Raw genomic sequence first — 47,503 nt, 5'->3', positions numbered from 1 at the left:
GGCACGGCTGCCTTCTCCTCGGTGAGGAACCGATCGGGATGGTCCTCACGGTATTTGCGCACCCAGGTCCCCAGAGTGCCCTCGTTCACGCCGATGTCCGGCGCGACCTGGGCGATCGGACGGCCCGAGGAAATCACGAGCTCCACGGCGTCGTCCTTGTACTTCTGGCTATACCTCTTACGGTCGGTCATTGTGAAGAAGGGCTCCTAACAAGCTGTCTCACAAAACCATACGGCCGCAGGTCACGGCGGAATCGACGTGCCCAAGATCAAAATTGCTGCCAAATCAGGGAAACCCAATCACTAACCCAAGGTTTTCATGGCGGGTCCGTCGGGATGGCGTGTTAATCAGGGAAAGGGTGCTCTGAACTGGGAAAATAGTGGTTGTCGAGACCGTTATTTGCCGAGCGAGGGAGCACCCTTTCGATGCAGAAGTCTACCGCTGTTTTTCCGTCCTTTCCGGTCAGTTTCACCGGCCAGTCGTTGATCTCCCACGCCGGGGTTTCGGTGCTCACCGGCTTCATGGACGCCCTGGGTTTCGGCAGGCTGTGCGAGGACAGGCTCGGCCAGTTTGTTCCCTCAGGCGCCCGGCATCGTTCGGGCAAACTCCTCGGTTCCCTGGCAGCGATGCTCGCTGCCGGAGGCGAACATGCCTCGGACCTGGACATCCTGCGTTCCTCACCCGGGGTCTTTGGCCAGCTGCCCTCGAACGCGACCGTCTCCCGGTTCTTCGAACGCACCGTGACCAACCCGGAGCTGTTCAGCTACGGATTCGAGACCCTCACCCGCCAGCTGCGCACCCGGGCCTGGAACGCCGCCGGGGACCGGAACCCGGCACTGTCCTCGACGGCAGCGGACCCGCTGATCATCGACCTCGACGCGACCCTGGTGACCTCGCACTCGGATAAGGAAAACGTCGCCGGAACCTACAAGGGTGGCTACGGGTTCGCCCCCTTCATCGCCAGCGTCGATTACGGCGGCGGCAACGGTTCCGGGGAGATCCTCGCCGCCGTGCTGCGGCCGGGCAACGCGGGAGCGAACAGCGCCGAAGACCACATCCGGGTCTTCCACACGGCCGCAGCCCAACTGCCCGACGGGTTCTACAACGAGACCGGGGCCCTGGCCGGAGAGAAGGTCCTGGTCCGCACCGACAGTGCCGGCGCCTCCCGGAAGTTCCTCTGGCACCTGCACAGCCTCGGCGTGCAATTCTCCACCAGTTACACACTCCCGTTCGGCAAGGCACACATGATCGACTGGATCACCGACAAACAGCATTGGCAGCCGGCCCTTGACCAGTCCGGAAACGACCGGACCGATGCGTGGGTCATCAACGCCACCGACATCATTCCGCTCACCGATTACCCGCCCGGCACGAACCTGTTCCTGCGCGCCGAGCCGCTGCACCCCGGCGCGCAGCCGACCCTCCTCGATGTCGACGGGCACCGGATCACCGCGTTCCTGACCAACTCCCCACGCTGGCACGGCCCATTCCTGGACGCCCGGCACCGCGCCCGGGGCCGGTGTGAGAACAGGATCAAAACCCTGAAAAACACCGGCCTGGGCAAGCTGCCGTTCTTCGACTTCGCCGCGAACCAGGCCTGGGCAAACATCGCCGCACTGGCCTTCAACCTCGTCTCATGGATCCAGCTCGCCGCACTCCCGGACGGGCACCACGATCGGCGCTGCCCTGCCCGGGGCCGCCTGGCAGCGCTGCCGCACCCACTACGCAGCGAACCTGATGGCCGCTACGCCGAAGGCGTCCTGGCCGTGGGTGAAAACCCTGCTGCACTCGGTCTACGACCAGCCCGATGCCGCCGGCGTGCAGGCCCAGTTCGACCGGGTCCTGGATGCCCTGACTGAGAAGCTGCCCCGCGTCGCGGATCACCTCGAAGCCGCCCGCGAGGACATCCTCGCGTTCACGCCCTTCCCGAAAGGCCTCTGGCGGCAGGTCTGGTCCAACAATCCGCAGGAACGCCTCAACCGGGAAATCCGCCGCCGCACCGACGTGGTCGGGATCTTCCCCGACCGCACCGCGCTGATCCGGCTCGTCGGCGCCGTGCTGGCCGAACAGCACGATGAATGGATGGAAGCCCGCCGCTACCTCAGCCTCGAGCTCATCCAACAATCACAAACCGTCGGGACCACGCCCGCAACCACGACAGAACAGGAGGACACCAACCCCGAACTGGCGCTCAGCGCCTAACCAACCCAAGAATCACGCAGCAACCCCGTTACACCACGCAAATGGACTTGACCTTCGCCCTGAGGTGACGAAGCGGCTCGACGATCTCATGACGTTGGTAGAGCCTCTCCTCCCGCGCGAGTTCGATCAACTGGGCGAACCGGCGAAAGCCGAATATCTGGAATTGCGAGAGAGATACTTTGACTTGGGGGCTCTCTTTACGTCGTACATGGCATTCCTTGAACCGTCGCTCCCCGATCTTCCTCTACGAGATCGATTCAAACCAAGTTCCAATGCGCCCGAGATTCCATCCGATCTACTCGACGCGACGGCTTATCGAGATCTCTTGGACATCCTCGTACCTTTCGGCGAGCAAGCGGCGGCGCAGCTCAGAGCGGTTCTGCATCCCGAAGCAACCTCTTCTTCAGATCGCGAATTGGCACGATGATGCGGGCTAGGGCGGGTCTTACCTTGAGCTTGCACCTGTCTCGCAACCTCACTGCCTCGAAACGCATGGGTTGTGAGACGACCGGGAGTGTGGTGATTAGGGCATGCGGGCAGTTTTGCGGGCGGGTTATAGGGGGAATCAGAGTGAGCCTGCATAACGGCTTTCTCAAAGGGAAGGCAGGAAGGTGGCGAGCTGGCCGGTGGGGGACCGGCTTACGGGCTGGTCAGTTGCTTCCTCCGCACTGTCGGCCCGAGTTGGGATGCAAAGATGCACTGCGGAAGAAATGATCCGCACACGTTGACAGCGGGTGTGACCCGTGCCATATTTTAAGCGTGAACCTGTCAGACAGCAGGACAGCAGGACAGCCTGCAGAGTCCGCCGACCAACCCGCCGCAGTCTTCGCGCGCCAGGGACTGGCCCGGCCCTTGGCCCGGCTCAGCGCTGCAGAAGCCGTGTTCAACGCTCTTCGCTCCGACATTGAGTCCGGCGAGGTTGCCGTCGGCGCCAAGCTCAGTTCCGAGGCCATGCTCGCCCAGCAGTTCAGCGTCAGTCGCTCGGTCATCCGGGAAGCGCTCCGCTCCTGCACCGCCTTGGGCCTCACCGTCACCAAGACCGGGAAGGGTACTTTTGTGGTCGCCAACAAGGTGGCTAACGACCTCACGCTCGGGCAGTATTCGGCGCGGGACCTCACCGAAGCGCGCCCGCATATCGAGGTACCGGCGGCCGGCCTGGCCGCCCTACGCCGCAGCGACGAAGAACTGGAAACACTCCGGCACGTCGTGGAAGCCATGACCACGGAAACGGACCCCGAGTCCTGGGTGGCCTTGGACTCCAGCTTCCACGCCACCATCGCCCGCGCGAGCGGCAACAAGGTGTTCGCCAGCGTTGTGGCGGATATCCGGGGTGCGCTGGCCTTCCAGTCTGAGACCCTGAACATGGTGGCGGACCGGCAGCAGGCCTCTGACGTGGAACACCAGCAGATCCTCGCCGCCGTCGAGGCCGGCTCCGCCGAAGATGCCAGGGCGGCGATGGCCGAACACCTGCGCGCCGTGGGCGCCGCGCTCGATTCCATCCTGAACAAGTAACCGCACCCAAGGACGCTATGCCTACCCCTGCCTTTCCCGCTGCCCGGACCGCTGCCCTCGGCACCGCACCGTATGTGGCTGAACAGCTCCCGCAGCACGCGGCCCTGGCCGTGGCGAGCCGCGACGGCCTGGCGGAAAGCGTCCATTACGGGTCGGTTATTGCCACGGCACCGGACGGGTCCACCCTGGCATCAGCCGGCAATCCCTTGGCCCCCTTCTACCCGCGGTCCTCACTCAAGCCGCTGCAGGCCGTGGCCCTGGTCCGGGCCGGGCTGGAGCTGCCGGCAGACCTCCTGGCGCTGACCGCTGCCAGCCACTCCGGCGCAGCAAAGCACCGCGACGGCGCCCTGCGGATCCTCGAAATGCACGGCCTCACCCCCGGCGACCTCCAGAACAGCACGGACCTTCCCTATGGCGTCACCGAGCGCGAGGAATGGGTCCGGTCCGGCGGCGACACTACACATCTGGCCCAGAACTGCTCCGGCAAACACGCCTCCATGGCCGCCACGTGCATCATCAACGGCTGGCCGGTCGAGGGCTACCTGGATCCGACCCACCCGCTGCAGCAGCTCGTGGCCCGCACGGTCACCGAACTCACAGGCGAGGAGCCGCTGGGCCTGAGCACGGACGGCTGCGGCACCCCGCTCTTCGCCCTGACCCTCCGCGGTATGGCCCGCGCCTTCGGGCGCATCGCCGCAGCAAGCAGCACTGCACCCGGCACCGGTGCCAGCAGAACCCCCCACGGCGGGACCGCCCCGCCGTGCGCGGAAGCCGCCGTCGGATTGGCCATGCAGCGGCACCCTGACATGGTGGCCGGCGAACGCCGGGACGTCACCGAACTGATGCGCCTGCTCCCTGGCGCAGTGGCGAAGGACGGCTTTGAGGGCATCCAGCTGGTGGGCCTGCCGGACGGCCGCGCCGTAGCGGTCAAGATTTCCGACGGCGGCGACCGCGCCCGGATGCCCGTCACCGTGAGAGTGCTCGAGGCGCTCGGTGTGGACACCGGGCCGCTGTCCGGCATCGGCACCGCGCCCGTCCTGGGCGGCGGGCGTCAGGTTGGCCTGCTGCAGGCTACAGATTTTCTGTCCAAACCCGTCAACGAAGCCCCGTGAGGACCCCCATGACCACGACCGACACGACCACCATAGAGGCTGCCGGCTCCTTGGCCGCCACCCGTTCCGAGCACGACCTGCTCGGTGACCGTGATGTCCCCGCCGGAGCGTACTGGGGCGTCCACACCCTGCGCGCGGTGGAGAACTTCCCCATCACCGGCCAGCCCCTGGCCTCGAACATGCACCTGGTGCGTGGACTGGCCGCCGTGAAACAAGCAGCCGCGCGCACCAACCACGAGCTCGGACTCCTCGGCGCCGACCGCGCCACCGCCATCGAACGGGCCTGCCAGGACGTCATGGACGGGAAGCTCAGCAGCCAGTTCGTTGTCGACGTGATCCAGGGCGGCGCCGGGACGTCCTCGAACATGAACGCCAACGAGGTCATCGCCAACCGCGCCCTGGAAATCCTGGGCCACCCCAGGGGCGACTACGCCCGCCTGCACCCCAACGACCACGTCAACCTCTCCCAGTCCACCAACGATGTCTACCCGACCGCCGTGAACCTGGCGACGATCTTCGGGATCAAGGAGCTCCTCGCCGCGCTGAAGGAACTCGAAGAGGCCTGCGCCGCGAAAGCCACCGAATTCCGCACCGTGGTGAAAATGGGCCGCACCCAGCTCCAGGACGCCGTCCCCATGACCCTGGGCCAGGAATTCGGCGCCTACGCCGTGACTATCGGTGAGGACCGGCTCCGCCTCGCCGAGGCCGAAGCCCTCATCCACGAAATCAACCTCGGCGCCACCGCCATCGGCACCGGCCTGAACGCACCCGCCGGCTACGCCGAAGCCGCCTGCCGGCACCTGGCCGAGATCACCGGCCTGCCCCTGGTCACCGCCGTCGACCTCATCGAAGCCACCCAGGACGTCGGCGCCTTCGTGCACCTCTCCGGCGTCCTCAAACGCGTCGCCGTGAAACTCTCCAAAATCTGCAACGACCTGCGCCTGCTCTCCTCCGGCCCCCGCGCCGGCTTCGGCGAAATCAACCTCCCCGCCGTCCAGTCCGGCTCCTCCATCATGCCCGGCAAAATCAACCCGGTCATCCCGGAAGTCGTCTCCCAGGTCGCCTACGAAGTCATCGGCAACGACGTCACCATCACCATGGCCGCCGAAGCCGGGCAGCTCCAGCTCAACGCCTTCGAACCCATCATCGTCCACAGCCTCCACAAGAGCATCTCCCACCTGGAAGCCGCCTGCCGCACCCTCACCGCCCGCTGCATCCGGGGCATCACCGCCAACACCGAACACCTCCGCCAGACCGTGGAACAATCCATCGGCCTGGTCACCGCGCTGAACCCCCAGCTCGGCTACACCACCGCCACCGCCATCGCCCAGGAAGCCCTCGCCACCGGCAAAGGAGTCGCCGAACTCGTCCTCGAACACGGACTCCTCACCCACACCCAGCTCCAGGACCTCCTCAGCCCACAGCGCCTGGCAAACCTCACCAAGTAGTAACTGCTTCACCTGATAGTCCCCACCCCAAGAGATAAAGGACTCCCCGTGACAAACCCCCCAGTGGTCGACCAGCAACAAGCGGCCATCTCCGACCACACCATTCCAGCGCACGCGCACGCCTCCGAAGCCACCCTGCACCGGGAGGACGAGGGCTACCACAAGGGCCTCAAACCCCGCCAGGTCCAGATGATCGCCATCGGCGGCGCGATCGGCACCGGCCTGTTCATGGGCGCCGGCGGCCGGCTCGCCACGGCCGGCCCCGCCCTGATCATCAGCTACGCCGTCTGCGGCTTCTTCGCATTCATGATCCTCCGCGCACTCGGCGAACTGGTGATGCACCGGCCCTCGTCAGGCTCGTTCGTCTCCTACGCCCGCGAATTCTTCGGCGAGAAAGCCGCCTTCGTCACCGGCTGGCTGTACTGGCTGAACTGGGCCATGACGGCGATCGTGGACATCACCGCCGTCGCGCTCTACATGAACTTCTTCAAAAAGTACTGGGCCCCCATCGCCGACGTGCCGCAGTGGACCTGGGCACTGGCGGCCCTCATCCTGGTCCTCGGCCTGAACCTCATCTCCGTCAAGGTGTTCGGCGAACTTGAATTCTGGTTCGCCCTGATCAAGGTCGTGGCCCTCGTGACCTTCCTGCTGGTGGGCATCTACTTCGTCATCTTCGGCACCCCGGTGGCAGGCCAGCAAGTCGGATTCACCCTCATCGCTGACAACGGCGGCCTCTTCCCCAACGGCCTGTTGCCCGCGATCGTGGTGATGCAGGGCGTGGTGTTCGCCTACGCCTCGATCGAGCTCATCGGCACCGCGGCCGGCGAAACCGAAAACCCGGAAAAGATCATGCCCAAGGCCATCAACACTGTCATCGTCCGTATCGCGGTCTTCTACGTCGGTTCCCTGATCCTGCTCTCGCTGTTGCTCCCGTATACCTCGTACAAGGCCGGCGAAAGCCCGTTCGTCACGTTCTTCGGTTCCATCGGTGTTGAGGGTGTGGACGCCATCATGAACCTGGTGGTCCTCACGGCCGCCCTTTCCTCGCTGAATGCCGGCCTCTATTCCACGGGCCGCATCATGCGCTCCATGTCCGTCACCGGCTCCGCCCCGAAGTTCGCCGGCCGGATGAACAAGGCCGGCGTCCCCTACGGCGGCATCGCCCTGACCGCTGCCGTGGCCTGCCTGGGTGTGGTGCTGAACGCGGTGGTTCCTGCCGAGGCGTTCGAGATCGTCCTGAACATTGCTTCGCTGGGCATTATCAGCACATGGGGCATGATCGTCCTATGCCAGATGCAACTCGTCAAGCTCTCCAAACGCGGCGAACTGCTGCGCCCGGCCTTCCGGATGCCCGGCTCCCCGGTGACCGGTTGGGTCACGCTCGCGTTCCTGGCCGCGGTGCTGGTGCTGATGGCCTTCGATTCCCCCGTGGGTACCTGGACCATCGCGTCACTGGTGGTGGTGATTCCCGCTCTGATGCTGGGCTGGCGCCTCTGCCGCGACCGGATTTTGGAGCTCGCCGCGGTGCGTGACGGTTTCACCGGACCGTACCCGCTGGTCGCCAACCGTCCGGCTCCCGGTGCCGGCAAGGACGGCAAATAGCTCCCCCGCCCCACCCATTGAAGTAGCATCCGACGGCGGCACCCGGGTTCTGTTCCCACGGAACCCTGATGCCGCCGTCGTGGTTTAAGCACGTCTGCTGCCTGCGGCTCAACTTCCCGCGACGCGATCACCAGTCGCGTCGACCACATTGCACACCTTCCTGTCTACTTCATTCGTGCGCGCCTGGATATTGCCTCGCCGTCGCGGCCTGCCTACGAGATCGCACAGAAACTCCCCCACTCCACGTTCGACATCGCTGAGGCCGACACGCACGGCGCCGGCGACGACCCTTGAGCGCCTTGTCGCGATCCTGGACAGGTTCAGCGCATCGAACTGATCCCGTGTCCCGGTGAGGGATCCCTAACGGGACACCTCTGGGGCGTCGCTAACGGGGGAAGCTGCGCTCGTTAACCGGTGACTCCGCCGGAGTTCGTCCCACGGCGGAGTCTGTACGCACGACTTCGTCGGTGCAATACTGCGTTGATGAACATCCCCGAGTGGTGGCCGCTGGTCGATGCGGAAACACGCGACTGGCTCATTAAGCACAACGGCGAGCCGCTGCCGCCGAATGTAATCGCCGACATCATGGCCGTTACGGGCGGCACGACCGATTCTGAGTGGTGGGCTGGCGAATCAGCAGACGGTCCCCAGCTTTCCGACGACGCTGTGGATTGGATCGAGGCTGTCGCCAACGACGAGGAGCCGACTGCCGGCTGAAATCTTCTGCCCGTGCGGGCGGGCGACTCCTTCTCCTAATCCGACTTCGTGTCTCGAAACCTTTGTGCCTCGTATCCCATGCCATGCAAGACGGCAGCTGCCGCCGACAACTGCGACATCGAGCGGTTACAGAACGCCGCCACGAAGCGCCGAACTCCACACCCAACGATTCTCGAATCAACCTATTCTCGAAATCCTTCGTTTCCAAGAAAACTAGCAAGCAGCGATGCACACTGTTCTAGTTCCCGGGTTCCGGGCCCGGACTACCCGTTCGCGAATTGCACTCGCGTACGGGCCCCCGCTCGCCAGATTCCCCAAGCTCGTTCGATCTGGGACCTCATGGTCGAGACAGTAGCCTGCCCTTCTTCCTCCGTGAGATATGTGCAGGATCCCAGACGGAGCGCGTCTGCTTGGGTCTTGGCATTGATTTCGGTGTAGATGGCGCGGTAGACGGCATCCTTGAGTGATGTTCCGACGGCCACTGAACCGTGGCCACGCATCAGCAGGACGGGTGATTGTGCCAGGGACGTCGCCAGGGCGTGGCCGGATTCGGCCGTTCGAATGAGCAGATCTGATGCGTCGCCGATTACGTCCCGGATTTCGAATACCGGTGTTGGCTTGGCGAGGAAGCCGGCCATGTGCATAACTGCCCGCAGCGGGGTGTCTACGACGCTAAATGGAACCACGGCCGGTGAGTGGCTGTGGACGATGGCCAGCACGTCAGGACGGGCCTTGTAGATTTCGCCGTGGATGAAGCGTTCCAGGTATACCGGTCGCGGATCCAGGGTTTCGCCGTCGAGATTGAACTCGAGGATGTCGTCTTCACTGACGAGGGCCGGGGCGAGGTTTCGGGACAGAAGAAACCTGTCGGGCCTGTCCGCGACGCGTGTGCTGACATGACCGAACGCGTCCAGTACGCCCTGGTCGAACAATATGTGATTGGCGTCAACGAGGTCGGCCAGCTGCACGGCCCGGCTCGTGTTTTCCTGCTTCATTGCAGTTCCGCTGTTCATCTTCCAGTTTCTCCTCAGTGAGTTGGCTTCTACCGTCGGCCGCTGTCTGTCAGGCTGCACTTTGCTTCGATCAAGAATGCGCCGCCCGCTTCTTCTATTCGAGAGGATTCTTCTATGAGGAACAGATCAGGGCGGAGCCTTCCTGTGAGTCAGACTTCCGCGGCTCAAGTCTCCCGATACCCGGAAAGGCCGGTGGTGGCCCGTTGGGCGACGGCCAACAAATCGGCGCCCAACTTCTCGATCGTTCCGCTGTTCATGCGGCTCGTGGGCCCCGCGATGGAGAGGGCACCCACCGCGTCCCCGATCTCGTTGTGCAGGGCCACACTCACAGCTCGTACCCCAGGTTCCGTGTCCGGGAGGCTGACGGCATATCCCTTCATCCGTATCAGTGCCAGTGAGTGGGCCAGCGCGTTCCACTCCCCCTGCGAAAGTCGGGCCTCATCGTCCGGTGCCGCGCCGGCCTCTTCGCCGACGTAGTAGAGGTCGCGCAGCTGCTGGTCGGTTAGTTCTGCCAGCATCGCCCTGCCTCCCGAGGCGGCACGTGCAGGCAACGCAGTTCCCCGGCGGTCACCGACCCGAAGATATTGCGTGCATTCGACGGTCGCGATGAACCGTGTCCACCGTCCGCTGCGGATGGACAACTGGACAGACTCATCGTTGCGGTCACGCAATGCGTGCATGTGGGGCAACATGATTCTGGTCAGTTCCGACGTGGGCCTGTGCTCAACAGCCGATACGAAGAGTGACGGGCCGGGTCGGTACTTGTGTGACTCATCGCGAATGGCGAAGTCGCGGTAGACGAGCATGGAAAGCAGCCGGTGGGCGGTCGACCGCACCACGCCCAGAGTCTCAGCGGCCTCTGTGACACCCAGCTGACCCTGGTCGCGCAGCAGGTGCAGAAGCACCAGCGCGTTATCCACCGAGGACAGAGCATACGGCGGTTTGTTCTTCATAGAAGAATCATAGAGCCCCTGTGGTTGCGGTCACATAGCGTTGAAACACAGGTTGACGAAGCAATGGCGAGGGAACTCCGGCCACCAATCTCATCTGTTGTAGCGCAGAATATCGCGCTGAAACACTCCCTGCACGTTCTGCCGACGAAGGCCACCGTGGAGGGAAATAATTTGGAAAGGCTCCATCAATGATGATGACAACACACACAGACGAATTGATACCGTCCAAAGTTGAGGCCGTGCTCAACCGCCAATTCCGGCTTCTGGTCGGCGGCCGGCTGGTTCCAGCCCTGTCCGGCGCCTCATATGAGGTTCTGAGCCCGGTGACCGAAACTGTAATCGCGCAGGTTCCGGACGCCGGAACTGATGACGTGGAAGCGGCCGTCACTGCCGCAGAAGCGGCGAGAAAGGCCTGGCGCAGGACAATACCGGCCGATCGCGCGGCCGTGGTGCAGCGCCTTGCCGACGCCATCGAGGCACATGCGGAAGAACTTGCTCTCCTGGACGCGATAGATGCGGGTTCTCCCATCAACAATGCCCGCAACGACGTTGCCATGGCGGTAGCTAACCTGCGGATGTTCGCATCGTTTGCCCTGGAGATGAAGGGGACGACCATTCCTGCCAGCAGCAACATCCATATGACCCTCCGTGAGCCCATCGGGATCGTGGCACGCATCGTGCCCTTCAACCACCCGCTGATGTTTGCCTGCAAGGTTGCTGCACCGCTCGTCGCGGGAAACTGTGTGATCCTCAAAGCCCCCGACGTCGCACCACTGTCTTCCCTGCGCCTGGGAGAGCTCGCTGCTGACGTATTTCCCGAGGGCGTCCTGTCCATTCTGGTCGGCAACGGCCCCGAGGTCCCGCGTGCGATCGTACGGCATCCGAAGGTGCGCCGGATCGGTTTTATCGGCAGCGAGGCCACGGGCCGGGCGATCCAGCGCGACGCCGCAGAGGCGGGCGTCAAGGAGGTCACACTCGAACTCGGCGGAAAGAACGCCATGCTGGTCTTCCCCGACGCCGATCTGGACAAGGCCGCTGCCGGCGCCGTCGCCGGAATGAACTTCACCTGGTCAGGGCAATCCTGCGGGTCAAATTCCCGGCTCCTCCTGCACGAGAGCGTGGCCGATGAGGTGACCGCCAAGGTGGTCAGGATCGTCAACGCGCTCACGATCGGCAACCCGCTGGACGAAACATGCGACCAAGGCACGATGATTTCCCGCGCCCAGTACCAAAAAGCACTCGACTTCATCGACATCGCAAAGTCCGAGGGTGCGACCGTACTGACGGGCGGGGGCCGGCCAGACGGGTTCGAACGGGGCTTCTATGTCTCCCCCACCGTTCTCGCTGACGTGGGCCCGGAAACCCGGATAGCCCGCGAAGAAGTCTTCGGCCCGGTGCTGTCCATCATGACTTTCCGCACCGAGGAAGAAGCCATTGCAATCGCCAACAGCGTTGAATATGGCCTGACGGCCAGCGTCTGGACCGAAAATATCACCCGCGCGCACCGCGTCATAGGTGAACTGGAAGCGGGATTCACGTGGATCAACGGATCCTCCCGCCACTTCCCGAATGTCCCCTACGGCGGGTACAAGGCTTCTGGAATAGGCCGTGAAGAAAGCATCGAAGAACTGCTGAGCTACACCGAGCTTAAGACCGTAAACATCATGCTGTAACCCTGCACCAGACCCCCGCGGCAGAGCACCCTCCGGGCTTCGCCTGCAGGCCGGCGCAGCGGCGCCAGCACCAGTACAGCTACACCTGATCACCCTTCGCCGTGACTGAGTTCACGGCATTCATCTATCGTTTCGGGAGAATTCACATGACATATGTCATCGGCATCGACACCGGCGGAACCTTCACCGACGCTTTTGTCGCCGACCACCAGGACAGGATCGCGGCAGCCAAGACGCCTTCAACACCACCGGATTTCGCTCAGGGGTTCCTCAACTCCATCGACGATCTTGCGGTGGAACTGGATTTGACGACGTCCCAGCTCCTGGGCGACACCGACTACATCGTGCACGGGACGACCTCGACGCTGAACGCGCTCGTGACCGGAGACGTCGCCAAGGTCGGATTCCTGACCACCCAGGGTCACGGCGATTCGATTTCGATCATGAACCTGGAGGGACGGTACGCGGGTCTGGGTACCGACGAGGTCCAGGACATGGCGCGAACGGCCAAGCCGGCACCACTTGTTCCCTCCGAGCAGATACATGAGATCAACGAACGGATTGACTACAAGGGTGAGGTGCTCGTTCCCCTGGACGAGTCCGGAGTCCGGACAGCTGTCCGTCAGATGCTCTCCGACGGTGTCGAAGCCATTGCCGTCTCCCTGCTCTGGTCCTTCCGCAATCCCGCGCACGAACTGCGGATCCGCGAAATCGTCCACGAGGAACAGCCCGACATGTACGTTGCGCTCTCCAGCGAGGTCAGCCCCCGGATCCGCGAGTACGCCCGCAGCGCGACCACCATCATGAACACCCAAGTCGGTCCAAGGCTGGGCGCCTACCTGCGCCCCCTCGAACAAGAACTGAAAAACCGCGGGTTCGCAGGTTCCCTGCTCGTCATGCAGGGATCCGGCGGCTGCGTGTCCTCGCACGAGGCACCCAAACACGCCGTATCCACGATCGGCTCGGTCCTCACCGGCGGCATCGTCGGCTGTACCCGTATGGCTGCAGCCCTGGGACACCGGAACGTCATCTCCACCGACATGGGCGGCACCACGTTCCTGGTCGGGCTGGTTTCGGACGGCAAGCCCGTCTCGACAACGAGCACCGTCCTGAACCAGTACACCATCAGCACCCCCATGGTGGACGTGCACACGATCGGTGCAGGCGGCGGGGCGATTGCCTGGGTCGACGCCGGCGGCAACCTCCGCGTCGGGCCCCGCAGCGCCGGCGCACGGCCCGGACCGGCCTGCTACGGCGAAGGCGGATTCGAACCGACCGTCACGGATGCGGACGTGGTGCTCGGCATCGTCAACCCGAACAACTTCCTCGGCGGCCGTAAGAAGCTGGACAGGGAGCTCTCGGCCGAGGCCATCCGGAAGCACATCGCGGAGCCGCTGGGCCTGTCGGTGACCGACGCGGCCCAGGCCATCTATGCCATTCAAAATGCCCAGACCGCAGACCTCGTCCGCAAGGTCGTGGTCAACTCCGGTCAGGATCCCCGAGACTTCGTCCTGTACTCCTTTGGTGGAGCGGGACCGGTCCATGCCGCCAGCTACTCGGCAGACCTTGGCGTCAAGGAAGTCGTGGTTCCCCTGGGCTCGACCGCGGCGGTGTTCTCCGCCTACGGCCTCGCCGCGTCGGACATCGTTCTGACCATTGAACGCTCGCAGCCGCACAATTTCCCGCCGGATGTCGACCTCGTCAACGAAACGTTCGCCGGGCTCGAGGAGGAGCTCCGCTTACGCCTGATCGACCAGGGGCTGGAATTCTCCGAAATCCACTACGAACGAGAGGCCGACATCCGATACACGATGCAGATGGCCGAGGTCTCAACGCCCGTCCCCTCCGGGACCCTTGACGCAGGCCAGATCGGAGCGGTCGGGGAACGGTTCGAACAGCTCTACGAAAACATCTACGGAAAGGGCTCCGGCTTCCGCGACGCCGGACTGCAGGTCATCACGTACCGGGTCCGGGCCGTCGGCTCACTGCACATCCGGCCGGAACTTCCCGAACATCCGGTCCTGAACACTCCGCCGGCGCCAACAGGGACACGGGACGTTTTCCTGGACATCGTCAACGGCCTCGAACCGGCCGCCATCTACGACTACCGCGATCTGGGCGCGAGCCACGAAATCTCCGGACCGGCCGTCGTGGAAGCAGCGACCACCACGGTTGCCCTGCCACGAGGCACGACCGCAACCGTCGACCGTCTGGGCAATCTCGTCATCCGCTACGCCACCGCTTCGACAACTGACAAGGAGAACTGATCATGCCTATCGTTCCCATTTCCGGGTCTGAAAAGTTCGCACTTCAGCCCGCCCCGCTCCGCGCCGATCAGCGCAGCGTCGGCTCGCTGCGCCTCCACATCGTCGACGACGCGACCGTGGACGGCCTGGATCCCCTCACCTACGAAGTCGTACGCCACCGCCTGGCGGCCATCACCGAGGAGATGGGCGATGCGATCAAGCGGATGAGCGGATCGGTCGTCGTGACCGACTGCAACGACTTCGGTGCCGCCATCATGGACGAGGCCGGAGACACCGTCCAGGTCGGCCTGTACAACATGCAGCTGGCAGCCTCACTGGACATGGCAGCGAAGTGGACGCTGGAGAACCGCAGCGCCAACCCGGGCATCAAGCCCGGCGACATGTTCCTGTGCAACGATCCCTGGGTCGGCGGCGGTCTGCACCAGAACGACGTCACGGTCCTCGCACCGCTCTTCCACGACGGCGAGCTCTTCGGCTGGACCGGCGCAGTGGCGCACCAGGTCGACCTCGGCGGCGTCTCTCCGGGCAGCTGGTCGGTCGACGGCATGGATGTGTTCTGGGAGTCGTTGCCCACACCGCCGGTCAAGATCGTCGAAAACGGAGCCGTCCGCGCCGATGTCGAAGACGTCTACCTGCGCCGCTCCCGCGTCCCCAAACTCGTGGCATTGGATCTGCGCGCCAAGATCGGGGCCAACAACGTCGCACACGACCGGCTGACCGCGCTCATCAACAAATACGGGCCCGACACCGTCAAAGCCGTCATGAAACGCATGATGAATGATGCCGAGTCAAGGCTCCGCGCCAAACTCCTGGATCTCCCGGACGGCACCTGGGGCGCCGTGGCCCACCAGGACGGCGGGCGCGCCGGAGACCGGAACGTCTACAAGATCGTCCTGAACATGACCAAGACGGGTGACCGGCTGATTTTCGACTTCACCGGCACCGATCCGCAGGTAGAGGGCATCATCAACTGCACGCTGGCCGGCCTGCGCGGGGGGATCATGCCGGTGATGCTGACCATGCTCTGCCCGGACATCCCGTGGGCACCCGGCGGGATCTATCGCACCATCGAGATCATCAGCGAACCCGGCACCATCAACAACTGCACCTTCCCCGCGGGAATCGGAAAGGGTTCGGTCGCCTCCGCCTGGTCGACTCAAAACGCAGTCTCCGAAACAATCGCCGGCATGCTCTCCACGCACCCGCAGCATTCCGAACACCTGATGAGCGTGTGCTGCGGATCCTGGGACCTTACCGTTCTCGCAGGCGTCGACCAACGCGGCGGCGGCTTTGTCACCATGCTCTGCGACGCGATGGCCGGGGGTCTGGGCGCCAAGGTCGACGGCGACGGTGTCGACACCGGCGGCGTGAACTGCATCCCCATGGGCAGGGTCGCGGACGTCGAAATCAACGAGTTCAGCTTCCCGATTCTGTACCTCTGGCGCCGCGAAGAAGAAGACTCCGGCGGACCAGGCAAATACCGCGGCGGTGTAGGTGGCTCAAGCTGCTTCATCCCCCACGACTCACCAGTCGGAGCGGTCCATATGGTTGTCTCAGCCCCCGGCAAGGCGGTGCCCCAGGCGCCGGGCCTGGCCGGCGGATACCCCGCGGCCACCCAGTACGACGTTCTCGTGCGCGGATCCCATGTTCTGGAGCAACTCAAAGCCGGTGAAATGCCTTCATCCCTGGAAGACCTTGGAGGTGAAGCCCACACGGTGCCGCCGCACCTGGAGACCGATCTGGGCGTCCGGGACGTGTACTACACACACTGGCAGGGCGGCGGCGGCCTCGGCGACCCGCTGCTGCGCGAACCGGAGTATGTGGCAGCCGACGTGCTCAAGGGCAAGGTCTCACAACGGGCCGCCATCGGAGTCTACGGCGTGACCGTCGACGAAACCGGCACCGTTGACTTTGACGCCACCACCCGCCAACGGCAAACACTTCGGCTCGAACGCGCCGGCTTGTCCCATCACGAAGCAAAGACTGGAGCACCGGCATGAACATCGATACGAACCTGGAAGTGACCGATGCAGGCACCGTCGGATGCCGCCACTGCGGGGCCACGGTCGGCGACTCGGTCCAAGCGCCCATGACCCGCGCAATCCGGAATGAACGCCCTTCAAGCGCCGCCGGCCCTGGCGTGAAGGCGGACCCGGCACTCTTCACCGACCGACCGATCGTCATCAGGCAGAGCTTCTGCCCCGGCTGCCTCGTATGCCTCTCCACGGAGATTGCCCCCGCAGACGAAAAAACATACAGGGAATGGATGCTTTCATGAGCTACACAGATTTGGCCAGCAAGGTCATCGTCGTAACCGGCGCGGCACAAGGCATCGGTCTGGCCTACGCGCGCCGGCTAGTGGACGAAGGCGCAACGGTCGTCCTCGCCGACCGTGCGACGGACAGCGTAGAAAAGGCAGCAGCGGCCCTCAACGAGAACGGCAACCAAGGAAAAGCCATCGCCCACGCAATCGACGTCGCCTCAGCCAACAGCTGCGCTGAACTTGCCGAGTCGCTGACCAAGGAATTCGGCCGCGTCGACGGCCTCGTCAACAACGCCGCCATCTTCTCGACCATCACCATGAAGCCGTTCTGGGAAATATCCACAGACGAATGGGACCGGCTCATGGACGTCAACCTCAAGGGCCCCTGGCTGCTGACCACTGCACTCCTGCCGCTGCTGCGTGCCTCAGCCGGGGCGAGCATCATCAACATCGGATCCGATGCCGTCGCGATGGGACGACAGGGCTATCTGCATTACGTCGCAAGCAAGGGCGGGGTAGCAGGCATGACCTTCTCCATGTCCCATGAGCTGGGCGAATTCGGCATCAGGGTCAATACCCTGTCACCGGGGCCGGTCTACACAGAAGTATCACGGGACACCGTCTCCGCGCCCCAGAAAGAGGCAATGATGGCTCGCCAGGCTCTGCACCGCACAGCCGGTCCCGACGACATGACCAGCCTTGCCGCTTTCCTCCTCTCTGATGACAGCAGCTACATCACGGGCCAGACCATCTCCGTCAACGGAGGACTGGTCCACCGCTAGGCCGTGGCAACCTGCGATTGCAGGTCAATCCCGCTACAGCGTCATCCCGCCATCAGCCGCGCCCTGATTCAGAACGGGCATCGCCCCCATCACAAGTCTGAAGTCCAGTGATGAAGGGCCCTCCAGAAAGAAGCAATACCGTGTTATCTCAAGCCCCAAGCCGAGAAACTCACAGATCCCGATCCAGCACGGCTGTCATCGCTGCCTGCGCCCTTGTCGTCATCCTCGAAGGCTACGATCAATCGGTGTACGGTTCAGTGCTGCCCGTTCTTCTGCGCGATCCGGGATGGGATCTTACGCCCCAGAATGCCGGCTACGTAGGCGGTGCAGCCTTCGTCGGAATGTTGCTGGGTGCCTTGGGCGCCAGCGGTCTAACCATGAAGTACTCACGCCGTGCAGTTGTCGTCGGGTGCTTGCTCCTGTTCGGCGTCTTCGGCTCCCTCTGCGCCTTTGTGGACAATGCAGGGATGCTGGCGCTACTGCGGGTTTTCATGGGTGTTGGTCTCGGCGGCGTCCTCCCGGTCTGCACGACCCTGACTTTGAGCGTTGCCCCCGTTAAGCGGCGGACGCTCACCTACGCGGCCATGTTCACCGCTGTTCCCCTTGGCGGCATGCTCGCTGCCCTGCTCTCAAAATGGCTCATCCCGATCATCGGTGCCGAGATGATGTTCCTGGTACCGGCGCCGTTGGTTGTCCTGGCCATCATTGTGTCCTGGCTGGTTCTACCCGACACGAAGGCGGCGACGGTACCCCTGGAACAACTAGCCGCGAGGTCTTCAGGCTTGTATGGACGCCGCCGGCGCATGACCGTCCTGTTCATCACCGCGACGCTTCTGGGCCTGCTGCTGTGGTATGGGCTGGGTACGTGGCTACCGGAAATCATGCGCAGCAGCGGGTTTGACCTTGGATCGTCTCTGACATTCCAGGTGACGATGTTCGCCGGCGCGGCCATCGGGTCGCTTCTTTTCGCCCTGATAGCCGACCGGATGGACGGACGTAAAGCCGTCTTGGGGATTTACGCGGTGGGAGCCGTTGTCCTAGCCGTAATGCTGACCTCTCCCTCGCAGCCCGTCCTACTCGCGCTTACGTTCCTGGCCGGTGGCGTTGCCCAGGGCGGACTCATCGCCATCAACACAACGGTGGACCAGACCTACCCGCTCTGGCTCCGCGCGAGGGCGCTGGGCGCCACGCTGGGATGGGGAAGAATCGGGGCAATCGTTGGCCCCGTAATCATCGGCTACATCGTCGGAGGAAGCGCAGTCTGGAGCTTCCTGCTGTTTGCTGCCTGTTCATTGTTCGCCGGAATCTTCACCTACACCGCCAAGACAACCGAACAGGATGATTCCCGGAATTACGCGGAACCGGCGCTGGACTCCTCGACGCACTAAGGCGTCGTTGGTTGCGGCCTAATACCGTTGTGATACTGGCCTGATATCAAATTGATAGTACTGACTCCTTGCACTCCCTAACGGCACAGCCCCCGCGGTATAGCCCTGCATAGCTTTTTGGCTATGCAGGGCTTCCGTGTGCCGGGAGATGATTCAGCGCCCGTACTCGGCTTGTTGCCGGCGCTGTTCGGGTGTCCGCTGCCGGGCGATTGTGGTCGTGGCGGCCGCCGTGACCGGCTGTTGAGGGAATGACGCTCTTTGCAGTCGTTCCATCTTTTCCAGCCGTGGGTCGGTCTCGGCTGCGGGTTCGGCCTGTGGCTGTTCCTCTGGTTTTGCGGCGTCGGCCATGAGCCGGTCGATGCGTGCGGATTCCCCCTGGGCGGCTTTGAGGGCGTCGGCGTGCTTGAAGGGTTCCGCGAGGGCCTTCTCTGCCTGTTCGACGCGGGCTTCCTGGCGTCGTCCTTCGACGTCGGCCGCCAGCTTGGGCAGTGAGGAAACCCTGTTTTCGAGCTGCCGGATGGTGCCGATATCAGCGGAGAGCAGGCTCCTGCGGGCGATGTGTGTGGTTGCCCTGGGCACTCCTTCGATGCGCACTTCGACGGTGGCCCGGTCAAGGTCCCGGGCTGGCATGAGGCGGGCGCGGAGTTCGTGGCCGCCAAGGTGTGCGATGGTGCCGAGCTCGTCATGGCCGTAGAGGTTCATGAGCCGGTGACCGTGCCGCCCGGCCCACGCGCGGAGCGCTTCGGCGGCGTCTCCCCGGTTGTCCAGAGTCCTGCCGTCGATGCGGGCGGTGAAGGCGTCCGCGCTGGTGTCTACGGTGTGCGCCGCTGCTGCCTGGATCAGGGCAGGTCCTGGGCGGCGGCGTCGGCCGCCGATTGTTCGCCGCGTTTGGTGTGGGCGACAGCGACCATGTTGCGGTGGTAGGCCCGGTCCAGCCGGCTCAGGCGGGCCAGTTCCTGGTCCGCGACGGCTTTTTCCAGCACGAGAGGGTTGCCGCTGGTGATGGCTTTGGCCTGGGCGAAGTTCAGGGTGTTGTCCCCGATGTCCTCGATTTCGCGCACGTCCAGGCGGCCGCGCATGATCTGGTTAATAAACCGGGACTTCCTTTCAAGCCCTTGCCACATGAAGGAGTCGAAGGATTCCTTCGTCACGACCTGGGAGATGCGGACCTCGGGGTTCTGGTTGCCCTGGCGCAGGATGCGGCCGTGGCGTTGCTCGACGTCGGCCGGCCGCCAGGGGGCGTCCAGGTCCACCAGGTGCACGGCTCGCTTTTGAATGTTCGTGCCGACGCCCATTTTCGAGGTCGACCCGACCAGCACGGCGATCTGCCCGGAGCGGGCGGCGGCGAAGAGCCGGCCCTTCTCGGTGTCGTTTTTGGCTTCGTGGATGAACCGGACCAGGTGTTCGGGTACGCCCCGGCGGCGTAGCTGGTCTTTGAGTTCGCCGTAGACGTTCCACTTCTCCGAGGGTGTGCCGAAGTCGCAGAAGACCAGCTGCAGCGCACCGGGCACCGGGTCCGGTTCGCCGGTTCGCCGGTTCGCCGGGTCAGTGTAGATGCGGTCCTTGTGTTCCTCGTACACGCCGGCCAGCAGGTCCGCGGTGGCGCTGATCTTGGTGGGCCCGCCCTGGAACAGCGCGGGGTCCACAAGTCTCATGTCCAGGGCGGCTTTGCGGCCGTCCGAGGAGACTTTGAGCATGTTGTCTTCCTCGGAGTCCACCAGCCGTTGCTGGATGCGGTCCACCCGCTGACCGATGTCCTGGATATACCCGCGCAGTTCAGGGCCGGGTTCCACGGCCAGCATGTTCGGCTGCCGCAGCCCGTCCCCGTCCCGCGCGGCAAGGGCCGGGATGGGGAGCTTCAGGTCCTCGGCGGTTTTCACGTCCGCGAAGGTGTGGAACATCTCCATTCAGGGAAGTCGCCGCAGCGAAACGAATTCGGGCGCCGGCCGGGCGCTGGCTAGGATTGCAGCCATGAGTTCGAACGTGACTGCGGTCAGCTATGCCCCGAAATTGCGCCTTTCCGACGTGCAGCGCCTCCGGGCCGCGCTCACCGCAGCCGGCGTGAGCGTCGACGCGGAAAGCCGCACCGGGGACGGCCGCTTCGAGGTGTACTCGGCGGACTGCTCACTGGAGTCCGGGACGGCCGCGGAGCTCGCGGAACTCCGCCGGGTGGCGGCCGGCGCAATCGAGGGCGTGGATACGGCGATCGTGCCGGCCTCGCTCCGGAATGCCCCGCGGAAGTTCCTGATCATGGATGTGGACTCCACCCTGATCCAGCAGGAGGTCATTGAACTCCTGGCAGCCCACGCCGGAAAACGCGAAGAAGTCACGGCAGTCACCGAGGCCGCCATGCGCGGCGAACTGGACTTTGCCCAGAGCCTGCACGCCCGGGTGGCGGTGCTCGCCGGACTGCCGGCCGACGTCGTCGATTCGGTCCGGGCCGAAGTGAAACTCAGCGACGGCGCGGCGGAACTGGTGGCCGCCTTCAAGGCCGCCGGCCACGTCGTGGCGGTGGTGTCCGGCGGGTTCAACCAGATCCTGCAGCCCATCGCGGAAGGCCTGGGGCTGGACTACTGGATCGCCAACGAACTGGAAATCGTGGACGGCGCGCTGACGGGAAAGGTGCTCGGCGACGTGATCGACCGGGCGGCCAAGGAAAAGTACCTGCGTGAATGGGCCGCCGCGGAAGGCATCCCGCTGGAGCACACCATCGCGGTGGGCGACGGCGCCAATGATCTGGACATGCTCGGGGCCGCCGGGATCGGCGTCGCATTCAACGCCAAACCGGCCGTCCGCGCCGTCGCCGACGCCGCCGTGAACATGCCGTATCTCGACGCAGTGCGGTACATCGCCGGGGTCTGAACCGAATGTTTTTCTAGCGCCCGTTGCGTTCGATTGCCCGGCCGAGGATGCGCGCGCCTTCCGGGAAGGCGCCGGGGTTGGGCCCGGCGTAGTTGAGCCGGATGAACGGGCCCGCCGGTTCGGCCGGGAACCATTCGGTGCCGGCGGCAATGATGACCCCGGCACTCTCGCAGTCGCGGGTGAGCTGTTCGAGGTCGGTCCCGTCGGGCAGCCGGGCCCAGAGGTTCAGCCCTCCCTTGGGGATGTGGCTGATGTGAGCCTGCGGGGCGTGCTCCCGCAGGCTGGTGACCAGGAGGTCGCGGCGCGATTGGAGCTGGTGCCGGAGGCTTCGCAGATGCGTCTGCCAGGCAGGCTGGGTGACCACATCGAGTGCTGCGGCCTGGAGAAAGCCGCTGACATACATCGACTCGGCTCCGCGGTCGGCAAGGATCCGTTCACGCGCCGGGCCGCGGGCGATGACCGCGGCAACCCGGACGGCCGGGGATACGCTCTTCGTCAGTGAGCGAAGGTAGACGACGTGGCCGGAATCATCCCTGGCGGCGACGGGGACGGGGGTTGAGGTGATGCCGAAATCGTGGGCCCAGTCGTCCTCAACGAGGAACGCGCCGTACTCTCGCACGACGTCCAGGACTTGTTCGCCGCGCCGGGCCGGCCACTGCGCTCCCGTGGGGTTCGCGTAGTTCGGCTGTGCGTAGAACATCCGTGCACCGGTCTCCGCGAAGGCACGGGCCAACTCTTCCGGGCCGGGACCGTCCGGTCCGCTGGGCACAGGAACGACGCGGACGCCGGCCTGCGCTGCCGCGAGGATGGCGCCCCAGTAGCTCGGGGATTCCATCAGCAGGGTCTGCCCATGGCCCACCAGGGCCCTGAAGATGGAGCTGAGTCCGCTCTGGCTGCCCGGCAGCACGACGACGTCGCTCGGTGTCGGCGGGGTGATTCCTGCCGGGGTCGAGGTGCCGAGTTCGTGGGCGAACCAGGACTGCAGTTCGGGAAGCCCCGCAGCCGGCGGCCGGGCCAGGGCGGCGTCGCCCCGGGCTGCCCTGGTGAGTGCTGCACGCACCAGGCGTTCCGGCAGGAGTTCCCGGTCCGGATAGCCGGAATGGAACGCGATGACATCGTTCGACGCGCTGCGCATCGCGGTGGAGGCCGAGCGAAGAGGCGCCTGGGGCGAACGAAGCGCAGCCGTCTGCCAGCCGTAATCCGAGGGCCGGGCGGTCCGGACGGCACGCACGAACGTCCCGACACCTGGCCGGCTCTCGATCAGGCCCTGCGTGGTGAGTGTCTGCAGGGCCTTCTGCACCGTCACGGGGCTGGCATGGTAATCGGCAACCAGCGACCGCGTGGACGGCAGCCGGGATCCCGGCGCCGCTCCTGCGATCCATTCCCGGAGTCGCGTGGCAATTCGGGAACTGCTATCGTTGTTCATGAGAGACAATAGTAGCGCTACTAAGCTTATACGGCCAGTGATACTGCGCACACGGCCTACCGGTCTGCGCAGACAGCCGACCGGCCTGTGGTGGGGCCTCCTGGGAGTAGCGGCGTTCTCGTTTACCGTTCCCTTCACCCGGGTGGCGGTCGCGGGGCTCTCGCCGCTGTTCATCGGGTCCGCCCGCGCCGTGATAGCCGCAGTCCTGGCCGCCTTCGCCCTCTCCCTCACCCGGCAGCGTTTTCCTCGCGGCGCACAGTGGACGCGGCTCGCGGTGGTCGCCGGCGGGATCGTCGTCGGCTTCCCGCTGCTCACCTCCTTCGCCCTCACGACAGCGCCCGCCACCCACGGCGCCGTCGTCATCGCGCTGCTTCCGGCCGCGACGGCAACGGCCGCAGTCCTCCGCGCCCGCGAGCGTCCACGGACAGCCTTCTGGGTCGCGACAGCCATTGGTGCGCTGGCGGCGATAGCTTTCGCCTTTGCGCAGTCCGGGGGCCTCGGGCAGCTGCACTGGGCGGATCTGCTGCTCCTCGGCGCAGTAGTGGCCGCTGCCATCGGCTACGCGGAAGGCGGCCTGCTCGCACGCGAACTCGGCGCGTGGCCGACGGTGTCCTGGGCCCTTGTCCTCGCATCCCCGCTCATGGTCTTCCTGGCGGCGCTCTCCGCGGCCCAGCAGCCGCCGTCGGGCACGCCGGTCCAGTGGGCTGCCCTCGCCTACCTCGGCATCGTCAGCATGTTCCTCGGCTTCTTCGCCTGGTACCGCGGCCTGGCCATCGGCCCGATGGCCCAAGTGAGCCAGATCCAACTCGTCCAGCCCGTACTGACCATCTGCTGGGCCGGACTCCTGCTGGGCGAGACACTGACCTGGACCACCATCTTCGGCGGCCTCGCCGTCATCCTCTGCGCCGGCATCGCCGTCCGCGTCCGGCTCAACCCGCCGCCCACGCCGCGGAATCGCTCATGACCCCCGGACCACGAAGTTCCTCGACCAAACAAAGGAAGAACCGCATGTACACCCCAGCGCACTTCGCAGCCGGCCCCGACGCGATCCATGACCTCCTCACCCGGCCGGCCGCCGCCAACCTTGTCACCATGACCTTGCAGGGCCTGCTCGCCACCCTGCTGCCGTTCGTCTACGATTCGTCGGTCGGTGAACATGGCGCCCTGCACGGGCACCTCGCCCGGAACAACGCCCAGTGGTCGGAACCCGCGATCGGAGAATCACTCGTCATCATCCAGGGCGCGGACGCCTACATTTCGCCCTCCTGGTACGCCTCGAAAGCCGAACACGGACGCGTCGTGCCAACCTGGAACTACTCCACAGCCCATGTGTACGGCCAACTGGTCATCCACGACGACCCGGCCTGGCTCGGAAATCACGTTCGACGGCTGACGGACCTCAACGAAGCCAACTCAGACCGCCCGTGGACCGTGGACGACGCCCCCGAGGGCTACATTTCCGGCCAGCTGCGCGCCATCGTGGGCGTCGAACTGCTGATCACAAGGATCGAAGCGAAGACCAAACTCAGCCAAAACCGGACCGGCACCGACATCGACGGCGTTGTGGCCGGACTTACTGCCCGGGGGCTGGCGGAGAGCGCCGCCGACGTTGAACGAGCAAGACGAAACCGGGGCGCTGGCCGCCCGTTGGACGCGGGGCCCTCCCTATGAAACCTGGCCGGTCGCTCGGCCGGGCCGCCGATGATGATGCCTAAGGAGAGGGGCAGGCCCCATCTCCTCAGCTCGGGCCGGGGCGCTGCCGGGAGATGGGGCTGCCCCGCCCCCTGCTGGTTCTTTGCCCGTGCCGGACGTTTAGCTGTTGCTCTTGTCCGTTGTTGCTTTGTCGAAGTAATCGGCGCCGCCGACGTACTCGGTGTGGCCTGTTTCGACGTCGGCCGTCACCATCTTGGCCACCTCGGCGGCGAACTCGGAGACCGAGTACAGCTTTCCGGCCTCGGCGCGGCGGGCCTCGATGGCGCCCGGGTTGGAGCGGTCCAGCAGGGTGGCCGTGACGGTGCCCTCGATCATGTCGCCGGACACGACGACGAGCGAGATGCCCTTCTCGGCGAGGCTCGGGACGAGTTCACGGAGGGCATCCTCGCCGGCGCGCTTGCTGCGGGCCACCGGCTCGTAATCCGGCATGGTGGGCACGGTGTCGATGAAGTGGGCCTGGTGGCTCGTCACAAAGACGACGCGGGAGCCCTCGGGCATCAGGGGCACGGCGGCGTTCAGCATGTTCACTTGGGCATCGCGGTTGAGCTTGAGGGCATATCCCTCCTCCATGCCCGACTCCATGCCGCCGGAGGCATTCAGCACCAGCACGTCGAGTGAGCCGAAGTTTTCCATGGCCGCGCTGGCCAAAGCCTGAACGCCTGCCTGGGTGGTGAGGTCCGCACCGACGGCGGCCGCGCGGCCACCGGCGGCCTCGACCTCTGCGACCACCTTATTGGCGCGCGGTGCCTTCTGGCGGTAGTTCACGACGACGGCGGCGCCCTCGGCCGCCAGGTACTTGGCGACTTCGGCGCCGATTCCCCGCGATGAACCGGTCACAATTGCGGTCTTGTTGTCCAGCAGTCCCATACGAGCTCCTTTGTTCCAAACGTCCAAAAACGGTGAGTCTGCAGTCCATCATGCCAGCGTTGCAGGGCATTTCCGTTGTTCAGGATCCACAAAGAAGCCAAAGCGGGCTAGTTCCGGGTCGGATCGGGCCGTCCCCGGGCTGCCGGGCGGTCCGGTCAGCTGTGGTCGATCCTGATCTTCTTCGTGGCCGACTCCGGTGGTGCCGCCGGCACGGGTGCCCGGACTTCAAGGACGCCGTCCTTGTAGGTGGCGGTGATGTCTTCATCCTTCACTCCGGGCGGCAGCGCGATGCTGCGCTGGAAGGAGCCGTAACGGAATTCCGAACGGTACCCCATCTTGCTCTTGTGCTCGGACCTCTCCTGGCGCTCCGCCTTGATGTGGAGCATGCCTTCGCTCACGGAGACGTCGACGTCCTGGTCGGGATCGATCCCGGGCACCTCCGCCCGGACCACCAGGGTGTCGCCGTCCTGGAACTGCTCGACCTTCATGGACGACGTCATCGCCAGTTCGCCGTCGAGGAAGCGCTTGATCGGCTCCAGCATGTCCGAGGGCGCCCATTTGCTGGATTCAGCCATGATATTCCTCCTGGTTCCATGCCCCCGCCTTGGCATAGTCAGGGGTTGTAACCCCATTACACACCCGTGACGGGGCGCCTGTTAAGGGCAAATGGTCCTATCGTGGCGGGCGTGCGGTGCGGCCGCCGTCGTTCCGCTGGGCCGTCGGGGCCGCTGCCTCAGTGGCCCATGCCGAGGCCGCCGTCGACCGGGATGACCGCGCCGGAAATGTACGCGGCTTCGTCGCTCGCGATCCAGCGGACGACGTCGGCCACCTCGGACGCTTCGGCGAAGCGGCCGGCGGGGACCTTGGACAGGTAGTCCTTCTGGGTCGCCTCGGGTAGTTCCGCCGTCATGTCCGTGTTGATGAAGCCGGGCGCGACGACGTTCGCTGTGATGCCGCGGCCGCCGAGTTCACGGGTCAGCGAACGGGCGATCCCGACGAGGCCGGCTTTGGAGGCCGAGTAGTTGATCTGGCCAGGGGCGCCGTAGAGGCCGGAGACGGAGGAGATGAGGACGACGCGGCCCTTGCGTGCCCGGATCATGCCCCTGGAGGCCCGCTTGATGACACGGAAGGCGCCGGTGAGGTTCGTGTCGATCACCGAGGTGAAGTCGTCCTCGCTCATGCGCATCAGCAGGGTGTCCTTGGTGATGCCCGCGTTGGCCACGAGCACCTCGACGGGTCCGTGCGCGGCCTCAACCTCGGCGAAGGCGGCGTCCACGGAGGCTTCGTCCGTGACGTCAGCCGTGACGCCGAGGATGCCCTCGGGGAGCTTTGACTCGCTGCGGTAGGTGACAGCCACCTTGTCCCCGTTGGCCAGGAAGGACTCGGCGATGGCGAGGCCGATCCCGCGGTTGCCGCCGGTGATCAGGACGCTGCGGCCGGTGGATACTGCTTCAGGCATGGTGGGGCTCCGGGATTCTGCGGCGTGACGGCGCCGCGTAGGGGTGGATTTTCCTGCCTCCGATCTTAGCGCCCGGGCGGCGCGCGTTTGGGCGGCTCCTCCGATGGTGAGAGAATTGAAGTAAGCCTTGGGAGCGTGATCTGACAGCCTTGACCCTCAAAAACCGACCCGGTGGACCGTTGCCTGGGGACCCGGGTGAGTTACCGGGTGACACCGAGGTCCACAGCATCACGGACGCCGCCACCGCACACTCGGAAGAGATGCGACAGCGGATGATCAAGTACGCCGTGGCCATGGGAATCCGCATGGTGTGCCTGATCCTGATATTCGTGGTGGACGGCTGGTTCAAGGTTATTCCCGTGATCGGTGCGGTGTTCCTGCCGTGGGTCGCCGTCATCATCGCCAACGGCGGCGACAAGGCGGAGATCCACAGCGACTCACTGCTGGACTACGCTCCGCTGGGTGAACTGGATGCGCCCGGAACCGCCGGGCCGGCAGCTGCTGCGGCCGAAGACCCCTCCGTGACGTTGTTGCAGGGCGAACTGATCGAAGATGAGGATGGACTTGCTGAAGATGAAGGCGACCACGGACGGGCTGCTTCATGAACCTGTTTGACCTTGCCGGGAACGGCGGCCCGACGGCGGGCCCCGCCGAAGCGGTGTGCTCACGGAAGGCGTGCCGGGCCGGTGCCGAGTGGCAGTTGCTCTGGAACAACCCGAAGATCCATACTCCGGAACGGCGCAAGATCTGGCTCGCCTGCGGCGAGCACCGGTCCTGGCTGGAGGACTATCTCCAGACCCGGGGTCTGTGGAAAGCAACCGTGGCCCTTGAGCCGGCAGGCGGGGCCGGCTGAATGTATCGCTTTCTCTTTTCCAGCAAGTGGCTGGGATACCTGTTGCTGGCTGCCATCTTCGCCACCGCCTGTGTCTTCCTGGGCCGCTGGCAGATGGACCGCCGCGCCGAGACGCTGGCCGAAATCAACCGCGTGACCTCCAACTACTCCGCCACGCCCGTTCCGTTTGCCGATGTCAAGGACCAGTTCAGCAGCCTGGACGCGCACCGGGAGTGGACCCAGGTGGAGCTGAAGGGCAGCTACGATGCCGCCGGTCAGCGCATCGTCCGCAACCGGCCGCTCAACGGCCAGCCCGGCTACGAAGTGGTGGTCCCCTTCAGGCTGGGGACCGGCGAGACCGTGGTGATTGACCGTGGCTGGCTGCCCATCGGCAACAACAATCCGGGCCGGCCCGACTCGGTGCCCGCACCGCCGTCGGGCAACGTGAGCGTCGTCGCCCGCCTCAAGCACGCCGAGCCCGAGCTCCAGCGCGGTGCGCCGGACGGGCAGCTGGCGTCCATCGACCTGGCCGCCTACTCCGCGCAGTTGGGTTACCCGCTGCTCACCGGCGCCTATGGACAACTGGCCTCGGAGACACCATCCGTTGCGGACATGCCCATCGCCTTCCCCAAGCCCACGACCGAGGAAGGCACGCACCTGTCGTACTCACTGCAGTGGTTTGCCTTCGGGGTGCTGATGTTCATCGGCTTCGGCTACGCGGCCCGTCAGCAGGCCCGGAACGCGGCCATCGACGCCGAGGACGCGGAAGCCCAGGGCACGGACGGAGACACTGCCGGCGGGTTCCTGCACTCCAGCGGGCCGGTGGCGCGGCGTCGTCCTGCCCCCCGGAAGCGGAAGAATGCGACGGCGGAGGAAGAGGAAGACGCCATCCTGGACGCCCAGGGTTACTGAGGGAGCCCCGCATGGATCCGGAACCGGTGGCGAACGTGAAGCATGCGCTGACCGCGGCAGGAGCCGAGGACACGGTGACGGTCTTCGATACGAAAGTCCCGACGGCGGCAGCGGCGGCGGCCGTCCTAGGCTGCGACGTCGCGGCGATCACCAACAGCCTCGTCTTCGACGTCGGGGGCACTCCCCTGCTCATCCTGGCCAGCGGCGCCGCCAAGGTGGACGTCCGGAAGGTGGCCGCGCAGCTGGGCACGGGCAAAATCCGCCGCGCCACCCCGGAGTTCGTGCTGGAACACACGGGCCAGGAAGTAGGCGGAGTAGCCCCGCTGGGCCACCCGGAGAAGATCCGCACCCTGCTGGACAGCTCCCTTGCAATCCACGAAGTCCTCTGGGCCGGCGCCGGCGATCACAACTCGATGTTCTCCATCGGCTATGCCGAGCTCCAGCGCATCACCGACGCCGAGATCGTGCCCGTCCGTTAGCCCAACTGGCTGGCAATAGTTGTCGTTTTGACCGCTCAAAACGACAACAACTGCGGGTCAGTTGGGGGTGCCGACGCTACGCGAGGGTTATGAGGTCCAAGTAGTCTTCGTTCCAGTGGTCCTCGATGCCATCGGGCAGCAGCACGACGCGCTCGGGGTTCAGCGCTTCGACGGCACCTTCATCGTGGCTGACCAGGACGACGGCGCCGGTGTAGTTGCTCAGGGCCCCGAGGATCTCGGCGCGGCTGGCCGGGTCGAGGTTGTTGGTGGGCTCGTCGAGGAGCAGCACATTCGCGCTCGAGGCCACGATGGTGGCCAGCGCGAGACGGGTCTTCTCGCCGCCGGACAGCACACCGGCGGGCTTGTCGACGTCGTCGCCGGAGAACAGGAACGAGCCCAGGATGTTTCGTACTTCCGCGTCGTTCATGTCCGGGGCGGAGGAGCGCATGTTCTGCAGGACGGTACGGTCCACGTCGAGCGTCTCGTGCTCCTGGGCGTAATAGCCCACTTTCAGGCCGTGGCCCGCAACGACTTCGCCGGTGTCCGGCTTGTCGACGCCGGCGAGCATCCGCAGGAGGGTGGTCTTGCCGGCGCCGTTGAGGCCCAGGATGACCACCTTGGAGCCGCGGTCGATGGCGAGGTCCACGTCGGTGAAGATCTCCAGAGAGCCGTAAGACTTGCTGAGGCCGTCCGCGGTGAGCGGCGTCTTGCCGCACGGTGACGGATCCGGGAAGCGCAGGGCTGCCACGCGGTCGGTCGCGCGCACGGCTTCGAGGCCGCCCAGCAGACGTTCGGCGCGCTTGGCCATGTTCTGCGCGGCGACGGCCTTGGTGGCCTTGGCGCGCATCTTATTGGCCTGGTCGATGAGGACCTGGGCCTTCTTCTCCGCGTTGGCGCGCTCACGCTTGCGGGCGCGCTCGTCCGTTTCGCGCTGCTGGAGGTAGCGCTTCCAGTCCATGTTGTAGAAGTCGATCTGGGCGCGGTTGGGATCCAGCAGGAACACCTTGTTGACGGTGGCTTCGAGCAGCTCGGTGTCGTGGCTGATCACGATCAGCCCGCCCTGGTGGTTCTTCAGGAACTCGCGGAGCCAGGAGATGGAGTCGGCGTCGAGGTGGTTGGTGGGCTCATCGAGGAGCATCGTTTCGGCGCCCGAGTACAGGATCCGGGCGAGTTCCACACGGCGGCGCTGGCCACCGGACAGGGTCTTGAGCGGCTGGTTCAGCAGCCGGTCCGGGAGCGCCAGGTTGGAGCAGATCGCGGCGGCCTCGGCCTCGGCCGCGTAACCGCCGGCGGCGAGGAATTCGGATTCCAGCCGGTCATAGCGGTTCATCGCCTTGCGCTGGACCTCGGCGTCCTCGCTGGCCATGTCCTCATGGGTCTGCCGGAGCTTGCCGACGGCGATGTCCAGGCCGCGGGCGGAGAGGATCCGGTCGCGGGCCAGCTGCTCCATGTCCGGGGTGCGGGGATCCTGCGGCAGGTAGCCGATCTCGCCGCTGCGGGTAACCTTGCCGCCGGCCGGCAGGCCTTCGCCCGCGAGCACCCGGGTCAGTGTGGTCTTGCCTGCACCGTTACGGCCGACGAGGCCGATCTTGTCTCCCTTGTCGATCCGGAAGCTCACCTGGTCCATAAGGAGGCGGGCGCCGGCGCGCAGTTCGAGATCCTGGACGGTAATCAATGCAGCTAAGGCCTTTCACAACAGGGAACGCCGCGGCACAACGGATGGAATCTGGAGGGGGCCGGGGCAGTGCGGCCGAGAGAACGGCCTCCACCAGTCTACCGGCCCCGCCTCCGCCCGAAGACAAGAGCCCCGGATCCCGGCCGGACCCGGCCTTTGGCGGCGCCCTCCAGCATCCGGGCCGCCGGTTAGTGGAGCACCTACAAAATAGGGACCGCGCCGCCGCCGTAGGGTCGGAAGTAAGAACCGCCCCCCTTTTTGATGCGAGGAAATCCGATGCCCGAGACACACCGCACCGCCACCGCCGTCACCCCGGTGCCCGTGCGACGCCACCGCTGGAACGCCACCGACCTCGGCCTGATCGCCGTCTTCGCCGCCCTCGTGGCCGGTTCCGCGCTGATCGCCGCCATTCCCGTGGGCGGACTCGGCGTCCCCATCACGCTGCAGACCCTTGCCGTCATGCTCACGGGGCTGGCCCTCGGCCCCGGGCGGGCCTTCGCCGCCGTCGGGCTGTACGTTCTCCTGGGCCTCGCCGGGCTGCCGATCTTCAGCGGCGGGCGCAGCGGACTCGGTGTCCTGGCCGGTCCCTCGGCGGGCTACATCGTCGGCTTCGTGTTTGCGGCCGCGGCGGTGGGCTGGCTGACCGTCGTCGTGCTGCGCCGCACCGCGGGACGTCCCGGCAGGCTTCGTGCGGTCCTCCTTTTCGCCGCCGCGATGGTGGGCAGCATCATCTTTGTCCATGGCCTCGGCATCCTTGGCATGATGGTCAACGCGAAGCTGGACTTCCCCAAGGCGTTCCTGGCCGATCTGGTCTTTTACCCCGGAGATGTGATCAAGAACGCACTGGCCGTGACCATCGCGCTGTCCCTGCACAAGGCCTTCCCTGACCTGCTCATCCGCCGCGTCCGGACCGCCGGCGCCGCGAAGGCGGAAGTCCGCCCGTGAGCATTGTCCTGGACCGGGTGGCGGTACGGGTCCAGGTTGACGGCCGCGCCGCACCCAAGACCCTGCTCGAAGGGGTGTCACTCGACCTCTCGGAGCAGCGGATCGGCATCATCGGCGCCAACGGCTCCGGCAAGTCCACCCTGCTGCGGCTCCTGAACGGACTCGTGGCACCGAGCAGCGGCTCCGTGCTGGTGGGCGGTGCGGATACCGTCCGCGCGGTGCGGGAAGTCCGACGCCGCGTGGGGTTTGTCTTCACGGACCCGTTGTCCCAGCTGGTGATGCCCACCGGCCGCGAGGACGTCGAACTGTCGCTCCGGCGCTCGGTCCGGAACGCCGCGGAGCGGCGCAGGCAGGCCGAAGCGACCCTGGGCCGCTTCGGGCTGCTGCAGCTGGCGGACCAGAGCATCTACGAACTCTCCGGCGGGGAACGCCAGCTGCTGGCCCTCGCCGCGGTCCTCGCGGTGGACCCGGAAGTCCTCGTCCTGGACGAACCCTCCACCCTGCTGGACCTGCGCAACCGGGAACTGCTCCGCCGGACCCTGGCCGGGCTTGGCCAGCAGGTCATCCTGTCCACCCACGACCTTGAGCTCGCCCGCGACATGGACCGGGTCCTCGTGGTGCATGCCGGCCGGGTCGTGTTCGACGGCGGGCCGGCGGCCGCCGTCGACCATTACCGGGCGCTGAGCGCGGCTGGCCTGGAGTCGCCGGCAGTGGAGCAGCCGTGAGCGGGCACGGATTCCTGCTGGCGAACTACGTGCCCGGCCGCTCCGTGGTCCACCGCTCGCCGCTGTGGCTGAAATTCCTGCTGGTCCTCGGCTGCGGCATGGCGTCCTTCCTGATCGTGGACTGGGCGGTTGCGGCCGGAGTGCTGGCGCTGATGTGCGGGGTGTTCCTGCTCAGTGGGGCGGGGGCGGACCGCCTGTGGCGCGCTGTCCGGCCGGTACTGCCGGTCCTCGCGGCGATCGGGCTCTTCCAGTGGTGGCAGCTGGGCGGTCCCACGGCGGCACGGATCGTGCTGAACGTCCTGGTCTGCGTCGTGGCGGCGTCGATCCTCACGGCGACGACGCCGGTCCAGGGGTTGCTCGACGGGGTGGCGTCTCTGGCCACGCCGTTCCGGCGCATCGGGGCGGATCCGGAACGGTTCGCCCTGACGATCGCCATCATGTTGCGCAGCATCCCGTTCATCGCGGGCGCATACTCCGACGTCAGGGATTCCGCCCGTGCCCGCGGCCTGGAACGCAACCCCAGGGCCCTCGTGCTCCCGGTATTCATCACCACCGTGGCCTTCGCGCGGCAGACCGGTGAAGCACTCGCGGCACGGGGTCTGGGCGAAGCCGAGGACCTGGACGGCTGACAGCCCTCCCAGGCGCCCACCCGCGGGACATGCCCTCCCCTGCCCGCAGCCACCGGACATATGCCCACTCTGCCCGCTGCCCGAGCCCAAAAATGGGCATGTCCCCCGGCTGGTGCACGCGGAACGCCCTCCCCGCGGCCGTGACCGCGGGACATGCCCTCCCCGGCCCGCAGCCACAGCACATATGCCTACTCTGCCCGCTGCCCGAGCCCAAGAATGGGCATGTCCCCCTGAGACTAGGACAAGCTGCGGTATTCCAGCAGCGCCGCCGTGCCCATTCCCCCGGCGATGCTGATCAGTGCCAGCGCCAGCTGCCCCTCCAGCGGGGTGCGGCGCGCCTGGCCGAGCAGCCGCGTGACGAGCACCGCGCCGGAGGCCCCGTAGGCGTGGCCCAAGGCCAGGGCACCGCCGTCGAGGTTGGCACGTTCCGGGTCGATACCGAGCTGCTCGAGGCAGGCAATGGCCTGCGCCGCGAACGCCTCATTGAATTCAATCAGCCCAATCGCGCCCGCCCTCAGGCCGTGGGCCGCGAGCAGCCGTTTCCCCGCTGCGGCCGCGCCGATCCCCAGCAGCTGCGGGTCCACGCCCGCCGTGTCCGTGCCCAGCACCAGCAGCCCGTTGCGGGCACCGAGTTCGCGGGCACGCTCCAGCGATGTGATCACGACGGCGGCCGCACCGTCCGCATCAAAGCAGGAGTTCCCGGCGGTGACGGTACCGCCCGCCACGAACGCCGGCGGGAACCGGGCCACCACCGCTGCGGTCAACCCGCGGCGGGGGCCGTCGTCGGCGGCGACTGCCAGGGGGCCGCCGGGGTCCGGGCCTCCCGGGAGCGGGACGATTTCGGCGTCGAACGCGCCGGCAACGGCGGCGGCCAGGGCGCGCCGGTGGCTGCGCAGCGCCGCGGAGTCCTGCCGTGCCCGGCTGATCCCGAACCGGGCAGCCACGTTTTCGGCAGCCACCCCCATGTCCGGATCGCCGTAGCGGCTCGGCGCAAACTGCGCCCGCGAGAAGAATTCCGGGCCGCCGTCGCTGTTCCGGTTGGCGCGGAGCGGTGCCGTGCTGATGCTTTCCACCCCGCCGGCCAGGTACACGCCGCCACCGCCGGCGGCCACGAGACGGGAGGCGAGGGCGATCGCGTCGAGTCCGGACCCGCACTGCCGGTCCACCGTGAGGCCGGGGACGCTGACCGGCAGGCCGGCTTCGAGGGCCGCGAGCCTGGCCACGTTCCCGCCGCCGCCCACGGCATTGCCGATCACAACATCCGTCACCGACTCCGCGGCCACGCCGGCGTCGGTGAGCAGGCTGCGCAGCACGGGGGCCAGCAGCTCATGGGCGCGCAGTGTCTTCAGGGCGCCATTGGCGCGGCAGATCGGCGTCCGGCGGGCGGCAATGATGACGGGCTGCCGGTCCGCGGGGAGCGGCGGCACGGCCGGCACGGCCGGCACGACGGACCTGACCGGCGGCTCAGCCAAGGCGGCGGGCCCTGGGGTCATGTCCGGTGATCCAGTCGAGCAGGAGCTGCCGGCTGAGCTTGCCCCGGTCCGTCAGCGGGAGCTCGGTCAGCGCGAAGTACTCCAACGGACGCTTGTCTCGGGCCAGCACGTCTTCCACCCCGGCCTTTAACTGCATCGCTGTCACGCCGCCGTGGGACGGCACCACCGCGGCCACCACACGCTGTCCGCGGAGATCATCGGCGAGGCCGGCCGCCACCGCCGAGGCGACACCGGGCACGGAGGCGAGGGCCAGCTCCACCTCGTGCGGGTACACGTTGGTGCCGGCGGTGATGATCATGTCCGAGCGGCGGCCCAGCAGGTGCAGCGTCCCGCCGGACAGGTAGCCCTGGTCCCCCACGGTGTACCAGCCGTCGAAGCACTGCAGCGCCTGGCCGTCGTCTCCCCAGAGGTAGCCGTCGCTGACCATGCCGCTGCGGACGCAGACGTTGCCGTCGCTGCCGTCCGGAACCGGGGAACCGGAGCCGTCGAGGATGCGGAGCTCGACGCCGGGGAACGGCCTGCCGATCCCGGTCCCGCCCAGCCGCGGCTGCTGCCCGGGCTGCAGGCCGGCACCGGCGACGAAGCTGAGTTCCGAGGCGCCGTAGTACTCAAAAATGGTGGCATTGGGCGCCCAGCGGCGTGCCGCGTCCAGAGTGCGGGCGTCCAGTTTGGAGCCGGCACAGATGATGCTGCGGATCCCGGAGGCGTCCACGCCGCCCGCAAGGCCCCGCTCGCTGAGCAGCCGCAGCATGGTGGGGATAAGGACCAGCCGGGTAATGCCGTCGTGGCTGACCGCGGCGTGGACGTCGCCCACGTCAAACTTCGGCAGGGTGTGGAACTCCGACCCCGCGTACAGGCATTCGGCCAGGGCGTAGAGGTTCAGGCTCGCGGCGAGCGGCCCGGGCGCCAGGGTCCGGTCCTCCGGGGTCAGGCCGAAGAACTCGATCGAGGCGTCGAAGGACACCTGCCAGGACCGACGGGTGCGGGTGAAGGCCTTGGGGACAGACGTGGTGCCGGAGGTCAGACCGATCAGGAACGGCGCGTCGGGCGGGCCGTCGGTCAGCTCGTCAGTGAGCGCGTCAGTGCGCCCGTGCCCGGTGACCGGAGCCGCCCGCCGGAACGTTTCCGCTATCCGCTCTGTGATGCTGTCCTGCAGCTGCTGCGGCCAGGTCGGGTCCAGCACGGCGCACTGCCGCTCCCCCGCGACGCCGGCCGCGAACGCGGCGGCGAAGTGCAGGGAGTTCTCCTCGGACAGCACGCTCACGGCGGGAGCTGCCGGCACCCGGCGCGCGGCGGCATCCCGCAGCTCTTCCCAGCCCAGGCGCTGCCCCTCGACCACGACGGCGGTGCTGTCGGGGCGCTCGCCGGCCCAGCGCTGGAGTCTGTCGAGGAAAGGCATCGGATCAACTTTACCGAGCGCAGGCGCCCCCGCTACCGGTAAACGATATTGTGACAGCATGAGTTTCAATGACAACGTCCCGCTGGACCCCTCGCAGGTGCAGGACCGCCGCGGCATGGGCCGCGGCGCCAAGGTCGGGGGCGGGATCGGCGGCGGCATCGTCCTGCTGATCGCGGCCCTGTTCGGCATCAACCCGGCGCTGCTGGAAGGCCTGACCGGAACCACCCAGGACTCCGGGGCGCAGGGGCAGGGCACCGAGCTGGCCTGCGCCAGCGGCGCCGACGCCGACGCCCGCCTCGATTGCCGCATCCTTGGCACGGTCAACAGCCTCAACGCCTTCTGGCCGGCCTATCTGGCCCAGTACAACAAGCAGTACCCCCAGCCGAAGACAGTCATCTTCACGGGCGGCACCGGCACCGGCTGCGGCGCCGCCACCTCGGAGGTGGGCCCGTTCTACTGCCCCGCCGACACCACTGCCTACTTTGACCCGGGCTTCTTCCAGGAGCTCGTGGACCGCTTCGGGTCCTCCGGCGGGCCCCTGGCACAGGAGTATGTGGTGGCCCACGAGTTCGGCCACCACGTCCAGAATCTGCTCGGCAACCTGGACCGCGCCCAGCAGGATCCCCAGGGTCCGGAATCCGGTGCCGTCCGCGTCGAGCTGCAGGCCGACTGTTACGCCGGGCTGTGGGCGCACTACGCCACCACGCAGCCGGATCCCAAGACCGGGCAGCCGTACCTGGACCCGCTGAAGGAAAAGGACCTCAAGGACGCCCTCTCCGCAGCGTCGGCCGTCGGCGATGACCGGATCCAGAAGGCCGCCACCGGCCGGGTCTCGCCGGAGGCCTGGACCCACGGCTCCAGCGCGCAACGGCAGAAGTGGTTCTACCAGGGCTACAGCACGGGCGACATCAACCGGTGCGACACCTTCGGCGTCGCCACACCGTAGCGCACTCAACCGGTTAACGACGACGGCGGGCCCGCCTCTGGGAGGTGGGCCCGCCGTTCGTTTCGCGCGGGGAGGCGGTGGGGACCTAGATGTTGAAGCCGAGGGCCCGCATCTGGTCACGGCCGTCCTCGGTGATCCGTTCCGGACCCCATGGCGGCATCCACACCCAGTTGAGGCGCCATTCGTCGACGACCCCGTCCAAGGCCTTGCCGACCTGCTCCTCGATCACATCGGTGAGCGGGCAGGCGGCCGTGGTGAGCGTCATGTCGATCAGCAGGGCGCCGTCGTCGTCCGAGTACTTCAGTCCGTAGAGCAGGCCCAGATCCACGATGTTGACCCCGAGTTCCGGGTCGATCACATCCATGAGTGCCTCTTCGACATCCTCGAGGCTCGTGCGGGCCACATTGAGTTCGGTCATGACGGACTCCTAACTACGCCTGGGCTGCCGCGGTGGCGGCAGCGATGGTGGCCGCCCCTGCGCCGGTGGCGTAGCGGTCGTAGCCTTCTTCTTCGAGGCGGTCGGCCAGCTCCGGGCCGCCCTCTTCCACAACCTGGCCATCAACGAACACGTGCACGAATTCCGGCTTGATGTAGCGCAGGATCCGGGTGTAGTGCGTGATGAGCAGGGTGCCCATGTTGCCTTCGGCGTGGGCGCGGTTGACGCCCTCGGAGACAACCTTCAGCGCGTCGACGTCGAGGCCGGAGTCGGTCTCGTCGAGGATGGCGAACTTCGGCTTGAAGAGCTCCAGCTGAAGGATCTCGACGCGCTTCTTCTCGCCGCCGGAGAAGCCTTCGTTGACATTGCGCTGGGTGAAGTCGGCGTCGATGCGCAGCTGCGCCATGGCAGCCTTGACGTCCTTCGTCCAGGTACGCAGCTTCGGGGCTTCGCCGTCGATGGCCGTCTTGGCGGTGCGCAGGAAGTTCGTCATGCTCACGCCGGGAACCTCGACCGGGTACTGCATGGCCAGGAACAGGCCGGCGCGGGCGCGGGCGTCAACGGTCATCGCGAGGACGTCCTCGCCGTCGAGCGTGATCGAGCCGGACGTGACGTTGTAGCGCGGGTGGCCGGCGATGGTGGACGCCAGCGTGGACTTGCCGGAGCCGTTGGGGCCCATGATGGCGTGCGTCTCGCCGGTCCTGATGGTCAGGCTGACGCCCTTCAGGATTTCCTTTGTGCCCTGCTCGGTGTCAATGCTGACGTGCAGGTCCTTGATCTCAAGAGTAGACATGTGCCTTGTTCTCCTCTGCACCGTGCCCTGACGGCACTGTGCGGTTTCTGGTCGATAAGTTTTCTGGTGCGGTTGCCGGCTGCAGGCAGCTAGCTGAAGGTCGGAGCCTCGGCACCGTTCAGGACGTTGGTGAAGTCCACATAGACCTCGTCATCCAGGACGGTGACGGCAAAGACGGGAACAGGATCATAGGCCGGCAGCTGGAGCGGCTCGCCGCTGCGCAGGTCGAACTGGGAACCGTGGCCCCAGCACTCGATCTTGCAGCCTTCAACCTCTCCTTCGGAGAGGGAGATGTCCGCGTGCGAGCAGGTGTCGCCGATCGCGTGGATCTCCCCCATCGAGTCCTTCACGATCGCTACGGGGTAGTCGTCGATCAGGATCCGCAGCGCCTGCTTAACCTGGATCTCGCTGGCGGTGCAGACCAGCTCGCCCTTTGGCTGTTCAGTCATTGATGGTTTCCGTGTTCTCTAGTGCTGCGCACTAGTTGTCCGTTGCCGCGAGTTCGCGCTCGACGGCGGCTGTGAGGCGCTCTTCGATGGCCGGAACCTTGATCTGCTGGATGATCTCGTTCAGGAAGCCGCGGACCACCAGGCGGCGGGCCACTTTCTCCGGGATGCCGCGGGCCATCAGGTAGAACAGGTGCTGGTCGTCGAAACGTCCGGTGGCGCTGGCGTGGCCGGCGCCGGCGATCAGGCCGGTCTCGATCTCTAGGTTCGGCACGGAATCCGCGCGGGCGCCGTCGGTCAGGACCAGGTTGCGGTTGGCCTCGTAGGTGTCGGTGCCTTCTGCTTCCTTGCGGATCAGGACGTCACCCACCCACACGGTGTGCGCATTGCGGCCCTGCAGGGCGCCCTTGTACAGGACGTTGGACTTGCAGTTGGCGACGGCGTGGTCCACGAACAGGCGCTGCTCGAGGTGCTGGCCGGCGTCGGCGAAGTACAGGCCGAACAGTTCCACTTCGGCGCCCGGGGCGGTGAAGCGGGCCGACGGCGTGACCCGCACCAGGTCGCCGCCGAGGCTGACCACGATGTGCTTGAACCTGGCGTCGCGGCCGAGCTTCACCTGCTGCGAGGAGGCGTGCACGGCGTCGTCGTTCCATTCCTGGATCGAGATGACGGTCAGCTGCGCGCCGTCCCCAACCACGATCTCGACGTTTTCCGACACGACGGCGGTGCCCTGGTGGTCCAGGACCACGACGGACCTGGAGAACTTTTCCGCGACGATAACGACGTGCTGCGCGGAAGCCTCGGTGCCCTGGCCGGTCAGCAGGACGGTGACCTCGCCGTCGGCCTGGACCTCGGCCGGGACGGTGATGACGGTGGCCTCGGAGAAGTTCTCCCAGGCGTTCGCGGAGACGCGGTCCTCGGGGATGGCGGCGGAGCCGATCCGGCGGTCGTCACGGCCGACGGTCTCCACCGTGACGCTGTCCGGGGCGGTGACGCTCACGGACGGCGCGGCGCCGTTGAGGACCTCGGTGTGCAGGCCGCGGAGGCGCTTGAGCGGGGTGAACCGCCAGTCCTCCTCCATGCCGGTCAGCGGCTTGAAGTCCGCCAGCTTGTAGGAGGTCAGGCGGCCGGCGCGTGAGCTGTCCGGGATGCCGACGCCGCCGCCGTGCGAGTGGCGCTTGACGGCGTCGCCCGCCAGCGGTGACTTCGACTCCGCGGCGTTCAGCGGTGAAAGGCTTTCGCCTTCCTCGGTGAAGCCGTTGATGAACGGCTGGGATGAGGGCGCGCCGATGCGGGCCTTTTCAGTAGTGATGTCAGTCATTAACCGACCGATCCTTCCATCTGCAGTTCAATCAGTCGGTTCAGCTCAAGGGCGTATTCCATCGGGAGCTCGCGGGCAATCGGTTCGATGAAGCCGCGGACGATCATCGCCATGGCCTCGTCTTCGCGCATGCCGCGGGACATCAGGTAGAACAGCTGCTCTTCGCTGACCCGCGAGACCGTGGCCTCGTGGCCCATGGTCACGTCGTCCTCGCGGATGTCGATGTACGGGTACGTGTCCGAGCGGCTGATGGTGTCCACCAGGAGCGCGTCGCAGCGGACCGTGTTGGCCGAGTGCTTGGCGCCTTCGCGGACCTGGACCAGGCCGCGGTACGCTGCACGGCCGCCGCCGCGGGCCACGGACTTGGACACGATCGAGCTCTTGGTGTTGGGCGCGATGTGGACCATCTTGGAACCGGTGTCCTGGTGCTGGCCTTCACCGGCGAACGCGATGGAGAGGGTCTCGCCCTTGGCGCCCTCGCCGACGAGGTAGACGGCCGGGTACTTCATGGTGACCTTGGAGCCGATGTTGCCATCGATCCACTCCATGGTGGCGTTCTCTTCGCAGATGGCGCGCTTGGTGACCAGGTTGTACACGTTGGTGGACCAGTTCTGGATGGTCGTGTAGCGGACGCGGGCGCCCTTCTTCACGATGATTTCCACGACGGCGGAGTGCAGCGAGTCCGAGGTGTAGATCGGCGCGGTGCAGCCCTCGATGTAGTGGACGTAGGAGTCCTCGTCCGCGATGATCAGCGTGCGTTCGAACTGGCCCATGTTTTCCGTGTTGATGCGGAAGTAGGCCTGCAAGGGGATGTCCACGTGGACGCCCTTGGGCACGTACACGAACGAACCGCCGGACCAGACGGACGTGTTCAGCGACGCGAACTTGTTGTCCCCCACCGGGATGATGGTGCCGAAGTACTCCTTGAAGATCTCAGGGTGCTCGCGCAGCGCAGTATCCGTGTCCAGGAAGATGACACCCTGCTGTTCCAGGTCCTCGCGGATCTGGTGGTAGACAACCTCGGACTCGTACTGGGCCGCGACGCCGGAGACGAGGCGGCTGCGCTCGGCTTCCGGGATGCCCAGCTTCTCGTAGGTGTTGCGGATGTCCTCGGGCAGGTCTTCCCAGGTATTGGCCTGCTTCTCGGTGGACCGCACGAAGTACTTGATGTTGTCGAAGTCGATGCCGGAGAGGTCTGCACCCCAGGTGGGCATGGGCTTGCGGTCGAAGTACTTCAGGCCCTTGAGGCGCAGGTCCAGCATCCATTCCGGCTCGTTCTTCTTGGCCGAAATGTCGCGGACGACGTCCTCGTTGATGCCGCGGCGCGCGTTGGCCCCGACATCGTTCTTGTCGGACCAGCCGTACTCATAGGTGCCGATTCCGTGGAGCTCGGGATTCTTTTCCAGAATCTCCGAGATCACAGTCGATTCAGCAACCTTCTTCTCTGATAGTTGGTCCGTCATCACGGCCTTTCTTGCAGATGGTTGGATACTTCGTCCAGGTTGCCCGGGGTGGTCGCGGGGCTGTGAAGCCCCCTGGCCGCCGGACGGCCTGTGGGTATGTGGGTGGTGCAGACGTGGCCGCCGCGCGCCAGCGTGGAGAGCCGGCGGACGTCGACGCCGACCAGCCGGGAGAACACTTCGGTCTCCACATCGCAGAACACGGGGAACTGGGCGGCCAGCTGCTGGATGGGGCAGTGACCCTGGCACAGCTGGACGCTGGAGAGCGCCGCCGGCAGGGGCGTCTTGGCTTCAAGGGAGGCCGCGGACGCGACGAAGCCGTCGCGGCTCAGGGCCTCGGACAGCGCCTGCGCGCGGGCTGTGATGTCCGGTCCGGCGGCGTCGATCTCGGGTGCGTAGCGGCTTTCCATGTCGCCGAAGCGTTCGACGGCGAACTGCCGCACGGCTTCGGGGCCGGCCATCTCGCCGAGGCGCTGCAGCGCCAGGGTGGCGATGTCGAGGTAGTCGTTGCCGAGCGTGGACTGGCCTTGGGAACTGAGGACATAGCGGCGTGCGGGGCGTCCCGCTCCGGCGCCGGCACGGGCAACCCGTTTGACCTCGATCACGCCGTGGCGTGCGAGGTGGTCCAGGTGGCGGCGCACCGCGGCGGGGGTGAAGCCGAGCAGGTCGCCGAGTTCGGCGGCGCTGATGGGTCCGTGTTCCAGTACCGCGTTCAGCACGCGGTCCCGGGTCCGCTCATCGGCGTCGGCCACCGGGAAGGCGGTCGCTGCCTGGGCTGCCACGGATGCCACTGCCTCGGACGCAACGGCTGACGCCGCGCGCGAGGGACCGCGCCCGGCAAGGGCAGCAGAAGAGGAGGGGCTCATGGAATACACAACACAATCATGTCGTAATTTAGTCCCGCGATCCAGTAAGGCATGGCTATCCTCCGGTGGCGGGTGCGTCCATGTCGGTGGGCCTGTCTCAGCATTGTCGCTTTGACAGACCGCGAGGCTCAGGAGAATACGGCGATGCCGTAGATCGCGAAGACCACGAGATGGGCTGCGCCGTGCATCGCCGTCACCTTCTTGGAGGCAAGCGTTGTCACCGACAGCATCAATGTGACGCCGAGGAGCAAGAGGTTGGCCGGGGACTCGCCCAGCACGACGGCCTGACCGGTGAGGGCGCCGATGATGAGGACGGCGGGAATTGTCAGGCCGACCGTGGAGACCAGGGCGCCATGACATAGATTGCTGACACGCTGAATCTCACCCTGCAGCGCTGCCCGCACTGACGTGATCGACTCGGGCAAGAAAACAATCATGGCGATCAGAATGCCGGAAAACGCCACCGGCGCCCCGACGCGCCCGAGCCCGTCGTCCAGGAGCGTGGCCATGTGGTGCGAGAGCAGCACAATGGGCAGGACCGTCACGACAAGCAGCGCAATCCGCAGCAATACCTCGGAACGGTGCTCGGCGATGACCTGGGTGACGCTCCGGCGGCCCTGCTCGGAGGCGACGCTGCCACGGATGCCCGGACCAGCGGCGAAGCGTGGATCGACTTCACGGAAATCATCGGCTTGCCTGCCCATCTGCCGGAAGAGGAAGAAGGCATACAGGGCGAGGGTCAGCACGATGATGGGGATCTCCTGCCCCGGCGTGTAGGAGCCATCCCGCCCGATCAGGGCCGGTAGGGCAAAGGCCAGCGCGGCGAGAACGACGAGCAGGGCGAGATAGGAGGAGGTGCCGGTGCGGTTGTGGCCCAGATTGCCGTGCTTGATCGCTCCGACGAGAACAGAGAGCCCGATCACCGCATTGAGAATGACCATCGATACGGCCATCACCGAGTCCCGGGCGATCGTGGTGTGCTCGCCGGGCCCCAGCATGACGGCGGAAATGAGCACCACCTCGATCAGCACGATCGAGAGTGTGAGGACCAGGGAGCCGTGGGGATCACCCAGTCGGTGGGCGAGATGTTCAGCCTCGTGGACCACCCCGAAGGCGCAGACCAGAACGACCCCGACGATGACCACGAGTGCAGTAACCAGCAGCCATGCAGGGACGGGAGGCTCAAGCAGGGGCCCGGCAAACACCAAGCTGACGACGGCGCCCCAGCCGACCACGAGGCGCACAATTGCGACGGGAGTGAAGATGGATCGCGTACTGGTGGAGATCACAGGCGAAGTCCTGTTCCACGAGGCCGTCCCCGTGTCGACCGAACGAACGGGCCGTCCCGTCCGCAGATGTCAGCGCCAGTCGTCGATCACGTACGCGTCGGGGTGGCTGTAGCCGGGCTCGTTGGGCCGGTGCATGGTCACGCCCTGCAACCCGGTACGGAAACCGCGGGCGACCATGCGCTGATAGGCATCCGGGCGGCCCAGGTTCATCCCGGCCTCGAGCTGACCCAATCCGCGCTCGGCGGCCAGTTGCTCGCAGGCGTCGAGTAGTCGCTCGAATCTGTCACCGGCCTGCCGGCCGGGGCGTACGGCGCCGAACTTGACGAAGCACACATCCGCGCCGGCCTCCGATCCCGGTCCGCAGTGACACACGGCCAGCCCGTCGAGCCCCGACTCCCCCGGCAGCAGCACGGTGTCGCCGAGTCCCTGCGCGTGCACGGCCACGATCTCGCGTTCCAGGTCCAGACCCTCATACACGGCGTCGGTCAGGGCGCGACAGGCACTGAGGTAGTCGGGCCGATCGGCGGCCGACAGCCCGGCATACGTGACCCGGGCGGGCACCGCGCCACGGGCCGCGACCTGCTTACGCATGACGGCGGTCAGGAATCGTGGCCAGAAGCCGTACCGGCGGTAGAGCTCGAGGTGTTTAGGACTGTGCGAGAAGGTGAACAGGCCGAGGTGGCTGCTCCCCCAGGTCTCGAAGCAGCCCATGATCGGCTCCATCAGGCTTTTGCCGACGCCGTGGTCCCACAGGTCCGGACGCACGGTCAACGGTCCGAAGAACCCGACGCTGCCCCAGTTGGCGGCGAAGTTCGATCCGGCGAGCTCGCCGTCGACCGTCGCGGCGAAGGCGGCGTGCGGATCGGCCGCGAAGCGAGTTCGGACATAGTCGGCGGTCCCGAACGGATCGGGGACCCCGAGGAACGTCCCGAACGCCACCCTGACGATCTCGTCAGCGCGGTCGAGGTCCGCCTCGCGCAGCGGGCGGACCGACACCGGGCCCCCGACACTCTTTCGCCCGGCTTCCTGTGCGGTCATGATTCTCTGCCTCCACAACTTCTTCTTGCAGCCAACCAGCAGATGCAACCCCATCGCGAAGCGAATCACACACCCCGCGGTAGAGTCCCGTGGGGTGGTGTAAATCGTTGTGGGCGTTGCTTTGTGGTGGTGTGCATTATGGCGTGAGTTGGGCGGTTTCGTCCAGTACCTGGGGTGCATTTTTAACCGAAAAGCCGCCGCCAGCAGGCACAATAGGCCCGCATAGAGCGGTGCAGACGACTTCTGACATTCGGTTCAGGCGACTTCTGAAACTGACAGTCGGCGAACATTCACACCGGAGCCGCTCGATGGCGCCATCCTTTTTATGATGGCGACGGCAGCATCTACTGTGCGCATCTTAGTCAGGGGCTGCTCCTTGAAAGTTTGTTTTTGGGTGTGCTGAAGGAAGGCCGGCGAACCGTCGCGGGGCACTTTGAGGGAGCCGCCGTCGTAAATCACGACGGCCGGCGTGTTCGTGTCGAAGTGCCCCTTGAAGGGGGCAAACGGTACGTTCAACGCCATGACCGGACTCCTGGTCGGATAAGCCCGCGTATCCACCAAAGACCAAGACCTCACCGCACAGAAAAACGGCCTTGATCACTCTTGGAGTGAAGCTGGAGAAGACATTCACAGACCAGGGCACCCGGCCGCGCCGTACTACATCGCGTAGAATGCTCTGGTGCGATCTCCCGAATCCCCCGTCCTGTCCATCAGCGGGCTAGTCAAGGATGTTGGTCCGCTGCCCACCCTTGACGGCAAGATGCTGCGGGTGGTCAGCGGCCTCTCCCTCGTCGCGGAACGAGGTCAGGTCACGGCCCTGCTGGGCGCCAACGGGGCCGGCAAGACCACCACCATCGAATGCGCCCAGGGACTCCAGAAGCGTACCGCGGGAAGCATCAGCCTGCTAGGCCAGGACCCGGACACGGCCGGGGCCGGACTGCGTGCGCGGGTCGGCGTGATGCTCCAGGACGGCGGGCTGCCGCCGTCGGCCCGGCCCATCCCCCTGCTCAAGCACATCGCCGGCATGTACCAGGACCCGTGGCCCGTCGAGGAGCTCATTGCACGCCTTGGAATCGACGGCTTCAGCCGGACTTCGGTGCGGCGGCTTTCCGGCGGACAGAAGCAACGACTCGCCCTCGCCGCAGCCCTCGTCGGGAATCCCGAGGTGCTCTTCCTGGATGAGCCGAGCGCCGGCCTGGACCCGCAGTCCCGGCAGCTGGTCTTTGAGCTCATCTCCGAACTGCGCAACCGCGGGATGGGGATCATCCTGACCACGCACCTCATGGGCGATGCCCAGCGCCTCGCCGACTATGTCTACATCATCGATGCGGGCAGCAACGTCGCCGAGGGAACCATCGCCCAGCTACTGCAGCACAAGCTTCCGGCCGGCGCCGGGGAGCAGCACATCCGCACCCTGCTGTTCGAGACGGAACCCGGGCTGGATTTCACCGGCGTGCTGCCCGACGGCGTCGACGTCACCGAAGCGCGGGCCGGCAGCTACGCCGCCACCGGCTCCCTCACCCCCGCCGATCTGGCCGCGATCACCGCGTGGTGGGCCGCGCGCGGGATCATGCCCAGCTCCCTCAGCCTTGAAGCACGCAGCCTCGAGGATGTCTTCCTGGACATCTCCGGAAGGGAGATCCGATGACCCGCGTTTCCGGCGGTGCGCCGCTTGGCAGTTCACCCCTCGGCAGTTCGGCTCGCGGCGGCGCGACTAGCAGTGCGCCCGCTCCGTTGTTGCGGCGGATCGTGCTGCAGGGCAGGTACGAAACGATCACCATGCTCCGGAACGGCGAGCAGCTGATCCTCGCGATTGTGCTGCCGCTGCTGGCGATGGTGGGCCTGACCGTCACCCCGCTGCTTGACGGGCTCGGTTCGAGCCGGATCAACGTCGCCGTCCCGGGCATCCTGGCGCTGTGCGCCATGTCCACCGCCTTCACCGGCCAGGGCATCTCCACCGGATTCGACCGCCGCTACGGAGTCCTGCGCTTTCTCTCCACGACTCCGCTGGGCCGCACCGGGCTGATCGCCGGCAAGGTCCTCGCCGTCCTGGCCGTGCTGCTCCTGCAGGTGCTCGTCGTAACGGCCGTGGCCTTGATACTGGGCTGGCAGCCCGAGCCGGCGGGCTGGCTGCCCGGCCTGGCCCTGCTGGTCCTCGGGGCAGCGTCCTTCACGGCACTGGGCCTCCTCGTCGCCGGAACGGTCAGGCCGGAGGCGACCCTTGCCATCACCAACCTGCTGTGGATCCTGCTCGGGGCGCTGGGCGGGATTGTTATCCCGGCCGAACGGCTCCCCGCGCTGGCGCAGGCCGTGGTGCATGTCCTTCCCTCGGGTGCGCTGGGCCAGGCGCTGAGGGACGCTTTCCTGCACGGCAGCATCAATGCCGGTGCCGTGCTTGTCCTGCTGCTCTGGACGGCAATTGCCGGCGGCGCAGCCACCCGTTGGTTCAAGTGGAATTGAGAAAACTGTGAGTACGGCGTCACGCCCACCCCGGATCGTCTCCGGGATCACCGCCCGGCTGCCCGTCACCGTCGACAAGACGGTCAAGCGGCTGGCCGTG

General features: G+C 66.1%; 47 protein-coding genes and 1 pseudogene (1 of these 48 only partly in view). 27 read left to right on the top strand and 21 right to left on the bottom strand.

Features of this window, described 5'->3' with window-relative positions; translation table 11 throughout:
* Nucleotides 1-191, bottom strand: a 191-nt coding sequence (locus tag ABIB26_RS08560; protein WP_354241361.1) for a transposase, incomplete at its 3' end; no start/stop codon positions are given.
* A 234-nt stretch (nucleotides 192-425) separates the two neighbouring features.
* On the opposite strand from ABIB26_RS08560, the pseudogene ABIB26_RS08555 reads away from it, so the two are divergent.
* The 8 genes and pseudogenes from ABIB26_RS08555 to ABIB26_RS08520 all read left to right on the top strand — a co-directional run.
* Nucleotides 426-1,670: pseudogene (locus ABIB26_RS08555) on the top strand (IS1380 family transposase); the annotation flags it as partial.
* 4 nt (nucleotides 1,671-1,674) lie between these two features.
* Nucleotides 1,675-2,202 carry a transposase gene (locus ABIB26_RS08550; protein ID WP_354241394.1) on the top strand — a complete coding sequence of 176 codons (528 nt, stop codon included), beginning with the start codon at nucleotides 1,675-1,677 and terminating at the stop codon, nucleotides 2,200-2,202.
* Nucleotides 2,203-2,290: 88 nt separating this feature from the next.
* Nucleotides 2,291-2,629, top strand: a complete 339-nt coding sequence (locus ABIB26_RS08545) for a hypothetical protein (RefSeq protein WP_354241359.1) — start codon at nucleotides 2,291-2,293, stop codon at nucleotides 2,627-2,629.
* A 332-nt stretch (nucleotides 2,630-2,961) separates the two neighbouring features.
* The gene (locus ABIB26_RS08540) at nucleotides 2,962-3,714 is read left to right on the top strand and encodes a FadR/GntR family transcriptional regulator (RefSeq protein ID WP_502913639.1); all 753 of its coding nucleotides are present in this window, start codon (nucleotides 2,962-2,964) and stop codon (nucleotides 3,712-3,714) included.
* Between the two features lie 17 nt (nucleotides 3,715-3,731).
* Nucleotides 3,732-4,826, top strand: coding sequence for an asparaginase (locus tag ABIB26_RS08535; protein ID WP_354241357.1), 1,095 nt, complete (start codon nucleotides 3,732-3,734; stop codon nucleotides 4,824-4,826).
* An 8-nt stretch (nucleotides 4,827-4,834) separates the two neighbouring features.
* Entirely contained in the window at nucleotides 4,835-6,274 is a 1,440-nt protein-coding gene (locus ABIB26_RS08530) for an aspartate ammonia-lyase (RefSeq protein WP_354241356.1), read from the top strand.
* An 87-nt stretch (nucleotides 6,275-6,361) separates the two neighbouring features.
* Entirely contained in the window at nucleotides 6,362-7,876 is a 1,515-nt protein-coding gene (locus tag ABIB26_RS08525; protein ID WP_354241390.1) for an amino acid permease, read from the top strand.
* Nucleotides 7,877-8,359: 483 nt separating this feature from the next.
* Nucleotides 8,360-8,593, top strand: a complete 234-nt coding sequence (locus ABIB26_RS08520; protein WP_354241354.1) for a hypothetical protein — start codon at nucleotides 8,360-8,362, stop codon at nucleotides 8,591-8,593.
* Between the two features lie 263 nt (nucleotides 8,594-8,856).
* Here ABIB26_RS08520 and ABIB26_RS08515 read toward each other — a convergent pair whose 3' ends face one another.
* Entirely contained in the window at nucleotides 8,857-9,606 is a 750-nt protein-coding gene (locus ABIB26_RS08515) for a class II aldolase/adducin family protein (RefSeq protein WP_354241352.1), read from the bottom strand.
* Between the two features lie 164 nt (nucleotides 9,607-9,770).
* The gene (locus tag ABIB26_RS08510) at nucleotides 9,771-10,559 is read right to left on the bottom strand and encodes an IclR family transcriptional regulator (RefSeq protein ID WP_354241350.1); all 789 of its coding nucleotides are present in this window, start codon (nucleotides 10,557-10,559) and stop codon (nucleotides 9,771-9,773) included.
* A 188-nt stretch (nucleotides 10,560-10,747) separates the two neighbouring features.
* On the opposite strand from ABIB26_RS08510, the gene ABIB26_RS08505 reads away from it, so the two are divergent.
* The 5 genes from ABIB26_RS08505 (at nucleotide 10,748) to ABIB26_RS08485 (ending at nucleotide 18,932) form a co-directional block, all read left to right on the top strand.
* On the top strand, nucleotides 10,748-12,232 hold the full coding sequence (locus tag ABIB26_RS08505; protein ID WP_354241349.1) for an aldehyde dehydrogenase family protein: 1,485 nt from the start codon (nucleotides 10,748-10,750) through the stop codon (nucleotides 12,230-12,232).
* 146 nt (nucleotides 12,233-12,378) lie between these two features.
* Entirely contained in the window at nucleotides 12,379-14,499 is a 2,121-nt protein-coding gene (locus ABIB26_RS08500) for a hydantoinase/oxoprolinase family protein (protein ID WP_354241347.1), read from the top strand.
* 2 nt (nucleotides 14,500-14,501) lie between these two features.
* Nucleotides 14,502-16,499, top strand: a complete 1,998-nt coding sequence (locus tag ABIB26_RS08495; protein WP_354241345.1) for a hydantoinase B/oxoprolinase family protein — start codon at nucleotides 14,502-14,504, stop codon at nucleotides 16,497-16,499.
* Between the two features lie 274 nt (nucleotides 16,500-16,773).
* Complete coding sequence (locus ABIB26_RS08490) at nucleotides 16,774-17,544, top strand: SDR family NAD(P)-dependent oxidoreductase (RefSeq protein WP_354241343.1); 771 nt, start codon at nucleotides 16,774-16,776, stop codon at nucleotides 17,542-17,544.
* A gap of 110 nt (nucleotides 17,545-17,654) precedes the next feature.
* Nucleotides 17,655-18,932 (top strand): MFS transporter, encoded by a 1,278-nt coding sequence (locus ABIB26_RS08485; protein WP_354241341.1) that lies wholly within the window; start codon nucleotides 17,655-17,657, stop codon nucleotides 18,930-18,932.
* Nucleotides 18,933-19,085: 153 nt separating this feature from the next.
* Here the strand turns inward: ABIB26_RS08485 and ABIB26_RS08480 are convergent, their stop codons facing one another.
* Both ABIB26_RS08480 and ABIB26_RS08475 read right to left on the bottom strand, forming a co-directional pair.
* Nucleotides 19,086-19,634: a hypothetical protein gene (locus tag ABIB26_RS08480; RefSeq protein WP_354241339.1), complete on the bottom strand. Its 549-nt coding sequence runs from the start codon at nucleotides 19,632-19,634 to the stop codon at nucleotides 19,086-19,088.
* A 137-nt stretch (nucleotides 19,635-19,771) separates the two neighbouring features.
* The gene (locus ABIB26_RS08475; protein ID WP_354241337.1) at nucleotides 19,772-20,839 is read right to left on the bottom strand and encodes a helicase-related protein; all 1,068 of its coding nucleotides are present in this window, start codon (nucleotides 20,837-20,839) and stop codon (nucleotides 19,772-19,774) included.
* Nucleotides 20,840-20,903: 64 nt separating this feature from the next.
* Between ABIB26_RS08475 and serB the strand changes: the two genes are divergently transcribed.
* The gene (serB, locus tag ABIB26_RS08470) at nucleotides 20,904-21,794 is read left to right on the top strand and encodes a phosphoserine phosphatase SerB (RefSeq protein WP_354241335.1); all 891 of its coding nucleotides are present in this window, start codon (nucleotides 20,904-20,906) and stop codon (nucleotides 21,792-21,794) included.
* Between the two features lie 13 nt (nucleotides 21,795-21,807).
* Here serB and ABIB26_RS08465 read toward each other — a convergent pair whose 3' ends face one another.
* Nucleotides 21,808-23,220 (bottom strand): aminotransferase-like domain-containing protein, encoded by a 1,413-nt coding sequence (locus tag ABIB26_RS08465; protein WP_354241333.1) that lies wholly within the window; start codon nucleotides 23,218-23,220, stop codon nucleotides 21,808-21,810.
* Between ABIB26_RS08465 and ABIB26_RS08460 the strand changes: the two genes are divergently transcribed.
* Nucleotides 23,219-24,184, top strand: a complete 966-nt coding sequence (locus ABIB26_RS08460) for a DMT family transporter (protein ID WP_354241331.1) — start codon at nucleotides 23,219-23,221, stop codon at nucleotides 24,182-24,184. The genes ABIB26_RS08465 and ABIB26_RS08460 overlap by 2 nt on opposite strands.
* Nucleotides 24,185-24,228: 44 nt before the next feature.
* Nucleotides 24,229-24,891: an FMN-binding negative transcriptional regulator gene (locus ABIB26_RS08455; RefSeq protein ID WP_354241329.1), complete on the top strand. Its 663-nt coding sequence runs from the start codon at nucleotides 24,229-24,231 to the stop codon at nucleotides 24,889-24,891.
* 141 nt (nucleotides 24,892-25,032) lie between these two features.
* On the opposite strand, the gene ABIB26_RS08450 is transcribed toward ABIB26_RS08455, so the two are convergent.
* The 3 genes from ABIB26_RS08450 to ABIB26_RS08440 all read right to left on the bottom strand — a co-directional run bounded on the left by ABIB26_RS08450 (nucleotide 25,033) and on the right by ABIB26_RS08440 (nucleotide 27,259).
* Nucleotides 25,033-25,800, bottom strand: coding sequence for an SDR family oxidoreductase (locus tag ABIB26_RS08450; RefSeq protein WP_354241327.1), 768 nt, complete (start codon nucleotides 25,798-25,800; stop codon nucleotides 25,033-25,035).
* A gap of 155 nt (nucleotides 25,801-25,955) precedes the next feature.
* Nucleotides 25,956-26,375 carry an Hsp20/alpha crystallin family protein gene (locus ABIB26_RS08445; protein WP_354241325.1) on the bottom strand — a complete coding sequence of 140 codons (420 nt, stop codon included), beginning with the start codon at nucleotides 26,373-26,375 and terminating at the stop codon, nucleotides 25,956-25,958.
* A 158-nt stretch (nucleotides 26,376-26,533) separates the two neighbouring features.
* Nucleotides 26,534-27,259: a beta-ketoacyl-ACP reductase gene (locus ABIB26_RS08440; protein WP_354241323.1), complete on the bottom strand. Its 726-nt coding sequence runs from the start codon at nucleotides 27,257-27,259 to the stop codon at nucleotides 26,534-26,536.
* Between the two features lie 149 nt (nucleotides 27,260-27,408).
* Here ABIB26_RS08440 and ABIB26_RS08435 point away from each other — a divergent pair, with 149 nt between their 5' ends.
* The 4 genes from ABIB26_RS08435 to ABIB26_RS08420 are packed head-to-tail and all read left to right on the top strand — an operon-like array spanning nucleotide 27,409 to nucleotide 29,482.
* Complete coding sequence (locus ABIB26_RS08435; protein ID WP_354241321.1) at nucleotides 27,409-27,864, top strand: DUF3099 domain-containing protein; 456 nt, start codon at nucleotides 27,409-27,411, stop codon at nucleotides 27,862-27,864.
* The gene (locus tag ABIB26_RS08430; protein WP_354241319.1) at nucleotides 27,861-28,112 is read left to right on the top strand and encodes a hypothetical protein; all 252 of its coding nucleotides are present in this window, start codon (nucleotides 27,861-27,863) and stop codon (nucleotides 28,110-28,112) included. Before ABIB26_RS08435 ends, ABIB26_RS08430 begins: the two co-directional genes overlap by 4 nt.
* On the top strand, nucleotides 28,113-29,003 hold the full coding sequence (locus tag ABIB26_RS08425) for an SURF1 family cytochrome oxidase biogenesis protein (protein WP_354241317.1): 891 nt from the start codon (nucleotides 28,113-28,115) through the stop codon (nucleotides 29,001-29,003).
* Between the two features lie 11 nt (nucleotides 29,004-29,014).
* Nucleotides 29,015-29,482: a YbaK/EbsC family protein gene (locus ABIB26_RS08420; RefSeq protein ID WP_354241316.1), complete on the top strand. Its 468-nt coding sequence runs from the start codon at nucleotides 29,015-29,017 to the stop codon at nucleotides 29,480-29,482.
* 76 nt (nucleotides 29,483-29,558) lie between these two features.
* Here the strand turns inward: ABIB26_RS08420 and ABIB26_RS08415 are convergent, their stop codons facing one another.
* Nucleotides 29,559-31,157 carry an ABC-F family ATP-binding cassette domain-containing protein gene (locus tag ABIB26_RS08415; RefSeq protein WP_354241314.1) on the bottom strand — a complete coding sequence of 533 codons (1,599 nt, stop codon included), beginning with the start codon at nucleotides 31,155-31,157 and terminating at the stop codon, nucleotides 29,559-29,561.
* Between the two features lie 276 nt (nucleotides 31,158-31,433).
* Between ABIB26_RS08415 and ABIB26_RS08410 the strand changes: the two genes are divergently transcribed.
* The 3 genes from ABIB26_RS08410 to ABIB26_RS08400 are packed head-to-tail and all read left to right on the top strand — an operon-like array spanning nucleotide 31,434 to nucleotide 33,456.
* Entirely contained in the window at nucleotides 31,434-32,102 is a 669-nt protein-coding gene (locus ABIB26_RS08410; protein ID WP_354241312.1) for a biotin transporter BioY, read from the top strand.
* The gene (locus tag ABIB26_RS08405) at nucleotides 32,099-32,827 is read left to right on the top strand and encodes an energy-coupling factor ABC transporter ATP-binding protein (RefSeq protein WP_354241310.1); all 729 of its coding nucleotides are present in this window, start codon (nucleotides 32,099-32,101) and stop codon (nucleotides 32,825-32,827) included. Before ABIB26_RS08410 ends, ABIB26_RS08405 begins: the two co-directional genes overlap by 4 nt.
* Nucleotides 32,824-33,456 carry an energy-coupling factor transporter transmembrane component T family protein gene (locus tag ABIB26_RS08400; RefSeq protein WP_354241308.1) on the top strand — a complete coding sequence of 211 codons (633 nt, stop codon included), beginning with the start codon at nucleotides 32,824-32,826 and terminating at the stop codon, nucleotides 33,454-33,456. The genes ABIB26_RS08405 and ABIB26_RS08400 overlap by 4 nt, the downstream gene beginning before the upstream one ends.
* 236 nt (nucleotides 33,457-33,692) lie before the next feature.
* Here ABIB26_RS08400 and ABIB26_RS08395 read toward each other — a convergent pair whose 3' ends face one another.
* Together ABIB26_RS08395 and ABIB26_RS08390 are read right to left on the bottom strand one after the other, a co-directional pair.
* Complete coding sequence (locus ABIB26_RS08395; RefSeq protein WP_354241306.1) at nucleotides 33,693-34,949, bottom strand: thiolase family protein; 1,257 nt, start codon at nucleotides 34,947-34,949, stop codon at nucleotides 33,693-33,695.
* Nucleotides 34,921-36,348 (bottom strand): class I adenylate-forming enzyme family protein, encoded by a 1,428-nt coding sequence (locus tag ABIB26_RS08390; RefSeq protein WP_354241304.1) that lies wholly within the window; start codon nucleotides 36,346-36,348, stop codon nucleotides 34,921-34,923. The genes ABIB26_RS08395 and ABIB26_RS08390 overlap by 29 nt, the downstream gene beginning before the upstream one ends.
* 58 nt (nucleotides 36,349-36,406) lie before the next feature.
* Here ABIB26_RS08390 and ypfJ point away from each other — a divergent pair, with 58 nt between their 5' ends.
* A complete protein-coding gene (ypfJ, locus tag ABIB26_RS08385) occupies nucleotides 36,407-37,294 on the top strand; it encodes a KPN_02809 family neutral zinc metallopeptidase (RefSeq protein WP_354241302.1) in 888 nt (295 codons plus the stop codon).
* Between the two features lie 85 nt (nucleotides 37,295-37,379).
* Here the strand turns inward: ypfJ and ABIB26_RS08380 are convergent, their stop codons facing one another.
* From ABIB26_RS08380 to ABIB26_RS08340, 9 genes are all read right to left on the bottom strand, one after another.
* Nucleotides 37,380-37,712 carry a metal-sulfur cluster assembly factor gene (locus ABIB26_RS08380; RefSeq protein ID WP_354241300.1) on the bottom strand — a complete coding sequence of 111 codons (333 nt, stop codon included), beginning with the start codon at nucleotides 37,710-37,712 and terminating at the stop codon, nucleotides 37,380-37,382.
* Between the two features lie 13 nt (nucleotides 37,713-37,725).
* A complete protein-coding gene (sufC, locus tag ABIB26_RS08375) occupies nucleotides 37,726-38,523 on the bottom strand; it encodes a Fe-S cluster assembly ATPase SufC (protein ID WP_354241298.1) in 798 nt (265 codons plus the stop codon).
* An 89-nt stretch (nucleotides 38,524-38,612) separates the two neighbouring features.
* Nucleotides 38,613-38,972 carry a non-heme iron oxygenase ferredoxin subunit gene (locus ABIB26_RS08370; protein ID WP_354241297.1) on the bottom strand — a complete coding sequence of 120 codons (360 nt, stop codon included), beginning with the start codon at nucleotides 38,970-38,972 and terminating at the stop codon, nucleotides 38,613-38,615.
* A gap of 31 nt (nucleotides 38,973-39,003) precedes the next feature.
* Nucleotides 39,004-40,290, bottom strand: coding sequence for a Fe-S cluster assembly protein SufD (gene sufD / locus ABIB26_RS08365; RefSeq protein WP_354241295.1), 1,287 nt, complete (start codon nucleotides 40,288-40,290; stop codon nucleotides 39,004-39,006).
* Nucleotides 40,290-41,753 carry a Fe-S cluster assembly protein SufB gene (sufB, locus tag ABIB26_RS08360; protein WP_354241294.1) on the bottom strand — a complete coding sequence of 488 codons (1,464 nt, stop codon included), beginning with the start codon at nucleotides 41,751-41,753 and terminating at the stop codon, nucleotides 40,290-40,292. The genes sufD and sufB overlap by 1 nt, the downstream gene beginning before the upstream one ends.
* The gene (locus tag ABIB26_RS08355; protein ID WP_354241292.1) at nucleotides 41,753-42,625 is read right to left on the bottom strand and encodes a helix-turn-helix transcriptional regulator; all 873 of its coding nucleotides are present in this window, start codon (nucleotides 42,623-42,625) and stop codon (nucleotides 41,753-41,755) included. The genes sufB and ABIB26_RS08355 overlap by 1 nt, the downstream gene beginning before the upstream one ends.
* A gap of 119 nt (nucleotides 42,626-42,744) precedes the next feature.
* Complete coding sequence (locus ABIB26_RS08350; RefSeq protein WP_354241290.1) at nucleotides 42,745-43,905, bottom strand: calcium:cation antiporter; 1,161 nt, start codon at nucleotides 43,903-43,905, stop codon at nucleotides 42,745-42,747.
* A 69-nt stretch (nucleotides 43,906-43,974) separates the two neighbouring features.
* Complete coding sequence (locus ABIB26_RS08345; protein ID WP_354241288.1) at nucleotides 43,975-44,943, bottom strand: GNAT family N-acetyltransferase; 969 nt, start codon at nucleotides 44,941-44,943, stop codon at nucleotides 43,975-43,977.
* Nucleotides 44,944-45,198: 255 nt separating this feature from the next.
* Nucleotides 45,199-45,465, bottom strand: coding sequence for a hypothetical protein (locus ABIB26_RS08340; RefSeq protein ID WP_354241287.1), 267 nt, complete (start codon nucleotides 45,463-45,465; stop codon nucleotides 45,199-45,201).
* A 157-nt stretch (nucleotides 45,466-45,622) separates the two neighbouring features.
* Here ABIB26_RS08340 and ABIB26_RS08335 point away from each other — a divergent pair, with 157 nt between their 5' ends.
* The 3 genes in view from ABIB26_RS08335 to ABIB26_RS08325 are tightly spaced (at most 7 nt apart) and all read left to right on the top strand, a layout consistent with a single transcriptional unit that may run on beyond the window.
* The gene (locus tag ABIB26_RS08335; RefSeq protein ID WP_354241285.1) at nucleotides 45,623-46,591 is read left to right on the top strand and encodes an ABC transporter ATP-binding protein; all 969 of its coding nucleotides are present in this window, start codon (nucleotides 45,623-45,625) and stop codon (nucleotides 46,589-46,591) included.
* On the top strand, nucleotides 46,588-47,403 hold the full coding sequence (locus ABIB26_RS08330; RefSeq protein ID WP_354241283.1) for an ABC transporter permease: 816 nt from the start codon (nucleotides 46,588-46,590) through the stop codon (nucleotides 47,401-47,403). The genes ABIB26_RS08335 and ABIB26_RS08330 overlap by 4 nt, the downstream gene beginning before the upstream one ends.
* A 7-nt stretch (nucleotides 47,404-47,410) precedes the next feature.
* Nucleotides 47,411-47,503, top strand: partial view of a COX15/CtaA family protein gene (locus ABIB26_RS08325; RefSeq protein ID WP_354241281.1) — the start only. 852 nt of this gene lie beyond the right edge of the window; 93 of the gene's 945 nt are visible here — the first part of the coding sequence; it begins with the start codon at nucleotides 47,411-47,413; its stop codon lies beyond the right edge, outside the window.

The sequence above is a fragment of the Arthrobacter sp. UYEF20 genome (assembly GCF_040546335.1).
GTDB lineage: Bacteria > Actinomycetota > Actinomycetes > Actinomycetales > Micrococcaceae > Arthrobacter.
The sequence above is the reverse complement of the archived record's forward strand: the minus strand, read 5'-3'. Positions and strand labels throughout refer to the sequence as shown.

What these genes read in the sequence shown, in the direction of transcription:
- ABIB26_RS08545 (WP_354241359.1), top strand. Translation starts at nt 2,291, where the DNA reads ATGACGTTGGTAGAGCCTCTCCTCCCGCGCGAGTTCGATCAACTGGGC.
- ABIB26_RS08535 (WP_354241357.1), top strand. Translation starts at nt 3,732, where the DNA reads ATGCCTACCCCTGCCTTTCCCGCTGCCCGGACCGCTGCCCTCGGCACC.
- ABIB26_RS08530 (WP_354241356.1), top strand. Translation starts at nt 4,835, where the DNA reads ATGACCACGACCGACACGACCACCATAGAGGCTGCCGGCTCCTTGGCC.
- ABIB26_RS08520 (WP_354241354.1), top strand. Translation starts at nt 8,360, where the DNA reads ATGAACATCCCCGAGTGGTGGCCGCTGGTCGATGCGGAAACACGCGAC.
- ABIB26_RS08515 (WP_354241352.1), bottom strand. Translation starts at nt 9,606, where the DNA reads ATGAACAGCGGAACTGCAATGAAGCAGGAAAACACGAGCCGGGCCGTG.
- ABIB26_RS08510 (WP_354241350.1), bottom strand. Translation starts at nt 10,559, where the DNA reads ATGAAGAACAAACCGCCGTATGCTCTGTCCTCGGTGGATAACGCGCTG.
- ABIB26_RS08505 (WP_354241349.1), top strand. Translation starts at nt 10,748, where the DNA reads ATGATGATGACAACACACACAGACGAATTGATACCGTCCAAAGTTGAG.
- ABIB26_RS08500 (WP_354241347.1), top strand. Translation starts at nt 12,379, where the DNA reads ATGACATATGTCATCGGCATCGACACCGGCGGAACCTTCACCGACGCT.
- ABIB26_RS08495 (WP_354241345.1), top strand. Translation starts at nt 14,502, where the DNA reads ATGCCTATCGTTCCCATTTCCGGGTCTGAAAAGTTCGCACTTCAGCCC.
- ABIB26_RS08490 (WP_354241343.1), top strand. Translation starts at nt 16,774, where the DNA reads ATGAGCTACACAGATTTGGCCAGCAAGGTCATCGTCGTAACCGGCGCG.
- ABIB26_RS08485 (WP_354241341.1), top strand. Translation starts at nt 17,655, where the DNA reads ATGAAGGGCCCTCCAGAAAGAAGCAATACCGTGTTATCTCAAGCCCCA.
- ABIB26_RS08480 (WP_354241339.1), bottom strand. Translation starts at nt 19,634, where the DNA reads ATGAACCTCTACGGCCATGACGAGCTCGGCACCATCGCACACCTTGGC.
- ABIB26_RS08475 (WP_354241337.1), bottom strand. Translation starts at nt 20,839, where the DNA reads ATGGAGATGTTCCACACCTTCGCGGACGTGAAAACCGCCGAGGACCTG.
- serB (WP_354241335.1), top strand. Translation starts at nt 20,904, where the DNA reads ATGAGTTCGAACGTGACTGCGGTCAGCTATGCCCCGAAATTGCGCCTT.
- ABIB26_RS08460 (WP_354241331.1), top strand. Translation starts at nt 23,219, where the DNA reads ATGAGAGACAATAGTAGCGCTACTAAGCTTATACGGCCAGTGATACTG.
- ABIB26_RS08465 (WP_354241333.1), bottom strand. Translation starts at nt 23,220, where the DNA reads ATGAACAACGATAGCAGTTCCCGAATTGCCACGCGACTCCGGGAATGG.
- ABIB26_RS08455 (WP_354241329.1), top strand. Translation starts at nt 24,229, where the DNA reads ATGTACACCCCAGCGCACTTCGCAGCCGGCCCCGACGCGATCCATGAC.
- ABIB26_RS08450 (WP_354241327.1), bottom strand. Translation starts at nt 25,800, where the DNA reads ATGGGACTGCTGGACAACAAGACCGCAATTGTGACCGGTTCATCGCGG.
- ABIB26_RS08445 (WP_354241325.1), bottom strand. Translation starts at nt 26,375, where the DNA reads ATGGCTGAATCCAGCAAATGGGCGCCCTCGGACATGCTGGAGCCGATC.
- ABIB26_RS08440 (WP_354241323.1), bottom strand. Translation starts at nt 27,259, where the DNA reads ATGCCTGAAGCAGTATCCACCGGCCGCAGCGTCCTGATCACCGGCGGC.
- ABIB26_RS08430 (WP_354241319.1), top strand. Translation starts at nt 27,861, where the DNA reads ATGAACCTGTTTGACCTTGCCGGGAACGGCGGCCCGACGGCGGGCCCC.
- ABIB26_RS08425 (WP_354241317.1), top strand. Translation starts at nt 28,113, where the DNA reads ATGTATCGCTTTCTCTTTTCCAGCAAGTGGCTGGGATACCTGTTGCTG.
- ABIB26_RS08420 (WP_354241316.1), top strand. Translation starts at nt 29,015, where the DNA reads ATGGATCCGGAACCGGTGGCGAACGTGAAGCATGCGCTGACCGCGGCA.
- ABIB26_RS08410 (WP_354241312.1), top strand. Translation starts at nt 31,434, where the DNA reads ATGCCCGAGACACACCGCACCGCCACCGCCGTCACCCCGGTGCCCGTG.
- ABIB26_RS08395 (WP_354241306.1), bottom strand. Translation starts at nt 34,949, where the DNA reads ATGACCCCAGGGCCCGCCGCCTTGGCTGAGCCGCCGGTCAGGTCCGTC.
- ABIB26_RS08390 (WP_354241304.1), bottom strand. Translation starts at nt 36,348, where the DNA reads ATGCCTTTCCTCGACAGACTCCAGCGCTGGGCCGGCGAGCGCCCCGAC.
- ypfJ (WP_354241302.1), top strand. Translation starts at nt 36,407, where the DNA reads ATGAGTTTCAATGACAACGTCCCGCTGGACCCCTCGCAGGTGCAGGAC.
- ABIB26_RS08380 (WP_354241300.1), bottom strand. Translation starts at nt 37,712, where the DNA reads ATGACCGAACTCAATGTGGCCCGCACGAGCCTCGAGGATGTCGAAGAG.
- sufC (WP_354241298.1), bottom strand. Translation starts at nt 38,523, where the DNA reads ATGTCTACTCTTGAGATCAAGGACCTGCACGTCAGCATTGACACCGAG.
- ABIB26_RS08370 (WP_354241297.1), bottom strand. Translation starts at nt 38,972, where the DNA reads ATGACTGAACAGCCAAAGGGCGAGCTGGTCTGCACCGCCAGCGAGATC.
- sufD (WP_354241295.1), bottom strand. Translation starts at nt 40,290, where the DNA reads ATGACTGACATCACTACTGAAAAGGCCCGCATCGGCGCGCCCTCATCC.
- sufB (WP_354241294.1), bottom strand. Translation starts at nt 41,753, where the DNA reads ATGACGGACCAACTATCAGAGAAGAAGGTTGCTGAATCGACTGTGATC.
- ABIB26_RS08345 (WP_354241288.1), bottom strand. Translation starts at nt 44,943, where the DNA reads ATGACCGCACAGGAAGCCGGGCGAAAGAGTGTCGGGGGCCCGGTGTCG.
- ABIB26_RS08340 (WP_354241287.1), bottom strand. Translation starts at nt 45,465, where the DNA reads ATGGCGTTGAACGTACCGTTTGCCCCCTTCAAGGGGCACTTCGACACG.
- ABIB26_RS08330 (WP_354241283.1), top strand. Translation starts at nt 46,588, where the DNA reads ATGACCCGCGTTTCCGGCGGTGCGCCGCTTGGCAGTTCACCCCTCGGC.